Consider the following 53,387-nt stretch of genomic DNA (forward strand, 5'->3'; position numbering starts at 1 on the left):
GGTTCCTCCGGCGTCGCTGGCGGGCATCTTGTCGTCGTCGAGGGTCATCGTGGCTTTCCGCTTGACTTGCATCGCGTGATGGACTTTAGTTTGACTAAAGTCGGTTGCGCAAGCTCGCGAGCCTATCGTGCCTGCCGCCGGTTTTTAAGGGGGATCAACACGAACGTCTGCGTTTTCATGCCGGAAAGGGCAAGCCCTGTCCGGAAAAATTGGATCCAATATCCAAAAAGGCAGGTGCCGGCCTTGCCGGACCATCGAGGAGGAATGACATGAAGCCTTTGCTGCCACTTTTCCTGGGCGCGGCCCTTGGCCTTGCCGCCGCGACTTCGGCGCTCGCCATCGAGCGCGGCGGGTCGATGGCCTTTGCCCGTTATGACGATTCGGCGATCATCGACCCCGTCTATGCCGACCGGAATCCCGATCTGTGGATGATCAACGCCTTCTACGAAACGCTGCTGCGCAACGGTCCTGACGGCTCCATCGCGCCCGGTCTTGCCGAAAGCCATGCGGTTTCCGCCGATGGAAAGGCGATCACGCTGACCCTGCGGTCCGGCCTCAAGTTCTCCGATGGCTCGCCGATCACCGGAGAGGATGTCATCTTCTCGCTCGACCGGGCGCGCAATCCCGATCTCGGCCCTTGGGCCGGCTTGCTCGGTTCGGTTGAAAACGTGACGGCCGAAGGCGACACCGTCACGCTCGCGCTGAAGCAGCCCGATCCGACCATTCTCTCGATCCTTGCGACCTTCAACACCGGCATCATGCCGAAAGCGGCCTTCGAGAAGGCGGCGGGCGCGACGGACCAGGAGAAGGCGCAGGCCTTCTTCGCGGGCGGCCCCGTCACGTCAGGCCCCTTCATGCTGAAGAGCCGCGTGCAGGGCGCCAGCATGAGCTTTGCCCGCAACCCGAACTATTGGCGCCCCGGCGAGGACGGCAAGCCGCTGCCCTATCTCGACGAGGTCACCTTCGCCGTCATTCCCGACGACGCGACGCGTATCCTGAAGCTGCAGGCCGGCGAGGTCGATGCGGCCGAGTTCATCCCCTTCGCCCGCGTCGGGGAGCTCGGCGCCGATCCGAACCTCAAGATGGAGCTGTTCCCCTCGACGCGCATCGTCTATGCGCCGATCAACACGCGCGAGACGCGCGCCGACGGGGCGAAGAACCCGCTGGCCGACGTGAAGGTGCGCCAGGCGCTGAACTATGCGACGAACAAGGACGTGCTGATCAAGCTCGTCACCTTCGACACCGGCAAGCCGATGACCTCGCTGATGTCGGCCGCGACCCAGCTGCACCACGGCCCCGCGCCGCTCTACCCCTATGATCCGGAGAAGGCCAAGGCCCTGCTCGGCGAAGCCGGCCTTTCCGGCGGCTTCGAGGTGAAGCTGACGACGCTTGCCGGCAGCGCCGACGACGCCACGCTCTTCACCGCGCTCCAGCAGATGTGGGCGCCGCTCGGCGTCAATCTCACCGTCGAGCAGGTCGACAACCCGACGCGCGGCGAGAAGAACCGCTCCGGCGCCTTCGACATCCACACCTACGGCTGGGCCAACGACGTGAACGACCCGGCGCAGGTCACCGGCTGGCTCGGCTACTACAAGCAGCGCCAGGCCGTCGGCACCGGCTGGAACAATGCGGAATTCAACACGCTCTTCGAGGCATCGAACTCCGAGATCGATCCGGAAAAGCGCAAGGGCGAATACAAGCGCATGCAGGAGATTTATGCGCAGGAGGCGCCACTGCTCTTCCTCTTCGAGACGCCCTTCGCCGTTGCCGTCTCGCGCTCCATCGAGGGGTATGTGCAGACCCCGCTCGGTGCGAACGACTTCTCCGAGGCCTGGCGCGCCAAGTAGTGCCAGACCCGACGACACCAGCTCGAACGTTGCCTGCCGTATGCCCTGTTGCCTGCGGCAGGTGGCATTGAGGTTCCATCCATGCCTTCGCTTTCCTATCTTCTGGCGCGGTTGGTGCAGATCATCCCCACCTTCCTCCTGGTGATGATCTTCATCTTCCTTCTCGTGCGCCTCCTGCCGGGCGATCCGGCCATCGCCATGGCCGAGGCCAAGGCGACCGACGCGCAGATCGAGCAGATCCGCCGCAATCTCGGTCTCGACCAGCCGTTGCCGGTGCAGTTCGGCGTGTTCGTCAAGAACACGCTGACGGGCGATCTCGGCCGTTCGATCATGCTGAAGGCGCCGGTCACCGAGGTCATCCTCGCCCGCCTGCCGACGACGATCTTCCTGGCGCTCTATTCCATCGTGCTCGCCATCTGTCTTGCCGGGCCGCTCGCCTTCCTTGCCGCCGCCCGTGCCAACGGTGCGACCGATATCGCGATCCGCAGCATCTTCCAGGTGGGCCTGTCGATGCCGGTCTTCTATATCGGCCTCCTCCTGCTGACGGTGCTCGCCGCAAAGCTCCGCCTCTTTCCGGTCGGCGGCTACGGCACGAGCTTCCTCGACAATCTCTACCACCTCATCCTGCCGGCGCTTTCCGTCGCGCTCTACACGTCGGCGGTCATCCTTCGAAACCTGCGCGCCTCGCTGATCGAGGTGCTGGATGCCGACTACGTCCAGTTCGCCCGCGCAAAGGGTCTTTCCCCGCGCATCATCATGACGCGCCATGTGCTGCGCAACGCCATGGTTTCCACCGTGACCCTGCTCGGCCTTTCCATCGGCAACCTGATGAGCGGCACGCTGGTGACCGAGACGGTCTTTGCCGTACCGGGCGTCGGCCGGCTGATGCTGGAGGCGATCTTTGCGCGCGATTATCCGCTGATCCAGGGGCTGACGCTCACCTTCGCCGTGCTCGTCTCCGTCGTCTTCCTCCTGACGGATGTCATGCAGTCCTGGCTCGATCCGAGGCTTCGCCAGTCATGAGCACCGTCACCCATTCTGCGGCAAGACCCTCGCGGCTCAAGGCCTTCCTTGCCCGCGCCTTCGCCAAGCCCGCCTTCGTTACCGGCTTTGCCATCCTCGTCCTGTCGCTGGCGCTCGCCCTCTTCCCCGGGGTGCTTGCGCCCTACGACCCGCTGGCCTTCGATCTCAACGCGATCCAGCAGGGGCCGAGCCTTGCCCATCCCTTCGGCACCGATAATTTCGGCCGCGACATGCTCTCGCGCGTCATCTGGGCCTATTCGGTCGACATGCAGATGGCTTTCTTCGCCACCATTTTCGCACTTCTCATCGGGGTCACCGTCGGCGCCTTCGTCGGCTATTACGGCGGTGTCGCGGACATGATCTTCGGCCGCTGTGTCGATGCCATCATCACCTTTCCCTTTCTCGTTCTGGTCATCGCCATCGTCGCCGTGCTCGGCCCCGGCCTCGTCAACATGTATGTGGCAATCACCGCCGTGAACTGGGTCTATTATGCCCGGCTGACGCGGGCGGAAATCATGGCGCAGAAGGCGAACGACTATGCCGCCGCCGGCCGCGTTCTCGGCTATTCCGATACCCGCATCATCTTCCGCCATCTTTTGCCCAACGCCATCTCCCCCGTCATCGTCTACTGGATGACCGACATGGCGCTCGCCATCCTGCTCGGCTCTTCGCTCGGCTATCTCGGCCTCGGCGCCCAGCCACCCGCCGCCGAATGGGGCGTGCTGATCGCGGAGGGCCGCAACTTCCTGATGACCGCCTGGTGGATGAGCCTCATGCCCGGCATCGCCATCGTCGTCACCGGCCTCGGTTTCAGCCTGCTCGGCGATGCACTGGCGGACCTGCTTCGCCCGAAGGGACGCTGACATGGAAAAACCGGTCGTTCTTGCGGTGCGGAACCTGCGCACCGAATTCGGTCCCGTCGCGCATCCCCTCGTCGCCGTCGATGGAGTTTCCTTCGAGGTCCGCGAAGGCGAGATCCTCGGCCTCGTCGGCGAATCCGGCTCGGGCAAGAGCATCACGCTGCGCTCGATCCTCGGCATCGTGCAGCCCCGCGGCCGGGTCTTCGGGGAAATCCTCTGGAAGGGCCGCGATCTTGCCGCACTGGACGAGACGCGCCTGCGGGCCGTGCGCGGACGAGAGATCGCCATGATCTTCCAGGAGCCGATGTCCTCGCTCAACCCGCTTTTGACGGTCGGCCTGCAGATCGAGGAAAACCTCGTCGCCCATACGGATCTCGACGCCCGCGCCCGCAAGGCCCGCGCCGTCGAATTGCTCGACATGGTCGGTATTCCTGCCTCGCGCAGCCGGCTCGGCGACTATCCGCACGAATTTTCCGGCGGCATGCGCCAGCGGGTGATGATCGCCATTGCGCTCGCCTCCAATCCGCGCCTGCTTCTTGCCGACGAGCCGACGACGGCGCTCGACGTGACGATCCAGGACCAGATCCTTCGCCTCATCCAATCGCTCGCCGAGGAACTCGGCATGGCGATGATCCTCGTTACCCATGACATGGCGGTGGTGGCGGAGACCTGCGACCGCGTCGCGGTCATGTATGGCGGACGGCTTTGCGAGACCGGCGAGACGGCGGCGGTGATCGGGCATGCCCGACACCCCTATACGCTCGGCCTCCTGCGCTCCATCCCGCGCGACGTGCCGCCGCGCACGCCGCTCTATTCCATTCCCGGCGCGCCGCCTGCGCTCTCCGCCATGCCGGCGGGCTGTGCCTTCACGGCGCGTTGCCCGGTCGCCGGGCCTGATTGCCGGAATGTCCGGCCCCCGCTTGCCGTGCTTTCGGGTGGGAGGCTCGTCGCCTGCCACCGGCTCCCCGAAGCCGCGGCCTTTTTCTCGGCACGGGAGGCAGCCCAATGAGCCTTGCCCCACTTCTCTCCATCCGCGATCTGTCGATGACATTCGCAAAACCCCGCTCGCTCGCCGATACCGTCGCGCGCCGGCCGCGAAAGGTCGTCTCGGCGCTGAACGGCGTCGAACTCGATGTCATGCCCGGCGAGACGCTCGGCATCGTCGGCGAATCGGGGTGCGGCAAGTCCACGCTCGCCCGCTGCATCGCCGGCCTCAACCGGCCGACCTCGGGCGACATCCTCTTCGAGGGCGAAAGCGTCGTCGGCCTCCGGGGCGCAAAGCGGCGCGCCTACAACCGCCGTGTCCAGATGATGTTCCAGGACCCCTATACCTCGCTCAATCCCCGCATGACGGTGCGCGACACGCTGGAGGAGGCGATCACCGTACACGGCATGCGCAGCGGCGCGGCGGTCGGCCGGCGTGTCGAGGAGCTGCTGGATCTCGTGCGCCTGCCCGAGGGGGCGACGGACAAGTACCCGCACGAGTTTTCCGGCGGCCAGCGCCAGCGCATCGGCATTGCCCGCGCGCTTTCGCTGGAGCCCGCCTGCCTCGTCGCCGACGAGCTGGTCTCCGCGCTCGACGTCTCCGTCCAGGCGCAGGTCGTCAACCTTCTGATGGAGCTGCAGGATACGCTCGGCCTGACGGTGCTCTTCGTCGCGCACGACCTCCGGCTCGTCCGCCACGTCTCGCACCGCGTCGCCGTCATCTATCTCGGCGCCATCGTCGAGATCGGCCCGTCCGGTCCGCTCTTCGCCAATCCCGTGCATCCCTATTCCCGCGCGCTGCTTGCCGCCGCCCCCTCGCTCGATCCCGGAAAACGCCGGCGCAAGCCTGCCATCGCCGGCGAATTGCCATCGCCGCTCAATGTGCCGCCGGGCTGCCCCTTCCATCTGCGCTGCCCGCATGCCGGCGAGATCTGCCGGCGTGAGAAGCCGGCGCTCCGGCCGGCCGGTGCGGGCCTTGCGGCCTGCCACTTCGCGGACGCGCTGCCGGGCACCTGAAATCCCTCTCCGTTGCAATCCAAGGACACTGCCATGACCCCGAAAACCCGGCCGCAGACCGCCGGCCCCGTCGCCGCCCTTCGCGCAAGACTCGCGGAGGAAGGGCTCGACGGCTATGTCGTTCCGCGCTTCGACGAGCACCAGGGCGAATATTGCGCCGCCCATGACAATCGCCTTGCCCATGTCACCGGCTTTTCCGGCTCGGCGGGCGTTGCCATCGTCATGCGCGACCGCGCGGCGATCTTCGTCGATGGCCGCTATCAGGTGCAGGTGCGCGAGGAGATCGACCAGGGCCTGTTCTCCATCGAGCATTTTTACGATGCGCCGTTGAAGGACTGGCTGGCGAAGAACCTGCGCTCCGGCGAGCGCGTCGGTTTCAACGCCATGCTGTTGCCCTCCACCTGGGATGCGGATTGCCGTATCTCCGTCGAGGCCGCGGGCGGCCACTGGGTGCCGGTCTCGGGCGATCTCGTCGATGCGATCTGGGCCGACCAGCCGGAACGCCCGCTCGGCAAGATCATGGCCTTTCCGCTTTCCCATGCCGGTGAGGCGGTGGCTGAGAAGAAGGGGCGCATCGCCGCCATGCTGGCGAAGGAGGGCGCGGACTTCCTCGTCGAAACCCAGCCGGACAACATTGCCTGGTTCCTCAACGTGCGCGGCAGCGATGTCGCCTTCAATCCCATGCCGCAGTCCTTCCTGATCTTCGATCGGGCGGGCACGGCCGAATGGCTGGTCGATCACCGCAAGCTGCCGAACGATCTTGCCGATTTCGAGCTCGATGGCGTGACCATGGCTGCGCCGGAAACGTTGCTCGAGCGCGCTCGCGCCGCTGCGCCCGGCCGCACCCTGCTGCTCGATCCGGCCTTCGCGCCATCGGCCGTCGCCCATGCGGTGCGGTCGGCAGGCGGCACGGTGCGGCTTGCCCGCAGCCCCGTCACGCTTGCCAAGATGGTCAAGAACCCGGTCGAGCTTGCCGGCTTCCGCGACTGCCACCGCCTCGACGGCGCGGCCTGGATCCGCTTCTTCGCCTGGCTGGAACGGCACGCAGCCGAACGTGAAGCGGGCGGCCGGCCGATAACCGAGCTGGAGGCGGAAGAGCGCATCCTCGCCTTCCGGCAGATGTCCGAGATCTTCGTCGAGCCGAGCTTCCGCTCCATCTCGGCGGCCGCCGGCCATGCCGCCATGTGCCACTATGCGGCGAGCGCCGCGAGCAACGCGCCGATCTCCGCCAAGGGTGTCTATCTGCTCGATTCCGGCGGCCAGTATCTTTCCGGCACGACAGACGCCACGCGCACCACCGCATTCGCGCCAGTCGGCGAGGATGTCCGGCGCAGCTACACCGCCGTGCTGAAGGGTTTCATCTCGATGATGTCATTGAAATTCCCCGTCGGCACCTGCGGTCATCAGGTCGATGCTTTTGCCCGGCGCCCGCTCTGGGATCTCGGTCTCGACTACGACCATGGGACCGGCCACGGTGTCGGCCATTTCCTTTCGGTTCACGAGCAGCCGCAGCGCTTCGACCGCCGCATCAACGAGATCGTGCTCGCCCCCGGCATGGTGACGACGATCGAACCCGGATACTACAAGGCCGGCGAATACGGCATCCGCATCGAAAACCAGGTGGAAGTCGTCGCCGATACGGACGGTTTCCTGCGTTTCCGGACGCTGACGCTGGTGCCGATCGATCTGCGCCTTGCCGATCTCGGCAGCCTGACGGAGGCCGAGCGCCATTGGCTCGATGTCTACCACGCCGAGGTCGCCGCGGCGATGGATGGCTTGCTGGAGCCGGAGGTCGCCGACTGGCTGGCGGCCCGTACAACGCCCATTATAGCCGGCTAAGGATTTTATCTGCCACGCATCATCGGCCGGCTCATAGATGGGCTGGCCGATTCCCTTTGACGGCCCGAGGAAAGAGAGATAATCACAAAGTCATCTGATGACTTTGTGATTGAATCCATGCGTGCCCTCAGCAAGACCAATCTCGCCGACACCGCCGTCGAGGCGATCCGTACCGAAATCCTGGAGCATCGCTGGACGGTGGGCGAGAAGCTGCCGAACGAAGCGGCACTCTCGGCCATGCTCTCCGTCAGCCGCGGCACGGTGCGCGAGGCCGTGCGCGTGCTCGTCTCGCAGGGGTATCTCGAAACCCGGCAGGGCTCGGGAACTTATGTGCTCTCGACGGCCGATAGCGTGCGCCCGCTCGGTATGGCCCGGCGCGCGGGGCTACGCGACCAGTTCGAGGCGCGGCTGGCGCTGGATGCGGAGGCCGCGCGGCTTGCGGCGCTGCGCCACACGCCGGCCGTCATTGCGGGACTTCGGACCCTGCTGGCCGCCCGCGGCGACTACGGCAGTGGTGACAAGGCCGGTTTCATTGCGCGCGATTTCGCCTTCCATCAGGCTGTGGTCGCCGCCTCGCAGAACGTGGTGCTGATCGGCATGTACGATTTCTTCTCGGCGCTGATTGCTGAAACCATCGATGCGACCCTCGGCCAGGAGTTGCCGGAACCCGACATGGCCGCGCATGTCGCCATCGTCGATGCCATCGAGAGCGGCAGTCCGGACGCTGCCGATGCCGCCGTCCGCCGCTTCATGGCACCCGTCCTTTCTGCCCTCGACCGGTTGCTGATGTCATGACCTATCTTGCCAAGAACGATCCCGGCTCGATCGACCTGATCGATGCCGAAGCCGACAGCGTGCCGACGCCCGAGCCGCAGCGTCCGAAGGCCGCCGTCACGCGCTTCCTGCTCGGCGCCAGCCTCGTGCTCATCGCCTTCAACCTGCGGCCGGTCTTTTCCAGCGCTTCGGCGCTGTTGCCGGAAATCCGTGACACGCTCGGCCTTTCGGCCACGGGTGCCAGCCTCCTGACGACGCTGCCGGTCGTCTGCCTCGGCCTGTTCTCGCCGCTGGCGCCGCGCCTTGCCCAGCGCATCGGCACGGAGCGCACGCTGCTCCTCGTCGTCTTCCTGCTGGCGCTCGGCACGGCGCTGCGCGGCCTCTCCTCGATTCCGCTGCTCTTCCTCGGCACGGCGCTTGCCGGTGCCTGCATCGCAGTCGGCAACGTGCTGCTGCCGGGCCTCGTCAAGCGCGATTTTCCCGACAAGGCGGCGCTGATGACCGGCTGGTACACGATGGCGCTCTGCGCCGGCGCGGCGAGCGCTGCCGGCCTGACCTTGCCGATCGAGCACGCGCTGGGCGGTTCGCTCGACGGGGCACTTGCGGTCTGGGCGCTGCCGGCGCTCATCGTCGGCTTCCTGTGGCTGCCGCAGGTGCTGGCGACGCGCTCGCAAGTCAAACGCTCGGGCATCCGGGTCGAGGGGCTGTGGCGCGACAGGCTCGCCTGGCAGGTCACCCTCTTCATGGGGCTGCAATCGGCGCTCGCCTATTGTGTGTTCGGCTGGCTGGTGCCGATCCTGCGCGAGCGCGGGCTCGATGGCGTCACCGCCGGGGCCATCGTGTCCGTCTCCGTCATGGTGCAGGCCGCGTCCTGCCTCGTCGCGCCACATATCGCCGTGCGCGGCAAGGATCAGCGGCTGATCAACGTCGTGCTTTGCGGCTTCGCCGTCGTCGCCCTTCTCGGCCTGCTTTTCGCGCCGCTGTCCACGGTCTGGGTCTGGGCGGTGCTGCAGGGCATCGGGCAGGGCGGGCTGATCGCGGTGGCGCTCACCGTCATCGTGTTGCGCACGCGCGATCCGCATGTGGCGGCGCATCTGTCCGGCATGGCGCAATGCGTCGGCTATCTGCTTGCCGCCATCGGCCCACTGGTCGTCGGCCTCATCCGCAGCTGGACCGGCAGCTTTGCCTGGAGTGCCGTGCTCTTCGTGCTGCTCGGCCTCGGCGCGGCGGTCAACGGCTGGTTTGCCGGCCGGGCGCTTTATGTCAATGCACGCACGGTGGAAACGCCCGCCTGAGGCGCGGGGCGCACGATGCCGGTTTCCGTCACGATCAGGTCCATCGGAATGTCGTGCAGCTGCGGATAGATCGTTGGAAGTCGTGCCGCGCTGTAGCCGAGACCGATGACGCGCGGCCGTGCCGGCATGGCCGCCAGTGTCCGGTCGAAGAAGCCGCCACCATAGCCGAGCCGGTAGCAGGCGGCATCGTAGCCGACGACGGGCGAAAGCACGATATCGGGCAGGACGCGGTTCTGCTCGGCCGGTATCGGGATGTTCCAGACGCCACGGGAAAGCGGATCGCCCGCCTGCCAGAGATGGAATTCCAGCGGCCTCGCCTTCTCGACGACGACGGGCAGCGCCGTGCGCCCGCCGCGTCTTGCGACCTCGGCAAGCAGCGGCCGCAGGTCCGGCTCGCCGCGGAAGGGCCAGTAGGCGCTGACGATGCGTCCCCCGACATCGCCGATCTCGGCGAGAATGCCTTCAGCGATGGCTTCGCCCTGTTGCGCGCGCCGCTCGGCCGGCACGGCGAGGCGCTCGGCGATCAGGCGTTCGCGTTCGTTTCGGCGCCAGCGATTGACGTCCATCCAGGCCTGCCGGTCGAGCGGGCCGGGCAGGCCCACATAGGTCGGGTCGACTTCGTGCATGAAGCAGGCCGGCGAGGCGAAAGTCGCGGGAATGTCGTCATCGGCCTCCATCGTGCCCTCCCTTTCGACAGTGTAGAGTGTGCGCGGGCGATTGCGAATGAAAACGCGTCAGCAACCTGAAAGGCCGGCCTCGAGTCCTGTGAGCAGGTCATCGACATGTTCGAGCCCGACGGAAAGCCTGAGCAGCCCGTCGCCGATGCCCGCCTTGCCGCGCGCCTCCACGCCCATATCGACATGGGTCATGGTGGCGGGGTGGGCGACGAGGCTTTCGACGCCGCCGAGCGATTCGGCAAAGGTGAAGCAGCGCACCCTCTTCACGAAGGCCCGTACCGCCGGGGCGCCGCCGGCAAGCTCAAAGCTCATCATCGCGCCGAACCCCTGCTGCTGGCGGGCGGCGAGTGCATGGTCGGGATGGTCGGCAAGGCCCGGATAGTGCACCCGAGAAACGGCAGGATGCGCGCAAAGCCGCTCGGCGATCGCCATGGCGTTGCGCTCCTGCCCGGCCATGCGGGCAAAGAGGGTCCGGAGCCCGCGCAGCGTCAGCCAGGAATCGAAGGGCGCGGCCGTCGCGCCGGTTACGTTGGCCCAGTGCTTCAGGGCGCGGGCATCCTCCGCATCGGCGGCGATCACCGTCCCGGCAATGACGTCCGAATGACCGTTGAGGAACTTCGTCGTCGAATGCAGCACATAGTCGGCGCCGAGCGACAGCGGTTTTTGCAGGGCGGGCGAGAGGAAGGTGTTGTCGACGGCGACGCGCGCACCGGCGGCCTTCGCCAGCGCGGAGAGGGCGGCGATATCCACCACCCGCATCAGCGGGTTGCTCGGGCTCTCGATCAGCACCAGCGCCGGATGGTCCCAGAGCGACACCTTGAAGGCGTTGAGATCCGACTGGTCGACCAGCCGCAGCGAGAGGTGGCCGAGCGTGGCGCGCGCCTTGAGCAGGCGCATCGTGCCGCCGTAGCAGTCGTGCGGCGCAAGGACCAGGCTGCCGGAGGGAAGTCGCCCGACGAGAAGATCGACGGCGGCCATGCCGCTCGGCGCCATCACCGCGCCGGCTCCGCCCTCCAGCTTGCTGATCGCATCCGCCAGCAGATCGCGCGTCGGATTGCCGACGCGGCCGTAGTCATAGGCGCGCGGGGTGTCGAAATCCGCAAACTCGTAGGTAGTGGAAAGGTAGAGCGGCGGTGCCACCGCGCCGAAGGCGGTATCGCTTGCCACCCCATGCGCCGCGGCAATGGTTTCCGGTTGAACTTCGATCGCCGTTCGCTCGGGCATCGATGCCTGCTCCTCGTGTTACGAGAAGAAAATGGCCGGCCCACCGGTCTCTGACAAATGAATTCTCTTGCAGTCAGCCAGCAACAATTTTGCAGTCATTGCCGGGCGGTGCGGAACCTTAGATCCCGTTCTGCAAAATGTCGGCAAGCACGGCCGCATGGTTGAATTCACGGTTGCGCGAGCCGTAAAGCAGCGTGACCGTGCCAGCCGCAACGCGCTCGCGCAGATCCTCCAGCGCCGGGTTGCCCTGCAGTTCCTCCCGGTAGCGCGCCTGGAATTCCGGCCAGCGCTCCGGCTTGTGATCGAACCATTTGCGCAGCGCCGTGGAGGGCGCCGCATCCTTCATCCAGAGGTCGAAACCGGCCTTTTCCTTGGAAAGGCCGCGCGGCCAGAGCCGGTCGACGAGGATGCGTGTCCCGTCCGTGGGTTCGGGGTCGTCATAGATGCGTTTGGTCTCCACCGGCATGGGTTTTGCCTCCCTGGCCACTGCCAATCGTACATTTGAGATCAGAAAGCAGCCCGTCCTTCAAGCCGTAGACCCAGCCGTGGATGGAAACCGCACGGCCGGCCTGCCAGGCCGTCTGGAGGGTGGGCGTGCGGGCCAGCCGCTCCACCTGCGCAGCGACCGAGGCCTCGCAGAGCCGGTCGAGGTCGGCATCGCTCCAGGGCGCACATTCCCGGCATTCGAAACGCCGGTCCGCCACATCGCGGATCGGTTGAAGCCAATGGTCGATCAGGCCGAAACGCTCGCCGCTGACGGCAGCGCGGATGCCGCCACAGCCATAGTGCCCGCAGATGATGATGTGCTTCACCCCAAGCTGGTGCACGGCATATTCGACCACGGAGAGCATGTTGAGGTCGGCCGGATGGATGAGGTTGGCGACGTTGCGGTGCACGAAGACCTCGCCCGGTTCCAGCCCGGCGATCACATTGGCCGGCACGCGGCTGTCGGAACAGCCGATCCACAGATAGTCCGGCTGCTGAAGGTTGGCGAGGCGGTCGAAATAGTCGGCCTTCTCAGCCTTGCGCTCGGCGGACCAGACTTTGTTCCTGGCGAAAAGGTCCTCGATCATGACGTGGCTCCGGCTTGTGGGGATGGTGCGTTCTCCGCCCGAACCTGACTTCTGTCAAACCGGCAGACCGTCGCAGGGGCGGCGTTCGGCCGCGCCGTCGTGGCCCGGCTTGACTTTCTCCGCGCCCTCAAGCCATCATGGTGGCATGACCACGACGCAATCCATCGCCCGGTTCTTGAAACGGTTGTTTCCTCTCGCAGGACACTAGCCCCTCGGCTTGGTCGCGTCGCGCCCCGGCCGTGGGGCAATAGCGGTTTCGTTTCTGCACGAAAACCGCACCGGAAAGCGCGACATTCCCCCTAGATCTTCGATTTTCCGCGTGCCCGCCGGGCCGCGAAGACCCGTGCCGCGAGGTTTCCATGACCGCCAAGACCAAGGCCATCCGCCCGCCTGCCATCACCATTGCCCGCTCCGAACATGCGCGCCTGTCGAACCTTGCCGACATGCTGGCCGAGCGCGACCCGCATGCGGCCGAACAGCTTGCCGCCGAGCTCGACCGCGCTAAAGTCGTCGATGACGCCCGCATGGCGCCCGGCATCATTCGCATGGGCTCGGTTGCCGAGTTCCGTATCGACGATGAACCGCCGCAGACCGCCGAGCTGGTCTTTCCGAAGGACGCCGATATTTCCCGCCATCGCATTTCCGTGCTGACGCCGGTCGGTGCTGCTTTGCTCGGCCTTTCGGCCGGCCAGTCGATCGAATGGGCGGCACGCGACGGAAAGGTGCGGCGCCTCAGCATCATCGCCGTGCATGTCGCGGTGCCGGATGCGGCCGAGGCCTCCTGAGGATATTCTGCCTTGAAATTCCTGTCCTTCCTCCAGTCCGGGCGCATCGGAGGCTGCCTCGTCGCAGGATCGTGACCCCCTGTGCCGCGGCTGCGGCCAGGGGGCTTCTCCACCACGGGTTTTCAAGCCGCGCGCTCGCGCAGGCAGGATGGAGAATGGTTATGGGACGGAATCCCGCTATGCTCACGGCAAGAGATGGATATGTGCTGGAAAAGATGCTGCGCGACTGGCCGCCGCTGACGGAGGAATGGCTGGTGCTGTTGAACCGCAAGCTGGCAAGCGGGTGCCTGCCTGCCGGCGGGTGCATCCCCGCCGATCTCGCGATGATCGATGCACGGGTGACGTTCCGCTGCGAAAGCGGGCTCACCGATACCCGAACGCTGTGTCTGCCGGGCACCTACGCGCCGGGCAGCGCCTTCCTGCCGATCACGACCTTCTATGGCCTTGCCCTGCTTGGCCTGCGCGAAGGCCAGGCGATGACCTTCGACCGGCCGGAAGGCCGGCGCGACTGGATCGTCCTGGAAAAGGTGCTGTTCCAGCCGGCAGCCGGTGGCCTCGCGCCAGAGGCACCGGCAGAGGCGGCCCGATCGCCCTTCCGGGTCATCGCCGGCGGCCTTGCCGACCGGGCCTTCACGCCCGCCAACGAAAACGGCCCCGGACAGGGTCCGGGGCCGTCGGCTGCCTGAGATTCAGCGAGAGGCGATCAGATCACGCCCTGCGCGCGCATGGCTTCGGCGACGCGCGTGAAGCCGGCAATGTTGGCGCCGAGCACATAGTTGCCCTTGGCGCCATATTCTTCCGCCGTTTCGGCGCAGCGGTCGTGGATGCCCTGCATGATCTGGCCGAGGCGCTCGCGGGCCGTCTCGAAGCTCCAGCTGTCACGGCTGGCATTCTGCTGCATTTCCAGTGCCGAGGTGGCAACACCACCCGCATTGGCCGCCTTGCCGGGGCCGAAGAGCACGCCCGATTCCTGGAAGGCCCGCACGGCTTCCGGCGTCGAGGGCATGTTGGCGCCCTCGGCGACGGCGATGACGCCGTTCTTGATCAGCGTCTTGGCGTCCTTGCCGGACAGCTCGTTCTGCGTGGCGCAGGGCAACGCCACGTCGCAGGGCACGTCCCAGATCGAACCCTTGCCGGCCGGGATGAAATGCACGCCGGTCGTCTTGGCGCGGGCATATTCCGACAGGCGTTCGCGGCGCACTTCCTTGATTTCCTTGACCAGTGCGAGGTCGATGCCTTCCTCGTCGAGAATGTAGCCGCTGCTGTCCGAGCAGGCCACGACCTTGGCGCCGTACTTGATGGCCTGCTCCATGGCGTAGATCGCCACATTGCCCGAGCCCGAGACGGTGACCCGCTTGCCTTCGAAATCGGTACCCTTGGTGGAGAGCATGGCGCGGGTGAAATAGACCGCGCCGTAACCGGTCGCCTCCTTGCGCACCAGCGAGCCGCCGTAGCTCAGGCCCTTGCCGGTGAAGACGCCGGCCTCGAAGCGGTTGGTCAGGCGCTTGTACTGGCCGAACATCCAGCCGATCTCGCGGCCGCTGACGCCGATATCGCCTGCCGGCACGTCGGTGTGCTCGCCGAGATGGCGGTAGAGTTCCGTCATGAAGGACTGGCAGAAGCGCATGATCTCGCCGTCAGAGCGGCCCTTCGGGTCGAAGTCCGAGCCGCCCTTGCCGCCACCGATGGGCAGGCCCGTCAGCGCGTTCTTGAAGATCTGCTCGAAGCCGAGGAACTTGATGATGCCGAGATTGACGGAGGGATGGAAGCGCAGGCCTCCCTTGTAGGGTCCCAGCGCCGAATTGAACTGCACGCGGAAGCCGCGGTTGATCTGTACCTGACCCTTGTCGTCGACCCACGGTACGCGGAAGATGATCTGGCGCTCCGGCTCGCAGATGCGCTCGATCAGCGCGTCCGTCAGGTAGCCGGGATGTTTGGAGACGACGAGCCCGAGGCTTTCCAGGACCTCGCGCACAGCCTGGTGGAATTCCGGTTCGGCAGGATTGCGCTGCAGTACCTGGGCAAGGATCGGTTCAAGCTTTTCGTCGACGGTCGCCATGGCGACACTCCTTTCGTCTCGGTCTCACATTTCTTGGAAGGGCCGCCGGTCTGGTGCCGGCAGGCCCGATTGACATCGTCCGGGCATGGTCAGATGCCCTGCCCGTGGCCGCCCATCAGGCCCGTGGGACCGGTCTGGGAGAGGCTTTTCGCGAGTGTGGCTAGAAGATCTGTCTGGGAAATGATACCCACCACATGGCGCTCGTCGTCCACGACGACGACGGCATGGATGGAGCCGTCCGTCAGCCGCGGCAGCAGGCCGATGGCCGGATCGGACGGGCGGGCGGTCGCCGCCTCGGAAATGGGCAGATGGGCGTCCGGCGCCATGGCGGCCAGTTCCCGCAGCCCCACGGTGCCGAGAAGCTGCCGGTCGGCGTCGAGCACGGGCAGCGTGCGGATGTCGTGGTCGAGCAGGAGGCTGCGGGCCTCGTCGGCCGTGGCATCACGGGTCACCGTCACCACATCGCGCGACATGATGTCGGCGGCGCTCAACTCGCCGCGCTGGCGCAACAAGGCCTGCAGCTCGACCTGACGCAGCAGCGTGTCGATGTCGGCACGGCTGACATCCAGCGTCTCGTTGAGGTTGGCGATCGCCGTATCGATATCCTCGCTGTTGAAGCCGACGCGGAAGGCGGCGGGCGGATCGGCGGTCTTGTGCGTGTTGACGGGCGCAATCGTCTGGCGGTGTGGATATTGCCGCCCGGCCAGCCGGTGGAAGATCATGCCGAGGGCTACGAGGATCAAAGAGTTGATCGCGATCGGCACGAGCGGAAACCAGAAGCCCGACCGGCTGACCGCCGCCCCGCCGATAACGGCGGTCAGCGCGGCCGCTCCGCCCGGCGGGTGCAGCGAGCGGGTCAGCGACATGGCGAGGATCGCCAATGCCACGGCAAGGCCGATGGCGATGGCCGGATCCCTGACCAGTGTGGTTACGGTGACGCCGACAAAGGCGGAAATCGTGTTGCCGCCGACGATCGACCAGGGTTGGGCGAGGGGGCTGGCAGGCACGGCGAAGAGCAGAACCGCGGAGGCGCCGATGGGCGCGACGATCAGGGGCAGATGCGGGTCCTGGCCCATCACGAAGCCGCAGACGAGGCCGGTGAGGCAGATGCCGACCAGGGCTCCAACGCAACCGATCAGGCGCTCCTTGAGGGTGGCGCCGGCAAGAATCGGTGCGAACAGCCGAAATTTGGACAGGTTGCCCGGTTTTTGGGCATCGTGTTGAGGCGGGGCCACGATGATCCTGATCTTAAAAAGGCAGATGATTATTTTGCAGGCTTATGTGCCTATCGCGCGCATGACGCAAGGGCGCAACCGGAAGATTCTGTTTTGCCGGAAAGGAAGCGAAACGGCGCCGGGTGCGAGCAACAAAAAAGCCCGGCAGAGCCGGGCTTTTTTGCATGTTCCGGAAAATCCGGAATGGGAATTTGGTGCCCAGAAGAGGACTCGAACCTCCACACCCTTTCGAGTACCAGCACCTGAAGCTGGCGCGTCTACCAATTCCGCCATCTGGGCGACGGAGAGGCATGTAGAAGGACCGCTCGCTGGTGTCAACAGGCTTTTTGAAGTTTTCGCAACAGCTTGGCAAAAATTGTCTTTTCCACAAATGGCCTCGACGGTTTCGTGGAGAACGTCCGGACAGGCGAAATGCTCAGTGGTTCGTGACCCAGGCGCGGATCCGTTCCAGCCCGGCTGCAAGCAGCCGTGCGGCGGCGGCTTCGCTCTCCGCTTCGACATAGCAGCGCATTTCCGGCGCGTTGCCGGAGGGGCGGAAGTGGATGACGCTGCCGTCCTCCAAAGTGACGCGCAGCCCGTCGATGTCGCTTACCGCTGCCGGCACGCCGATCGGCGCGAGGAAGGCAGCAAGCGGGCCGGCGCCCGCGCGCAGTTCCGCCATCAGGGCGGCGCTGGCCTCCACCGGCATGTTTTCCAGCCGGTCGCTGGCCGCGGCCGGCAGGGCAAAGCCGGCGGCGATTTCGGAGAGCGGCCGGCTTTGCCCTGCCGCGAGGGCGAGCACGGCGAGAACCGGCATCAGGCTGTCGCGGGTGGGCAGCGCACTGAGCATGTGGCCGTTCACGGCAAAGGGCGTTGCCGTCAGCGTGCCGCCATTGGCCTCGAAGCCGGCGACAGCGGCTTTCCCGGCCAGGACCGCCTCGTTCATGGCGGCGATCACGAAGGGCGAGCCGACCCGGGTGCGCAGCACCGTGCCGGAAACTGCGGCCTCGATTCCAGAATTGGAGGTGACCGGTGTCGCAACGGCAGTCGCGCCGAGGAAGCGACAGGCGATGAGGCCGACGAGGTCGCCGCGCAGCGGCGTTCCGGTCTCGTCGGTGACAAGCGGCCGGTCCCCATCGCCATCTGCGGAAATGATGGCGGCGAGCCCGTGCTCCCCCGCCCAGCCTTGCAGGAGGCCGATCGTCTCGGCGGAAACCGCCTCCGTGTCGACGGGAATGAAGCTCTCCGACCGGCCGAGCGCGACGACGTCCGCGCCATAATGGGCAAGCACCGAAACGAAGAGATCGCGTGCGACCGTCGAATGCTGGTAGACCCCGATGCGAAGGCCGGCAAGCGCCTGCTCGGGCAGCAGCGTGCGGCTGCGTGCGGTATAGAGGGCCATCGCGGCCTCATGAAGATCGTCGGCGGTCTCCCTTGCGGCGTCGAAGGTGAGCCCCTCGGCGCGAATCGTTTCGGCGGCCGCGGTGATGGCGGCCTCGTCTGCCTTGTCGATCTCGCCGTCCGGCCGGTAGAACTTGATGCCGTTGCGGTCGGCGGGAATGTGGGAGCCCGTCACCATCAGGCAGGCCGCCTTGCGGGCAAGGCCGAGCAGGGCGAGCGCTGGCGTCGGTAGCGTGCCGCAGTCGCGCGGGGAGAAGCCGGCCTTGCGGAGGGCGGCGATGGCGATGGCCGAGATGGCGGGGCTGGAGGCGCGGAAATCGCGCCCGACCAGAATCTCGTCGCCCTGCCGGGCGATTCCGGCGGCCAGAAGGTGGCGGGCGAAGGCGGTAGCATACAGTGCTGTGGCCGGCCCTTCGAGATCCACGGAAAGGCCGCGCAGGCCGCTGGTTCCGAATTTCAGGCTCATGCAGTCACCTCATGTCTTCTTGCGGTCCGATCCTGCGGTGGACGCGACATGAATAAAACAAAATGCGTGAACGTAATGCAAAGCAGGGACGTGTCAGGGAAAAATCCCGCCAGAACAGTGAGGATCACATGTCGAAGATTCGAAATCTTGTTTTCGGTTGCGCGATGGGGATTGCCTCCGCGATCGCGCCTATCGGGGCGGCGCAGGCCGTTCCGCTTGCCGTGCCGGACATGAAGGTGGAGACGAAAAGCGACGTCACCAAGGCACAGGTGGAATTCTGCTATGGCGACGGCTGCGACCGCCGTTACTATCGCCGCCACTATGAGCCCTATTACGGCGGTTACGAGCGCCGTTACTATCGGCCGCGCTATGAACGACCACGCTACGAGCGGCCGCGCTACTATGGCGGGCGCCGGGCGCATGTGAACTGGTGCGCCAATCGCTATCGCACCTACGACCCCTATACCAACCGTTACCATGCCGGCGGCGGTGTCTACCGTCTGTGCTACTCGCCTTATCGCTGAGCACGGCGGGGATCGTCACACGGACGGCGGGCTTCGGCCCGCCGTTTCCGTTTCAGCCCTGACCGCTGTTCGTGGCACGGTCCGTGTGGCCAAGGTCACGGCCCGGCTCGATAATGTCGCGCACGCGCTGTTTCAGCTCCTTCGGCCCGGGAAAGCCGCCATCGCGCTTGCGCTCCCAGACCAGGGCCTCGCCGACGCGGATCTCGAAATTGCCGCCGGTGCCGGGAATGAGCGCCACCTCGCCGAGTCCATCGGAAAAGGTCGAAAGCAGCTCCTGCGCCATCCAGCCGGCGCGCAGCAGCCAGTTGCACTGGGTACAGTAGAGAATGGAAACGCGCGGCTTTTCCCCGGTCATGGTCACCTCCTGATCGATGCGAAAAGCATATAGCAGCGGCGTCCTCTTGGCACGCGCCCACTCGCGGTCCCCTCACAGAATTGTCAACTCAATTTATCATGTTTTGTTGGCGGACATCTTGTCGCAGCCGGATTCCTGGAGGAGACGTGGTGCACCGCAACAGATCAACCGGAGACCCTATGACAGAGCTTGCCACCACCCGCTCCCGCCTTATCATTCCCTCGCTCGGCAGCATCTATGCCGCGCTCGGCGAAAGCGCGGAAACGATCCTGCGCGTTGCCGCCGGCGTGCTTCTCGTGACGCACGGCTATGGAAAGATCCTCAATCCCTTCGGTGCCAGCGGCATGGTGGAAAGCCTCGGCTTTTATCCCGGCGCCTTCTGGTCGCCGCTGCTCGCCGCGACCGAATTCTTCGGCGGAATCCTGATCGCGATCGGCCTGTTCACACGTCCTGCCGCCTTCGCGGCAATGATCGTGCTCGCCGTCACCGTCTACTTCCACGGCATCGTGCAGGCCGAGGGCCTGATGGGCGCGGAAAAATCGATCCTCTGGACGCTGATCATGTTCTATTTCGTGATCCGCGGGGCCAACGCCCATTCGGTCGATGCCAAACTTGGCCGTCAGTTCTGATCCGTCTCCTGTGATGGTTGCGGCCTCGGCCGCAGCCGTTTCCTGACATTGACGACCAGCGTTTCGGCGTCATGCGGCTTCATGACGACGGGAATGACCTCAAAACCCTCGACGCCATCGCGATGGATGTCACCGACGGTCGTGAAGAGCAGCGGAACGCCCTTGGCAACGAGCCGTTCGATACGCTCCGTGATCAGCGTGGCATCCAGCGGTATGTCGAGCAGGCAGAGGTCGACATCGGCCAGCGCCGTCGTATCCCACTGGTCGAGCTGTTCCGGCCGCAGAAGGGTGGTCCGGCAGTTCAATGCCGCCTTGATCAGATATTCCGCGTCGAGCGCAATCAGGAATTCGCGTTCGGCGATCAAGATGTGCGGAAGTGAATGGTTCATGGCGCCGCACTCCTCGTCCATGTGAAACCGCCGGAGGGGGCGGTTCGGGAGGCGGACTTTGGGCTTGCCCCCCGGGAGTGTCATTTAAAAAAGACATAGCACCCGTGTGATGGAACAACGGCGCATGTGCCACGTTTTCCGGGCCAGCCTATGGGTTTGGGCAGGATCAAACGCGGCGGAGGCGTGATGGCGGGTGGTACGGCGGTCAATCAGCAATCCAGATGGCGCACGCCCTGTCAGCAATGTCCCCTGCGCGGTCTTTCGACCTTCCGGGACTTTTCGGCAAAGGAGCTGGACTTCGTCTCGCAATTCAAGAGCGGCGAGCTTTCCAGCGAGCGCGGCGCCACGATCCTCGTCGAGGGCATGCACAGCGCCCATCTCTTCACCGTGCTTTCAGGCTGGGCCTTCCGCTACAAGCTTTTGCCGGACGGACGCCGGCAGATCATGAACTATCTCCTGCCCGGCGATCTCATCGGCCTGCAGGGAAGCCTGATGGGCGAGATGGATCATTCCGTCGAGGCGCTCACGCCGGTGACGCTCTGCGTCTTCGAGCGCTCCAAGCTGGAGCGGCTGTTCGAGCGTCACGCGTCACTCGCCTATGATCTCACCTGGATCGCGGCGCATGAGGAGCGCATCCTCGACGAGCATTTGCTCAGCATCGGCCGCCGCTCGGCGCTTGAGCGCACGGCCTATCTGCTCTCCTTCATCCACCAGCGCGCCCATTCTGCCGGCGTCAACGGCGGGCGGCGGGTCATTCCGATCACCCAGCAGCATGTCGCCGATACGCTCGGGCTCTCGCTCGTTCACACCAACAAGACGTTGCGCAAGCTCGCCGACCGCAAGCTGATGCGCTGGCAGGACAAGGGCTGCGAAATCCTTGACGGCGACGGTCTTCTGGCGCTGGCCGGCTGGGAGGGACTGAACAAGCAGGCCCGCCCCTTCATCTGATCTTTTTGGCCGGCGCGGTTCCGGCCAGCAGAACCGCTTCGACCTTTTGAACCGTTCAGGCGACGTCCCAGTGCAGCGGGAACATCGGGTCGAACACCGTTACAGGCCCGGCGCCCGTTTCGATCTTTGCCGGGAAAGCCACCGGCTCCGCACGCTTGACGAGGCGGATCGTCTCCTCGTTGACCGGCAGGCCATACCAGGCGGGACCGTTCAGCGAGGCGAAGGCTTCGAGCATGGGGAGCGCGCCGTCCTCCTCGAAGACGTGGGCAAGGCAGCTCATCGTGTTGATCGAGGTGTAGATGCCGGCACAGCCGCAGGCGCACTCCTTCAGCGGGTCGACATGCGGCGCCGAATCGGTGCCGAGGAAGAAGCGCTTGTCGCCCGACGTCGCGGCCTTGCGCAGCGCCAGCCGGTGCTCCTCGCGTTTTGCGACGGGCAGGCAGTAGTAGTGCGGCTTGATGCCGCCAACGAGGATGGCGTTGCGGTTGATGATCAGGTGGTGCGTGGTGATCGAGCCGGCAAGGTTTGCCTTCGCGGCCTTGATATAGTCAACGCCGTTCTTCGTCGTCACATGCTCCATGGTGACACGCAGTTCCGGCAGGCGCGTGCGCAGCGGATCAAGCACGGTCTCGATGAACACGGCCTCGCGGTCGAAGATGTCGACTTCGGGCGTCGTCACCTCGCCGTGCACGCAGAGCGTCAGACCGATCTTCGCCATGCGCTCCAGGACGGGCATGGCCTTGTCCATGTCGCGCACGCCGCCATGCGAATTGGTCGTTGCGCCGGCGGGGTAGAGTTTGACGGCGCGGATCAGGCCGCTCCTGTAGCCGGCTTCGACGTCGTCGGGGTCGGTGTGCTCGGTGAGGTAGAGCGTCATCAGCGGTTCGAACCGGTCGCCCTTCGGAAGGGCGGCGAGGATGCGGTCGCGATAGGCGCTCGCATCCGCGGTGGTGACGACCGGCGGCACGAGGTTCGGCATGATGATCGCGCGGGCGAAATGGCGGCTGGTGTCGCCGATCACGCCTTCGAGCATGGCGCCGTCGCGCAGGTGCAGATGCCAGTCGTCCGGCCGGCGGATGGTGAGTTCTGTGGTCATCGGCGTAGCTCCCGCCCTTGGCTTTGCAGCGATCCCGGATGCGAAACGCTCTTGCATTCCTGCCGGGATTTCTCTGGCGGCTGCGATAGCATCCGTGGCGCGGAACGACAATCGTTTCAGAAGATGTCGATGGTGAGGTCCGCCGGGCGGGAATTTTCAAGGATGCGCTTTCCGTTCGGCAGGTCGTTGCCGTAGAGCTTGCGCTGGATTTCGTCTTCCGGCAGGTCGTAGCCGAGCCAGCGCCGGCGCAACCGCTCCTCCAGCACCGCATAGGGCGGCCCGACGAAGATGGTGAAGTCGAATTTTTCTTCCAGCCGATCCCAGGGCGTTTCGGTCAGCAGCAGATAGTTGCCCTCGGCGAGCACGAAGCGCGTTTCGGCCGGAATGGCCCGGGCGGCGTTGATGGCGATCTCGCGCGTGCGATCGAAGACCGGCACGAGCACCTCGTCCCCGGCTCTTTTCAGGGCTGTGACGATATCGATGAAGCCGCGGGCGTCGAAGGTTTCGGGCGCCCCCTTGCGCGGCAGGAGGCCGCGTTCGGAAAGAATGCCATTGTCCATATGAAAGCCGTCCATCGGCAGGATCTCTGCCGTTTCGCCGCGGGCGAGAAGCCGCTCCCTGACGGCTTCGACCAGCGTCGACTTTCCGGCACCCGGCGGACCGGCAATGCCGAGCAGGAAGCGGCGCGCGTTTTCAGCGCGCCGCAGAAGGTCGTCCACGATCGTTTCGACCGTAGTCATGCCGCGATGGCCTCCGCAGGCAGCTTGGCGCCGGTCATGAAGGCGACGGCGTCGGACATGGTGTAGTCCTTCGGGTTGATGACCGTGAGCCGCCGGCCGAGCCGGTGGATGTGGATGCGGTCCGCCACCTCGAAGACATGCGGCATGTTGTGCGAGATCAGCACGATCGGAATGCCACGACGGCGGACGTCCAGGATGAGTTCCAGCACGCGCCGGCTTTCCTTGACGCCGAGCGCCGCCGTCGGCTCGTCGAGGATGATGACCTTCGAGCCGAAGGCGGCAGCGCGCGCCACCGCAACGCCCTGGCGCTGGCCGCCCGAAAGCGTCTCCACCGCCTGGTTGATGTTTTGGATGGTCATCAGCCCGAGTTCCGAGAGCTTGTCGCGGGCGAACTTCTCCATCGCCGTGCGGTCAAGCTTGCGGAACCACTGGCCCATGACGCCCGGTTTGCGGATCTCGCGGCCGAGGAACATGTTGTCGGCGATCGAGAGGGCCGGGGAAAGCGCGAGGTTCTGGTAGACCGTTTCGATGCCGGCGCCGCGGGCCTCGATCGGCGAGCGGAAATGCACCGGTTTGCCTTCGAGGCGGATTTCGCCCTCGTCCGGCGTGACGGCGCCGGAGATCGCCTTGATCATCGAGGACTTGCCGGCGCCGTTGTCGCCGATCACCGCAAGGATCTCGCCGGGATAGAGATCGAAATCGGCATGGTCGAGGGCGGTGACGCGGCCGTAGCGCTTGACGAGACCGCGGGCGGTGAGAATGGGTTCGAGTGCCATCAGCCTGCTACCTTTCTGATCCACTGGTCGATTGCGACAGCCGAGATGATGAGGACGCCGATCAGGAGATAGGTCCATTGCGGGTCCGTGCCGATGAGGCGAAGGCCGAGCGAGAAGACGCCGACGATGAGCGCCCCGAAGATCATGCCGAGGATCGAGCCGCGTCCGCCGAAGAGCGAGAGGCCGCCGATAACAACGGCCGTGATCGATTCGATGTTGGCGAATTGGCCGGCGGTCGGAGAGACCGAGCCGATGCGGCCGATGAGGGCCCAGCCAGCCAGCGCGCAGATGAGGCCGGACAGCGTATAGACCGAGACCAGCATGCGCTTGACATTGACGCCGGCGAGCTCCGCCGCGTCGGGGTCGTCGCCGACCGCGTAGACATGGCGGCCCCAGGCGGTGTGGTTCAAGACGTACCAGAGCAGCGCCACCAGTAGCACCATGGCGATGACGCCGTAGGTGAAGACGGCACTGCCGAGCTTGATGTTGTTGCCGAAGAACTGGAGGAGCGGCGCCTGCGAGGAAATATCCTGCGAGCGGATCGTTTCGTTGGCCGAATAGAGGAAATTCGAGGCGAGGATGATCTGCCACATGCCGAGCGTGACAATGAAAGGCGGCAGCTTCATGCGGGCGACCAGCAGGCCGTTGATGTAACCGCAGAGGGCACCGCAGGCGAGGCCGCAGAGCACGGCAAGCGAGGGCGGCAGGCCGTAGCGGAAGGTGAACTGGCCCATCACGACGGAGGAGAGCACCATGATCGCGCCGACCGAAAGATCAATGCCGGCGGTGAGGATCACCAGCGTCTGCGCCGCGCCGACGATGCCGACGATCGCCACCTGTTGAAGGATCAGCGTCATCGTGAAGGCGGAGAAGAACTTGCCGCCGAGCACCGCGCCGAACACCGCGACCGAGATCACGAGCACGATCAGCGGCACCGCGGAGGGGCTGCCGTGCAGGAAATGCTGGAATTTCTGGATGGGTGTCTTGTCGTGCGTATCGAAGGAGGCGACCTGCGTCGCGCTGCCGGATAGCACCTTCTCAAATTCCTGCGAAGGCTGTGAGGCCGTCGATGTCTCACTCATGATTTTCCTCCCCTTCCGGTGCCGACCGTCGCGGCGTGCCGGATGAAATGGTGCGTGGACGCATCGGCAGGGCGCGCTTCGCGCACCTGCCGCCATCTGCGGGCGGTCTCCTCCCCAAGGTGAACCGGCTCGTGCCGTCGCCCGGGAAGAAAGGTGCCCATGTCTTGTTGCTGTTGTCAAAGCAGGGTCGGTATTTCCCGCGACCCAGACCGCGTCCGTAGCGGAAAGCCGGCCCGGTCAAGCCGGGCCGGCGGGGGCCTTAGCCCCAGCACTTGTCCTTGCCGGCCTTGGTGTCGATGGATTCGACGCCTGCTGCCGGCTTGTCGGTGACGAGCGTCACGCCCGTGTCGAAGAAGTCCTTGCCTTCGGTCGCCTTCGGCTTTTCGCCGGTGTCGGCAAACTTTTTGATGGCCTCGATGCCGAGGGCGGCCATCATCAGCGGGTACTGCTGCGAGGTCGCGCCGATGACGCCGTCTGCGACGTTCTGCACGCCCGGGCAACCGCCGTCGACGGAAACGATCAGCACGTCCTTCTCCTTGCCGACGGCCTTCAGCGCTTCATAGGCGCCGGCAGCGGCCGGTTCGTTGATCGTGTGCACGACATTGATGGACGGATCCTTCTGGAGAAGGTTTTCCATGGCGGTGCGGCCGCCTTCCTCGTTGCCGTTGGTCACGTCATGGCCGACGATGCGGGCATCGTCCTCGTCGCCGATCTTGGAAATGTCCTTCACGTCGATGCCGAAGCCCTTCATGAAGCCCTGGTTGCGCAGCACATCGACCGAAGGCTGCGACGGCGTGAGATTCAGGAAGGCGATCTTTGCGTCCTTTGCGGCGTCGCCGAGCGTGGCGGCAGCCCATTTTCCGATCAGTTCGCCGGCGAGCAGGTTGTCGGTGGCAAACGTCATGTCGGCGCTGTCGAGCGGCTCGAGCGGCGTGTCGAGCGCGATGACGAGCAGGCCTGCCTCACGCGCCTTCTGCACGGAGGGAACGATGCCCTTCGTGTCCGAGGCCGCGATCAGGATGCCCTTTGCGCCGTCGGCAATGCAGGTCTCGATGGCCGCAACCTGGCTTTCCGAGTCGCCGTCGATCTTGCCGGCATAGGCCTTCAGCGTCACGCCGAGTTCCTTGGCCTTGGCTTCCGCGCCTTCCTTCATCTTGACGAAGAAGGGATTGGTGTCGGTCTTGGTGATCAGGCAGGCCGTGGTTTCGGCGGCTGCCGGCGAGGAGAAGGCGACGCCGAGTGCAAGCGCGCCGAGAGCGGCGGAAATGATGGTTTTCTTCATGGTATCCTCCCAAGGACGAAACGGGATGCGCCCCTCTCCTGGGGCGATCCGGTCGCAGGGTGGGCGGGCAGGTCTTCTGCCGGCCGATCCTCGCTTCCGTCCTCAAGAGAACACCAAAAGAAATGGCTGTCAATAAATAAATCGAATTGAATTATTAATTCGTTGTGGCATGCTGCAGGAAAGATCGGGCGAAAAGCCCCGCTGTGCGTTTCCGGTGGAAGAGCGGAACGCCAGCCGATAAGAGGACCGGAAAGGGTGCGCGACGCCTGGTCCGGAACGGGAGGAGACGATGATCAGAAAGGACGCGACGGCACATGCCGTGCCGGCCGAAATCCTCGATCCGAGCGGCGGTGCAAACCAGGTGCGCGTCCGGGCCTATAACGAACGCCTGGTCATGTCGCTGGTGCGGCGGCACGGCAGCCTGTCCAAGGCCGAGATCGCCCGGCGCAGCGGCCTTTCCGCCCAGACCGTCACCGTCATCATGCGCGCGCTGGAGGCCGAGGGGCTCCTGATGCGCGGCGAGCCGATGCGCGGCAAGGTCGGCCAGCCTTCCGTGCCGATGCGGCTCAATCCCGATGCCGTCTATTCCTTCGGCCTGAAGATCGGTCGCCGCAGCGCCGATCTCGTCATGATGGATTTCGTCGGCGGCATCCGCCGGCAGGTGCGGCGGACTTATCCCTATCCCATGCCCGGTCCGCTGCTCGCCTTCGTCGAGGAGGGCCTTGCGGAACTCGAAGCCGCCATCACGCCGGAAGAACGCGCCCGCATTGCCGGTTTCGGTGTCGCCGCGCCGTTCGAACTCTGGAGCTGGGCGAGCGAAGTCGGGGCGCCGCAGGCCGACATGGATCAGTGGCGCGGTGTCGACCTCGAGGCGGAGATCGCCAGCCGCGTGTCCCATCCTGTGGTGCTCCAGAACGATGCGACGAGCGCATGCGCCGCCGAGCTCGTCTTCGGCCTCGGCCCGCAATATCCGGATTTCCTCTATCTCTTCATCGGCTCCTTCATCGGCGGCGGTGTGGTGCTGAACTCGGCGCTGTTCACCGGCCGCACCGGCACGGCGGGCGCCATCGGCCCCCTTCCCGTGCAGGGTCGCAACGGCGAGACGGTGCAGCTCCTGAAGATCGCTTCGGTCTATCGTCTGGAAAACCTGTTGCGCGAGCACGGCATCGATCCGAAGCCGCTGTGGTATTCGACGGATGGCTGGATCGATTTCGGCGCGCCGCTTGCAATCTGGATCGAGGACATGGCGGCCGCGCTTGCGCAGGCCGTCGTCGCCTCCGCCTCCGTCATCGACTTCTCTGCCGTCATCATCGACGGCGGTTTTCCCGCCTGGGTGCGCGAACGCGTGGTCGCGGCGACGCAGGCCGCCGTCGCCCGCCTCGATCTCCAGGGCGTCACCCTGCCGGAGATCGTCGAGGGTGCGGTCGGCAGTGCCGCGCGCTCGATCGGCGGGGCGAGCCTGCCGCTCTTCTCCCGCTATCTGCCGGACCACAACGTCCTCTTCAAGGAGCTTGCCTGAATGCTGAAAGGTCTTGATCCCATCCTGAGCCCGGAGCTGCTCGCCACGCTGCGTGCCATGGGCCACGGCGACGAGATTGCGATCGTCGACGGCAACTATCCGGGCGTCGAGCACGCCCGTCGTCTCATCCGCCTCGACGGCGTGCCGCTCATTCCCGTGCTGAATGCCGTGCTCTCGGTGATGCCGATCGATGATTTCGTCGAGGAGGCCATCTTCCGCTCCACCTTCCGCCAGGACCGCGACACGCTGGAGCCCGTGCACCGCGAAATCATCGACTGCTGCGCCGGCCACGAGCCGGATCGCGCGGTGGTGCCGCTGGTCGGTGCCGACTTCTACGGCCGTGTGCGCGCTGCCCATACATTGGTGCAGACCAGCGAGCCGCGGCTCTACGCCAACGTCATCCTGCGCAAGGGCGTCATCTATCCGTGACGCCTGTTTCCCGCGGAACAGCGGGCGGCGGGGCGATGTGCGACCTTCTGATCACCGGATGAGAGAGGCTCATCCTTACCAGAGATCAGGAGAGACCCCCATGCGCAAGATCATCGTTTCCGCCACCGTCGCCCTCGTTGCCGCCATCTCTTTTGCGGCGCCTTCCCAGGCCGGTTACTACAGCTACGGCTACGAGCCGTCCTGCTTCATCAAGAAGGTGAAGTCCTACGACTACTACGGCAACGTCATCATCAAGAAGATCCGCGTCTGCCACTGATCCCTTCCTTCTGCCGATCCTCCCCGACTTGCCCGGCTCGTAGGAGCCGGGTTCTTTCTGTTTCGGCTCTTCAATGCCCTTGAATGAAGCGGAGGCTCGTGTTTGTCTCGCGCGAGAATCGGGAAGCAGGAGTTTGGCATGCGGGTTCTGGTGGTTGAGAACGACAAGGTAACGCTGCTCGGGCAGATCGGCGTCGCGCTGGAAGAGGCGGGTGCCGAACTAGACCTCTGCCGCCCCCATGCGGGCGATGCCATTCCGGCGGATGATGCGGCCCACGATGCCATCGTCGTGATGGGCGGTCCGCAGAACGCACGCGACGACGATCGCCACGCTTATCTCCCTGCGCTCGCCGCGCTGATGCGGCGCTTCGGCGATGCGGACAAGTCCGTGCTCGGCGTCTGCCTCGGCAGCCAGCTTCTCGCCCGGGCCTATGGTGCGGAAAACCTGATCGGTGCGACGCCGGAATTCGGCTGGTGTACGGTCGCGCTGACGAAGGACGGTGCCGGTGATCCGGTTCTATCGGCGGCGGCTGGTGCGTTTCCGATCTTCCAGTGGCACAGCGATACGTTCACCCTGCCGGACAATGCCGTGCGCCTCGCCACCAATGGTGCTGCCGAGAACCAGGCTTTCCGTATCGGCCGCGCCACCTACGGCACGCAGTTTCATTTCGAGGCGAGCCGCACCGTGGTGGACGGTTGGGTCGACACCTTCCCGCAGCTCATCGAAACGCTCCAGCCCGGCTGGCTCGAAAAGCGCGCCGCGCTGGCCGATGAGAACGGCCCGAGCGCCGACGCGACGGGCCTTGCCATCGCACGGGCCTGGGTGGCGACGATTGCCCCCGTCGCAACGCGCCGGGTCGCCTGACGCGGCTTCGGATAGGGCGTCAGATCGCGGATATTGCTGCTGCAAAACGCGCGGCAGCGGCATCAAGGGTTTCGGGGGCAAAGCCGGAAAAGCCGATGACAAGGCCCTGCCGTGGCGGATTGGTGACGGCCATGGCCGAGAGTGCCCGGGCACCCAACCCTGCGCGCGCGGCAATCTCCACAGCCTCCGTATCGGCAAGTCCAGCCGGCAGACCGGCGACGAGGTGCAGGCCCTGGTCGGGCACGCCGACCGAAAGCGCGCCGGTCGCTGAAAGCCCCGCCACCAGCGCATCGCGCGCCGCCTGCGCCTGTCGCCGGGCGCGGCGCAGGTGCGCGGCGAAATGGCCTTCGCGAAGAAGGTCGGTGAGGGCGGCTTCGGCCAGCGTCGGCGGGCTGCGGTCGCTGCGGCTGCGCAAGGCCACGACCGTCTCCAGCAGCGGATCGGGAATGACGGCATAGCCGAGCCGGAGGCCCGGGAAGAGCACCTTGGAGAAGGTGCCGAGATAGATCACGCGTCCGCTGTCGTCCATGCCCTGCATGGCGGCGAGCGGCGGCCCGGCAAAGCGGAACTCGCTGTCATAGTCGTCCTCGATGATCCAACCGCCGGTCTCCCGCGCCCAGTCGATGAGGGCGAGCCGCCGGCGCATGCTCATGGTAACGCCGAGCGGGAACTGGTGCGACGGCGTGACGTAGATCGCGCGGGCGCCCGGTGCTGCCAGCGCGATATCCGCCCCCTCGCCATCCACGGCAAGGCCGGAGAGGACCAGACCGTTGCCGGAAAAGGCCGCCCGGGCGCTCGGATAACAGGGATCCTCGATCATCACCCGGTCGCCCGACGACAGCGCGCTGCGGATGACGAGATCTATGCCTTGCTGCGTGCCGGTCGTGATGATGATCGAACGTGCCTCGCAGCGCACACCGCGCGCTTGCCGGAGATAGGCGGCGACCGCCTGGCGCAGCGCCTCGCCGCCACGTGGATCGCCATAATAGAAATGCTCCGGCCCCGGCCGGGCGAGATGGCGCCCGAGCAGCGCGCGGAACTGTTTCAGCGTGCGTGCATCGGCCATGGCGACGCCGAGCGTGCCTGGCAACGGCATTTTCGGGGCGCTGCTTTCCCGCTCGATGGGGGCCGAGGGTTTCAGGGTTGGCACCCGGTCGGCAACGAAGGTGCCGGCCCCGGTACGGGCGACGGCAAAGCCCTCGGCGATCAACGTTTCGAAGGCGGCGACCACGCTGCCGCGCGAGGTTTTCAGGCGGTGCGCGAGATCCCGCGTCGGCGGCAGCTTGCTGCCGGGCGGAATGTCCCCGGCCTCGATCAGCCGGCGCAGCTCGCGGTAAAGCGACGGCGTCCGCCTGCCTGCTGCGGGAAGAACAGGAACGAGCGAGGACCAGTCTGGTAAAGTGGTCCTGATTTTTTGATCAGAATTGGTGCTTTTTCGATCCAATGCCATGGCGCACCATGGCGGCCTCTCCTTTGAAAGGCAAGCCCTGCACATGAGCACCGAGACCGTCGCCTATCCCGTCACCCCGCGCAACCGCGTCAAGCGCATGCACGAGCGCGGCAGCTACGATCGTGAAAGCGTCTATGCCATTCTCGATGCGGCCATGCTCTGTCACGTCGCCTATGTCATCGAAGGCCAGCCCTACGCGACGCCGACGCTTTTCTGGCGCAAGGGCGATACGCTCTACTGGCACGGTTCCTCCGCCAGCCGCATGCTGCGCCACCTGAAGACCGGGACGCCCGCCTGTCTCACCGTCGCCCATCTCGACGGGCTGGTACTCGCCCGATCCGGCTTCAACCATTCGGCCAATTATCGCTCTGCCATGTGCTTCGGCACGGCGCGGCTCGTCGAGGACCCGGAGGAGAAGATCGAGGCGATGCGCGATGTCGTAGACCGCTTCTATCCGGACCGCAGCACGCTGTTGCGCCCCATCACGCCACAGGAAGCCAAGGCGACGACGATCATCGCCATGCCGATCGACGAGGCGGCGGCCAAGGTGCGTGCCAAGGGCGTTGGTGACGACGAGGAGGATTTCGCCCTGCCGATCTGGGCCGGCGTCATCCCTGTTACGACGGTGCTCGGCCCTGTGCAGACCTGCCACCGGCTGGTCGAGGGCGTCGACATGCCCGACACGCTGTCGATCTTCCCGGAGGGCGGGCCACTGGATGCGGCACTCCTCACCGGCCAGCGGATCTACGAGGGCGTGTGAGGTTTTCGCACCGCGCGTCAACGCGGTTGACAGCCGCGCCGAACAGCTCTCCGGTGAAGCGGAACACCGGAGGGCAGATGAACGATATTCTGAAAGGCTACGCTGCCGCGGCGACGCCGGCGCTGATCGAGCGCTACGAGGCCTTCGATCCGGCGGCGCTCTATGCGCCCGTGCTCGACCTGCTGCCGCGGGCGCCGGGCCGTGTCGCCGATATCGGTGCGGGAACGGGGCGGGATGCGGCGTGGTTCGTCCGGCAGGGGCATACGGTTCTGGCGGTCGAGCCCGTACAGCCGCTCCGCGAGGCCGGCTTGGCGCGGCACGGCGATGTCGGCATCGTCTTTCTCGACGATGACTTGCCGCATCTTGCAAGGGTGCGGGATCACGGTCTCTTCGATCTCGTCACCCTCAACGGCGTCTGGCACCATCTCGATGCGCCTGCGCGCGCCGTTGCCCTGCCGGTTCTGGCCAATATGCTGCGACCTGGCGGCCGGCTGGTATTTGCCTTGCGCCACGGGCCCGGCGCACCGGGAAGGCCGGCCTTCCGGCTCTCGGACGAGGAGACGATCGACGCCGCGGCGCGCTGCGACCTGACGCTGCTTCGAAGCCGCAAGGCCGAATCACACCAGGCGGGCAACCGTGCGCTCGGCGTGGACTGGACCTGGATGGTTTTTGAATGGAGTGGGGTGCGATCGCGGCCCTTGCCATGATGCGGCCGAGCGGCTAAACAGCCCTCGCGCTGGACGACCTGCGCCTTGTTCGTTCCGGGGACGGCCCCTCATCTCGCAATCGAGAGAGAAAGCCCCGCGTGAACCCTTCACACCCTCCCTTTTCGAAATCAGCCGCGCGGTTTTCGCGTGCCGCAGTCGCGGCGCGCACGCCTGTCGTGCGCCCTGAAGCCTTCCCGAGGATATCCGATGGCCGGACCCATTGAGCAATTCGAGATCAAGCCGCTTGTACCGTTCGAGGTCGGCGGACTTGACCTCAGCTTCACCAATTCCTCTGCCTATATGGTGCTGACCATCGCCGCCGCGAGCGGCTTCCTGCTTTTCGCCACGCGCCGGCGCGGCCTGGTGCCCGGCCGCTGGCAGTCGAGCGCCGAAATGGTCTACGAATTCGTCGCGACGACACTCAGGGCCAACGCGGGTGAGCAGGGCATGCGTTTCTTCCCGCTGGTCTTTTCGCTCTTCATGTTTATCCTTGTCGCCAACCTCGTCGGCATGTTCCCCTATGCCTTCACGGTGACGAGCCACCTGATCGTCACTTTCGCGCTGGCCATGCTGGTCTTCTCCACGGTCACGCTTTACGGCCTCTTCAAGCACGGCACCCGCTTCTTCCGGCTGTTCGTGCCTGATGGCGTGCCGTTGATCCTGACGCCGATCATCGTGCCGATCGAGGTGATCTCCTACCTCTCGCGTCCCGTCAGCCATTCGGTCCGTCTGTTCGCCGTCATGCTCGCCGGCCATATCACGCTGAAAGTCTTCGCTGGCTTCGTCGTTTCGATGGGCAGCCTCGGCACGCTCGGCGTCATCGGCGCCATCCTGCCCTTCGGTATGACCGTCGCCCTGACCGCACTGGAACTGCTGATGGCGGTCATCCAGGCCTATGTCTTCACCATGCTGACCTGCATGTACCTGAACGACGCGCTGCATCCCGGTCACTGAGGCCGGCGGCCCTGTGCGGTTTCGGCACAGGGCCGCGATTCCGGCATTCACGGTATGGAAAGGGCGGTCGTGTAGAAAAGCACCGGTTTAAAAGGGGCGCCTCTCATGCAGATTGCCGGCATCATGAACACGGCCCGCGAGGGCATGGCGACGGAAACTGCGCGCATCGAGAGAGCCGCGCGCACCATCGCAGGCGCCGCTTCTCCGGCCGCGGGCGATCCGGCGCAGGATGTGCTGGACCTTGTCTTTGCCGAAACCGGTTTTCGTGCCAATGCGGCGGTCTTCGAAACGGGAGCCGACCTCTGGGAGGTCCTGGCGACGATCAAGCGGGATTGAGAAAGGAAAAGGGAGGCCCGAGCCTCCCTTTTTGTCTTATTCGTCGCCCATTTTGAGCGCGGCAATGAAGGCTTCCTGCGGAATCTCCACCTTGCCGAACTGGCGCATACGCTTCTTGCCGGCCTTCTGCTTGTCGAGCAGCTTGCGCTTGCGGGTGGCGTCGCCCCCGTAGCACTTGGCGGTGACGTCCTTGCGCAGCGCCGAGATCGTCTCGCGGGCGATCACGTTGCCGCCGATGGCGGCCTGGATCGGGATCTTGAACATGTGCTTCGGGATCAGCTCCTTGAGCTTCTCGCACATGTCGCGACCGCGCTTTTCCGCCGCCATGCGGTGCACCATCATGGACAGCGCATCGACCGGCTCGCCGTTGACGAGGATCGACATCTTCACCAGATGGCCTTCCTTGTGGTCGGTGATCTGGTAGTCGAACGAGGCGTAGCCCTTGGAGATCGACTTCAGGCGGTCGTAGAAGTCGAAGACGACTTCGTTGAGCGGCAGGTCGTAGGTCAGCATGGCGCGGGTGCCGACATAGGTCAGCTCGATCTGGATGCCGCGGCGGTCCTGGCAGAGCTTCAGGATGCCGCCGAGATAATCGTCGGGCGTGAGGATCGTCGCGCGGATCCACGGCTCATGGATTTCCGAGATCTTCACGACGTCGGGCATGTCTGCCGGATTGTGCAGCTCGCGTTCGGACCCGTCGGTCATGAACAGCTTGTAGACGACCGAGGGGGCCGTCGCGATCAGGTCCAGATCGAACTCGCGCTCCAGGCGTTCCTGGATGATTTCGAGGTGCAGAAGGCCGAGGAAGCCGCAGCGGAAGCCGAAGCCGAGCGCGGCCGAGCTTTCCATTTCGAAGGAGAACGAGGCGTCGTTGAGACGCAGCTTGCCCATTGCCGAGCGCAGGTCCTCGAAATCGGCGGCATCGACCGGGAAGAGGCCGCAGAAGACGACAGGCTGGGCCGGCTTGAAGCCGGGCAGGGCCTTTGCCGTCGGGCGCTTGTCTTCGGTGATCGTGTCGCCGACGCGCGTGTCGGCCACTTCCTTGATCGAGGCGGTGATGAAGCCGATCTCGCCCGGGCCGAGCGAATCCATCGCCACCATCTTCGGCGTCAGCACGCCGACGCGCTCGATCGTGTACTTCGCATCCGTGCCCATCATGCGGATGGTCTGGCCCTTGCTGATGCGACCTTCGATGACGCGCACGAGAACCATGACGCCAAGATAGGTATCGTACCAGCTGTCGACCAGCAGCGCCTTCAGGGGGGCCTTCTCGCCGCCCTCGCTCTTCGGCGCGGGCAATCGCTGGACGATGGCTTCGAGCACATCCGGAATGCCGAGGCCGGTCTTGGCGGAGATCAGCACGGCTTCCGACGCGTCGATGCCGATGACCTCCTCGATCTGTTCCTTGATGCGGTCGGGCTCGGCGGCCGGCAGGTCGATCTTGTTGAGCACGGTGACGAGCTCGTGATTGTTGTCGATCGCCTGGTAGACGTTGGCGAGCGTCTGGGCCTCGACCCCCTGGGAGGCATCGACGACGAGCAGCGAGCCCTCGCAGGCCGACAGCGAGCGCGAGACTTCGTAGGCGAAGTCGACGTGGCCGGGCGTGTCGATGAGGTTCAGCACATAGGTCTCGCCGTCGTTCGCCTTGTAGTGCAGGCGTACGGTCTGGGCCTTGATGGTGATGCCGCGCTCGCGCTCGATATCCATATTGTCGAGGACCTGCTCCGACATCTCGCGGTCGGCAAGGCCGCCGGTCGACTGGATCAGCCGGTCGGCAAGCGTCGACTTGCCGTGGTCGATATGGGCCACGATCGAGAAGTTGCGGATATGGTCGAGGGGCGTCGAATTGTTGGTGCTCATGCGCGCCATATAGCAGCGGGGGAGATTCCCGCAAAGCGGTAAATGAAGGGTTTCGTGCGTGCGAACGCCGCTATTCCGGGGCTTTTTCGCCTTCGACGAGCGCGCCGGCATTCGGCAGCTGGGCGCTCCTGATCTCGAAGTTCTCCCGCGCCTCCGGCGGCACGGTCTCGCGCAGCCGCAGCCGCTGGGCAACGAAGCCGGCATAGAGCAGCGCCACGGCCATGGCGGCATAGATGAAAGTCTTCGGGCCGAAGACCGGGGTCAGCGCCGTCACGGCGAGTGGAACCAGTGTCGCAGACGTCGACCAGGCGACGAGGAGGGTCGAGGCGAGCGGCACGAAATCCTCGGGGTCGGTCCGGTCGTTGGCGTGCGCATTGGCGATCGAATAGACACTTTCGACGGCGCCCGCCCAAAGCGCGAAGACGATCATGAGGATGACGAAGGCCTGGAAGGAGACGAAAAGAGCCGCGACCGCAGTGCTTGCGATCAGCATGCAGGTGGCGATCAGCACGATGCGCCGGTCGATACGGTCGGAGAGCGTGCCAAGCGGGTATTGTACGAAGATGAGGCCGAACTGCATGACGAACATCAGGAGCGCCACATCCGTCTGGCCGACCTTGTTCGTGGCGGCATAGATCGGCGTAAAGCCCTGTACGACCATGGAGAGGCCGCCGGCGGCCAGGACGCCGATCAGCGCGACAGGCGAGTTGCGCCAGGCCATGGCGAAATCGACGCTGACCCGGGCGGGTGCCGGTGGCGTGGGCAGTCGGGTGAGGCCGATGGGCAGCAGCGCGATCGTGGTGACGAAGATGGTGACGAGTGGTGCGAGATTGCCATCCGCCGGCATGCGGCCGAACAGCCAGGCGCCGACGCCGAGCCCCAGCACATAGGCCATGTAGAAGAAGGACATGGCCTTGCCGCGCCAGCGATTGTCGCTGGCATGGTTGAGCCAGCTCTGGGCTATGATGAAATTCGCATTGCCGGCCACGCCGTAGATGCCGCGGGCGAGGATCCAGATGACCGGGTTGACGCCGAGCGCGACGAGGAAGGCCGCGATGATGACCAGCGCCAGCGAGCAGGAAAAGGCGCGGGCATGGCCGACGCGGCGGATGACGGGGCCCGCGATGACGCAGCCGACAAGCCCGCCGAAGGCGATCGCCGTGACGGCTGCCCCCGGCGTCCAGGAGGGCGCATCGGCGCGCGACAGCACGTAGGGCACATAGGCCAGCATCACCCCGTTGCCGATGGCGACGAAGGTCATCGAAACGACGATGGCGGTGATGGAAAAGAGCGAGGACGCCCGCTGTGCTTCACCTGTCATCCGCCCGCCCTCCGATTCTTGCTGCGGCACCTTATCCGGCAGGTGGATGTCGCATTGTCGCGGGAGCGGCATCGCCGGAAAATATTATTTTGGAAAGGCTCAGTCCATTGACTCTATTATAAGAGATAATTATTCCATGATAATGGAAGAAGCAATCGACCCCCTGGAAAGTGCCATCGGCGAGCGCGTGCGGCTGTTGCGCATGGCGCGCGGCCAGACGCTGGAAGACCTTGCCGGCGCCTCCGGCGTCAGCCGGGCGATGATCTCGCGCATCGAGCGCGGCGAGGCGAGCCCGACGGCACAATTGCTCTCGCGGCTCTGTGCCGCGCTCGATCTCACGCTCTCCGCCTTCTTCGCCTTCTCCGAGGCGGCGGGCGATCCCTTGTCGCGGCTTGAGGACCAGGTGGTCTGGCGGGATCCCGAAACGGGCTACCAGCGTCGTGCCGTCTCGGCGCCGAACACGGCCTCGCGCGTCGAGGTGATCGACGTGGCGTTTCCGCCGGGCGCGCGCATCGCCTATCCGCCGGAAACGGCCAAGGCCGGCATGACGCAGCACGTCTGGCTGTTTGCCGGCAGTCTGCGCATGACGGTCGGCACGGCCGTGCATGAGCTTTACCCCGGGGACTGCCTATATATGAGCATCACCGAAGGGCATGTCTTCGAGAATCCCGGCGTGGAGCCGGCGCATTATGCCGTGGTGCTGGACCGCGGTCGATCCTGAGCCAGGAGGACGAGATGAGCGAGATCAGGCTGCTCGATGCCGATGAAACCCGGGCCCGGCTGGGCGAACTGGCGGATGTGCTGACCGATTGCGTGACTGGCGGGGCCTCCGTCGGCTTCATGGCGCCTTATGGGCCGGCCGATGCGCTGCCCTTCTGGCAGGATGTGGCGGCGTCTGTGGGTGAGGGCGCGACGTTGCTCTTCGCCGCCGAACGGGAAGGGCGGATCGTCGGCACGGTGCAGGTCGGCATCCGCCAGATGCCGAACCAGCCGCACCGGGCGGATGTGAAGAAGCTGCTCGTCAAGGAGAGCGAGCGCGGCCGCGGCGTCGCCCGCAGGCTGATGGCCGCTGCCGAGGCGGAGGCCGCGCAGCGCGGCAAGACTGTGCTGGTGCTCGATACCGCCACCGGCAGCCCCGCGGAAACCGTCTACGAACGCCTCGGCTGGCAACGCGCCGGGGTTATTCCTGACTATGCGCTCTACCCGGATGGCCGTTTCTGCGCGACGACCTTCTTCTACAAGCGGATCGGCGAGGCGGCCCTGGCGGTGTAACGTTGGGGCGTGCCATTCCGTGGGGTCGGTTCTTGAAAAGACAAAAGCCGCGGATTGCTCCGCGGCCTTCGCAGTCCCCCTGCGAAATGTGTCTTACTGGCCGACAGACGACACCATGACGGCATCGCCGTTTTCGATCGAGACCCAGCGGCCGGCGTGGAAAGAAGCCTGGCGCTTCAGGTAGCGATAGGGCGTTTCCGTCCAGAGCTTGACCTCGTTGTTGAGGTTGTCGAGGATGAAGTCGCCCTCCGTGGTGCGCAGCGTCAGCACGGCATGGCCTTCGCCATCCGGCTTGCGCACGACGGTGATCAGCAGATCGCCGGCAGCAAAGCCCTTTTCGATCAGCTTCTTGCGCTTGAGCAGAACATAATCCTCGCAGTCGCCTGCGCCGTCCGGATAGGCCCAGACCTCGTCCTTGCCGTAGAGGTCCTTGTCGGTCATCGGCGTGACGGCACGGTTGGTGCTGGCGTTGATCTCGCGCACCACCGTCCAGCCGAAGGTCGTCACCTTGGCAGGCGCCTGGCCGCGCACACCCGTGCGGCACTCGGAAGCGTTGGTCTGACAGAATTCATAATGGCCGATCGGCTGGGACGTGATGCCGCCGGTCTGCATGGTCAGCGCCGAAGCCGGCGCCGTGAAAGCCGAGGAAGAAGAAACGAGGAGAGCGAGAACCGCCGCAACCCCAGCCTTCGCACCAATCATTCGTGCCATGAAACGTCCCCTAATCGTTAACAAAGAGTTAACGGTCAGGCGGGCACTTCGTCAATCATGAGATTTGGCGATGCGGGAATATGGTTAAAATGTGATCGGGCCGGGGCCTCATCGCCCGCGGACGAGGGCTTCTGTTGCCTCGAGGATCTTGGCGATATCCTGCGGGCGCGACAGACGATGGTCCCCGTCACGGATCATGGTCAGCACGACGTCGTCGCCGGAAAGGTGCTCCATCAGGCGCACCGCATGGCCATAGGGTACATCGGGGTCGGCCATGCCCTGCAGGATGTGCACGGGGCAGCCGGTCTCGATGGCGCCGGTCAGAACGCGGTTGTCGCGGCCGTCCTCGATGAGTTTGCGCGTATAGATGTTCGGGTCGGGGCCGTAGGGCGTCGGCTCCTCGAACTGGCCGCGCTCGGCCAGCGCCGTGCGCTCGGCCTCCGTCAAGTTGGGCTCGATCAGGTCCGAGGTGAAATCCGGCGCCGGCGCGATGAGCACGAGGCCAGCGATGTCGATGCCGCCGCGCCCGGCAAGTTCGGCCACGGCACGCAGTGCGATCCACCCGCCCATCGAGGAGCCGACGAGCACCGCGCGGCGCGAGCCGAGCGTCTTTGCCGCGTGGTCGATCACCGCGAGCGTCTCCTCCAGCCAGCGTGAGATCGTGCCGTCGACGAAGGCGCCGCCGGAGGCGCCGTGGCCCGAATAGTCGAAGCGTACGCAGCCGGTGCCGAGGCGGGCGGCAAGCCCGGCAAGCTCCACCGCCTTGGTGCCGGTCATGTCGGACCGGTAGCCGCCGAGCCAAATGATGTGCGCCAGATCGTTGCCGGCTGCGGCCGGCTGAAGCGCCATCGCGATCTTGCGGGCGTCGTCACCCGCGCCCACGGTGATGAATTCCGCAGGGACCCCGTTGCCGTTCGACGCCGTCATGCCTATCTCCTTGTCCTGTGCCCCGACCGCGGCAAAGCGCTCGCCGGCCGGTCTTTTGCCGAGAGCTAGACCAGATTCGCGCGTGCAAGGACAGGTGGTGATTTTTTCCACGCGGCATGCTATTGACTTCGCAAGCGCGATCAACACATTGCCGGAAAACGCCGTCAGGCGGGCAAACGGCCCGGTCGACGCAGGCCCATACCTATCGAAACAGTTCGAGGAGAACACGACCATTCGCAGACCCTTTAAAGCGGAAGCCCCCGTCAAGGACGGCCCGCGCTCCAACAAGGAAATCCGGATTCCCCGGGTTCAGCTTATCGATGCCGACGGTAACAACCACGGCACCGTCCCGACTGATCAGGCACTCCGCATGGCCGAAGAAGCCGGCCTCGATCTCGTGGAGATTTCGCCGAACTCCGAGCCGCCCGTCTGCAAGATCCTTGACCTGGGCAAGCTGAAATACGCCAACCAGAAGAAGGCGGCCGAAGCGCGCAAGAAGCAGAAGATCGTCGAGATCAAGGAAATCAAGATGCGCCCGAACATCGACACGCATGATTATGACGTGAAGATGAAGGCGATGAACCGCTTCTTCGACGAAGGCGACAAGGTCAAGGTGACCCTGAAGTTCCGCGGCCGCGAAATGGCCCACCAGGAGCTTGGCATGAAGCTCCTGATGCAGGTCAAGGAAGACACGCAAACCATCGCCAAGGTGGAAGCTGAGCCGAAGCTCGAAGGCCGCCAGATGATGATGGTGCTCGCGCCGCGGTAACGCGACCCCATGACCACCGGATCGAAGCCGCCTTTCGGGGCGGCTTTTCCGTTTCTGCCTGCCGGATGTCGGGGTTCGAGGATTCCGGTTGCGCTTTTGAGGGACATCGGTTACAAGCCGCCGTCCGAACGGTCCGGCAGGGCATGCCGTGGCCGTTCTTTACGCTGGAGATGCACCTCGTCAGTGTGTCTCGAATTCAAGAAGAATGGAGTAGCAAAATGCCCAAGATGAAGACGAAGTCCTCTGCCAAGAAGCGGTTCAAGATCACCGCGACCGGCAAGGTCGTTGCAGCTGCCGCCGGCAAGCGCCACGGCATGATCAAGCGTACCAACAAGTTCATTCGCGACGCGCGCGGCACCATGGTGCTGGCCGAGCCCGATGGCAAGAAGGTCATCAAGAACTACCTGCCGAACGGTCTCTGAGACTAATCGCGCGATTTGATACGTTAAGGAGATCATGACATGGCACGTGTAAAACGCGGCGTAACTTCCCACGCCAAGCACAAGAAGACGCTGAAGGCAGCCAAGGGCTTCTACGGCCGCCGCAAGAACACCATCCGCGCCGCCAAGGCCGCGGTTGATCGTTCCAAGCAGTTCGCCTACCGCGACCGCAAGGTCAACAAGCGCAATTTCCGCGCGCTCTGGATCCAGCGCATCAACGCTGCCGTCCGCGAGCACGGCCTGACCTATGGCCGCTTCATCGATGGCCTGAACAAGGCTGGCATCGAAGTCGACCGCAAGGTTCTGTCCGACATGGCGATCCATGAGACCGCAGCTTTCGGCGCGCTCGTCGCAGCCGCCAAGAAGGCGCTGGAATACCTCAAGGACACCGGCACGAAGAACGAGTTTGAAGCCGCCGTAAACTAACCGGCGCTTCCACAACCAAAACATCGTTTCGTTGTGAAACCCGCGCCGGGGAACCGGTGCGGGTTTTTGCTTTGTGGACCGGCCTCATCGGAGGACTGGAGATGGATGGCAGGCTGAACGATCTATCCGCGATCCCGGATGCGACCCCCAGGGACATCGAGACGCTTCTCGCTGTTCTTGCCCGTGGTGCGCGCCGTATCGAGCGCGTGGAAATGTCGTTCGGCACCGTCTGGGTGAAGCGCTACGGCACGGAAAAGCCGATCGTCTGGACGCATGCGCAAAATGCGCTCGCCCGGCTGTTCCGCAAACCCTTCCTGCGCGCCTCTCCGCGCCTGGACCGCAAGGCCATGGTGGATCGCGAGGTGCGGCGGCTCGAGGCCTTCGCTGCCGAGGGCTTGCCGGTGCCGAAGGTGCTCTATCGCTCGGACGGTGCGCTTGTCCTGTCCGATGCCGGTCCGACGATCGGCATGCAGCTGGGAACGCTGAAATCAGCCGATCCGGCGCGCCATGATGCGCTGCTCGTTGCCTGTGCTGCCGATCTCGGGTCCGTGCATGCGCTGAACCTCTGTCACGGACGCCCGCACCCGCGTGACCTCTTTCTCGAGAATGGCCGTGTCGGCTACATGGATTTCGAGGAGGAACCGGAAGCCGCCATGCCGCTGCCCGCCGCCCAGGCGCGCGACCTGTGGCTCCTGTTTCTCCAGCTCGTGCCGAGCGCGCTCGATGGCGAAACGACCGCGGGCCGGGCGCTTTCCGCCTGGATGGAGAGCGCGCCCGGTGATGCGCTTTCCGAACTCTGTCTTCTCGTGGCGTTTCTCGCCAAGTTTTTATGGCTCACCCGATTGATCGGGCGCGTGCACATGGGTAGTGATCTGCGGCGTTTCCTCGCCGCAACCCGCTATCTGTCGCAGGTTCTCCTGCCGCCCCGCCCGGCCGACGCAAGCAAAGCAGGTAAAGATGACTGAACTCGATACACTGGAACATGGCCTCCTTTCCGCCGTCGCCGAAGCCTCTGACGAGGCGGCGATCGAAGCCGTGCGCGTCGGCGCCCTCGGCAAGAAGGGTTCCGTCTCCGAACTCCTCAAGACGCTCGGCACCATGTCGCCGGAAGAGCGCCAGACGCGCGGCGCGGCGATCAACGCGTTGAAGACCCGCGTCACCGATGCGATCACCGAGCGCAAGACGGCGCTGCGCGATGCTGCCATCGAGGCGCGCCTTGCCGCCGAGACGGTGGATGTCAGCCTGCCGGTGCGCTCCTCGCCCGCCGAGCGCGGCCGCATCCATCCGATCAGCCAGATCGTCGACGAGATCACCGCGATCTTCGGCGACATGGGCTTTTCCATCGCTGAAGGTCCCGACGTCGAGACGGACTACTACAACTTCACGGCGCTGAACTTCCCGGAAGGCCATCCGGCCCGCGAGATGCACGACACGTTCTTCTTCCCCGCGGACGAGAACGGCGAGCGCAAGGTGCTGCGCACGCACACCTCGCCGGTGCAGATCCGCACCATGGAAGCGCAGAAGCCGCCGATCCGCATCATCATTCCCGGCAAGACCTACCGTCAGGACAGTGACGCGACCCATTCACCCATGTTCCATCAGGTCGAAGGCCTCGTGGTCGACAAGACCGCCAATGTCGCCAACATGCGCTGGGTGCTGGAAGAGTTCTGCAAGGCCTTTTTCGAGGTCGACAGCGTCACGATGCGCTTCCGCCCGTCCTTCTTCCCGTTCACCGAGCCGTCCTTCGAGGTCGATATCCAGTGCGATCGCTCGGGCCCGATCGTCAAGTTCGGCGAAGGCACCGACTGGATGGAAATCCTCGGCTGCGGCATGGTCCATCCGAACGTCCTGCGCGCCGGTGGGCTCGACCCCGATGAATATCAGGGCTTTGCCTGGGGCATGGGCCTCGACCGCATCGCCATGCTGAAATACGGCATGCCTGACCTGCGCGACTTCTTCAACGCCGATGTCCGCTGGCTCAGCCACTACGGCTTCCGCCCGCTCGACATGCCGACATTGTTCGGCGGCCTCAGCGCGTAACCGGCATCCAAGGAGACATTTTCATGAAATTCACCCTCTCCTGGCTGAAGGATCACCTTGAGACCGACGCCACGCTCGAAGAGATCTGCGCGAAGCTGACGGCGATCGGCCTTGAAGTGGAAGACGTCGACGACAAGGCGGCCTTCAAGCCCTTCGTCATCGCCAAGGTCGTTTCCGCCGAGCAGCACCCGAACGCCGACAAGTTGCGCGTGCTGATGGTCGATACCGGCAAGGGCGACCCGATCCAGGTCGTCTGCGGCGCGCCGAATGCGCGTACGGGGCTTGTCGGCGCCTTCGCCGCGCCCGGCACCTATGTGCCCGGCATCGACGTGACGCTTGCCGTCGGCACCATCCGCGGCGTCGAGAGCCGCGGCATGATGTGCTCGGAAAAGGAACTGGAAATTTCCGACAACCATGACGGCATCATCGACCTGCCGGCCGATGCGCCTGTCGGCACGAGCTATGCGGCCTATGCCGGCCTCGACGATCCGGTCGTCGAGATCAACATGACGCCGAACCGCCCGGACTGCACGAGCATTTTCGGTATCGCCCGCGATCTTGCCGCCTCCGGCCTCGGTACGCTGAAGGCCCCAAAGGCCCCGTCCTTCCAGGTCGAGGGCGAGACACCGGTCAAGGTGAAGCTGGAGCTTGGCGGGGAGGATCATCTCTGCCCCGGTTTCGCGCTCCGGCTTGTGCGCGGCGTGAAGAATGGCCCGAGCCCGCGCTGGATGCAGCAGCGGCTTCTCGCCATCGGCCTTCGCCCGATCAACGCGCTCGTCGACATCACCAACTACATGACCTTCGACCAGGGCCGCCCGCTGCACGTCTTCGACGCGGCCAAGGTGAAGGGCAACCTCGTCGTGCGCCGCGCGGCCGAGGGGGAAAAGGTGCTGGCGCTCGACACGCGCGAATACACGCTGAACCCGGCCAACGTCGTCATCGCCGATGACAACGGCATCGAATCGATCGGCGGCATCATGGGCGGCGAACATTCAGGCTGCGACGAGAACACGATCGACGTGCTGATCGAATCGGCGCTTTGGGACCCGATGAACATCGCCAAGTCCGGCCGTGCGCACGGTATCATCACCGATGCGCGCTACCGCTTCGAGCGCGGCGTCGATCCGCAATACATGGTTCCCGGCATCGAGCGCGCCACAGCGCTGGTGCTGGAACTCTGCGGCGGCGTGGCCGCGAAGACGGATGTCGTCGGCTACAGGGGGTTTGACGCCAAGGTCGTCGATTTCCCCTTCTCCGAGGTCAAGCGCCTGACCGGCCTTGAAGTGTCGTCGCAAGAGAGCGTTGATATCCTGACCCGTCTCGGCTTCACCGTCACCGGCTCGGGCGAGCGGGTCTCCGTCGCGGTCCCCTCCTGGCGTCCCGACGTCGATGGCAAGGCGGATCTCGTGGAAGAGGTCATGCGCATCCACGGCGTCGACAACATCAAGCCGGCGCCGCTCGAAAGCCATGGTGCCGTCAATGGCCGCATCCTGACCACGCTGCAGATCCGCTCGCGCCTAGCCAAGCGGGCGCTTGCTTCACGCGGCATGCTGGAGGCCGTCACCTGGTCCTTCATCCCGAAGGCCCATGCCGAACTCTTCGGCGGCGGTGCTGCCTCGCTGGCGCTCTCCAATCCGATTGCATCGGATATGTCGGACATGCGCCCGTCGCTGCTGCCGGGCCTGCTTGCCGCCGCACAGCGCAATGCCGACAAGGGCTATGGCGATGTCGCGCTCTTCGAGGTCTCCGGCACCTATGAGAACGACAGGCCCGAGGGCCAGCGCCGCGTTGCCGGCGGTGTGCGCCGCGGCACGGCCTCGCTTGCCGGTTCCGGCCGCCTCTGGTCGAATGCCGCCAAGGGTGGCGGCAAGCCGGTTGACGTCTATGACGCCAAGGCCGATGCGCTGGCCGTGATCGAGGCCTGCGGCTTGCCGATGGGCAATGTGCAGATCGAGCCCGGTGCGCCCGGCTGGTATCATCCGGGCCGGTCCGGCACGATCAAGATGGGCCCGAAGATCGTGCTTGGATATTTCGGCGAGTTCCACCCGAAGGCGCTCGGCGCGCTCGACGTATCCGGCGCCCTCTGCGGTTTCGAGATCTTTGTCGATGCCATGCCGGACCCGAAGAAGAAGGCGACCCGCACCAAGCCGGCACTCGATCTCTCGCCCTTCCAGGCCGTCAAGCGCGACTTCGCCTTCGTCGTCGACAAGACGGTGGAAGCCGGCGCCATCGTGCGCGCTGCGACGGGGGCGGACCGCAAGCTGATCGCCGCCGTCAACGTCTTCGACGTCTTCGAGGGCGCATCGCTCGGCGAAGGCAAGAAGTCGATCGCCATCGAAGTCGTCTTCCAGCCGACCGACAAGACCCTGACGGACGAGGACTTCGAGGCACTCACCGCCAAGATCGTCGGCAATGTCGTCAAGACCACGGGCGGCACGCTGCGCGCCTGACCGGGACCGGAGCGGGGCGGTCACGCCCCGCTTTCCAATTCGTGAGCACCGGTCGCATTTTGTGAACGGACCGTTGCCGGCTTGCGGATTGAACATTGGTTAGCAAGGCCTTAATTCCCTCCCCGGGAGGTTATCGAGGTCGAAATGGATTCTGCTGCCAATCTCCTGCCGCTCGCCATCATGGGTGTCGGCGTCTATCTCTTCTTCCGCTGGGTGGTGCGCGACATGAACCGCCCGACAGGCCGCTAGGCCTCTCCGTCTCCCTATGCATTGCCGATCAGCACGCCAGCAGCCAGCACGAGACTGCCGCCGAACACGACCTGGAGAACCGCGCGGAAGAACGGCGTTTCCATGTAGCGGTTCTGGATGAAGGCGATCGCCCAGAGTTCCACGAAGACGACGAAGACGGCGATGGTCGTCGCCAGCATGAAGTTCGGGATCAGATAGGGCAGGGCATGGCCGAGACCGCCGACGGCGGTCATGATGCCCGAGGCAAGGCCGCGCTTGACCGGCGAACCGCGGCCGGAGAGTTTCCCGTCGTCATGGGCCGCTTCCGTGAAACCCATCGAGATGCCGGCGCCGACCGAGGCCGAGAGACCGACGAGGAAGGTCTGCCAGGTGTCCTGCGTGGCGAAGGCGGCGGCGAAGATTGGCGCGAGCGTCGAGACAGAGCCGTCCATCAGGCCGGCAAGGCCCGGCTGCACATAGGTCAGCACGAATTGCCGCTGTGCCGTCTGGTCTTCCTCCGCCTTCACATCTTCAGGTGTGTGCTGTTTGCCAAGCCGGCGGGCGAGCGATTCATGGGATTTCTCCGCAAGCGCCAGGTCGCCGAGCAGTTTTCGCGTTGCGGCGTCCTCGGTGCGGGAGGCGGCGGCAAGGTAGAAGCGGTGCGCAGCGTCCTCCATCGCCTCGGCCTGCGCGCGGATCGCCTCGAGAGGCATGCTCTGGATCAGCCAGTCCGGCTTGCGTTCCGGGAAGTCGCGCACATGTTCGCGCCGCACCAGTGGGATGCGGTCGCCGAAGCGTGCCACATGGCGATCGATGAGCATCTGGCGGTGATGGCTCTCCTCCTCGGCCATCTCCTCGAAGATGCGGGCGGAATGCGGATAGGCGTCGCGCAGCGTATCGGCATAGGCAAGGTAGATGCGCCCGTCGTCCTCTTCCGAGGAGATGGCAAGGGCGAGGATCTCCTGTTCGCTTAGGGATTCGAGGCTGCGTTTGCCGGGGCGGAAAAGGCGGGAGAACATCGGTAACAATCCAGTTTAGAATAATTCTAAATATAGGATCGAACATGCCTTGGTCAACCTCGACAGGATGTCGCGCCTGCGGGCCAAGGCGCATCCGATATCCCTGCTCGCTCGTTCCGCTGGGGGGGCTGATTTTCCGCGTGCCGTTCTCGTAAAACCGCTGCACACTTTTGCGCGACATGCTTTAGTGTGGCCGTAGTGGAGACTGCGAAGGACGTGATGTGACCGCCGGACTGAAGCCGCTTACCGCAAGCCGCGACACGCTGCTCGATCGCCTCGGCCGCCGTTTTGCCGACAAGCTGCAAGGCCAGACCTCCGGCTATGAGCCCTACACGCCTTCCGATCCTGAAACGCTGGCGCGCACGTTGCGGCCCGGCGACGTATTGCTGGTGGAGGGCAACCAGAAGGTCTCGGCCGCGATCAAGTACCTGACGCAGTCCACCTGGTCGCATGCGGCGCTCTTCGTCGGTGATGAGGTGCCGCTGACGCTGGATCAGGCAACGCTGCCGGCGGCGCAGCGCCCGCAGCTTATCGAGGTCAATCTCGGCGAGGGCTGCGTTGCCGTGCCGCTCACCAAGTACCGTACCTACAATACGCGCATCTGCCGCCCGGTGGGGCTGACGCCGGAGGATCGCGACACGCTCGTCGCCTTCATGATCTCGCGCCTCGGGCTGAAATACGATCTGAAGAACATCACGGACATGTTGCGCTATTTCATGCCCACGCCGCCGGTGCCCGTCCGCTGGCGCCGCCGCATGATCGCCTTCGGTTCAGGCGATCCGACGCGGGCGATCTGCTCGACGCTGATTGCGGAAGCCTTCGAGGCGATCCGCTATCCGATCCTGCCCGACATCACGCGAGCGCCCGGCCATGCCGCGGCGACGTCGACCTATTCGCGCGAAGAAATCCTGCACATCCGCCATCATTCGCTCTATACGCCGCGCGACTTCGATCTCTCGCCCTATTTCGAGATCGTCAAGCCGACCTTGAAATACGGTTTCGATTACAAGCGGCTGGAATGGGCGCCGGGTCGCGAAGGGCCCTGATGGCCCCCCGCGAAAATCTGCGGTATCTTATTGCTTAAGCGGCGAGATCGCGATTTCGACGCGCCGGTTCTGCGCGCGACCCATTTCCGAGGCGTTGGAGGCGATCGGACGTTCCAGGCCGTAGCCCATCGCCGACATGCGACGCGGGTCGACACCGCGGCCGGCCAGGTAATTGGCGACCGAATTGGCGCGGCGGTTGGAGAGGTCCATGTTGTAGCCGGCATTGCCGACCGAATCGGTGTGGCCGTCGACGTCGATCAGCGTCTTGTTGAACTTGCGCAAGACGAGCGCGACCGAATCGAGCGTCGGATAGAACGGCGGGATCACCTGGTCCTGATCCGTAGCGAAGGTGACGTTCGACGGCATGTTGAGGATGATGCGATCCCCCATGCGCGTGACGGAAACACCGGTGCCCTGAAGCTGGGCGCGCAGCTCGGCTTCCTGGTTGTCCATGTAGTTGCCGATGGCGCCACCGGCCAGTGCCCCGACGCCGGCACCGATCAGCGCGGCATTGCGACGTTGCACCGGGTTGTTGCCGATCAGGAGACCGGCGACCGCGCCGACGCCCGCGCCGATCGCCGCACCGCCGGCCGTGTTGGAAACCTTCTGTTCGCCCGTATAGGGGTCGGTGGTCGTGCAGGCAGAAAGATAGACCGCGGCAACCGCGACAACAGCGCATTTCTTGTACATGCAGGCATCCCCGAGACTTCGATGATTCTGCTTCAACCTACCGATTGCGGCAGGAACATGAAAGAGGCGCGCATTTGCCTAGGTTTCGCCGCCCCCGCTGGAAGTGACGCCGGCGCTTGCGGCGACCACGAGGCCCGTGCCGAGCATCTGCAAAGGCGTCATCGGCTGGCTGAGCACGAGGAAGCCGGCAAGCGCGCCAAGGGCGGGCTCGAGGCTCATCAGAATGCCGAAGGCGGCCACCGGCATGCGGCGCAGGGCAATCATTTCCAGCGCATAGGGGATGAGTGGCACCAGAAGCGCAAGGCCGAGCATCATGCCGAGGCCTTCCGGGCTCATCGCCTCATGCGCCCGCACCAGGCCGAAGGGCGCGGCGACGACCGCGGCTATGATCAGCGACATGGCAAGGCCTTCGAGGCCCGGAAAGACCCGGCCGGCCTTCTTCATCAGCACGATGTAGGTGCCCCAGCCGATGCCGGAACCGCAGGCAAAGAGCAGGCCGACGGGATCGCCGACCCAGCCGTCGCCGTCATGGGAGAGCAGCACCACGCCGAGGAAGGCCGCGAGGGGCCAGATCAGCCGCCAGCCGCCGCCGAGTCCCCATGTCGCCACGGCGAGCGGTCCGAGGAACTCGATCGCCACGGCAAGGCCGAGCGGGATGCGCCCGATGGCGGCGAAGAAGCAGAGCGTCATCGCCGCCATGGTGGTGCCCAGCGCCAGCGCGCTTTTCCACTGTTCGCGGCTGTAGGAGCGCATGGGGGGCCGCACGATCAGCGCCAGCACGGACGCTGCCATCACGAGGCGCAGGAAGGTCGTGGCAAAGGGCCCGTAGTCGGCAATCGCGGTGGCCGAAAAGGCTGCGCCGAACTGCACGCTCGACATGGACGCAAGGCAGAGGATGACCCCGGTGAGAAGACCTGCATTGCCGGAGCCCGAAAGCCCGCCGCCTGTCGCTGTCTGTTGATCGGCCATGAAATGCCCTCCCGGCTGCCCGCTGAAAGCACCGGGTTTGAAGAACCTCAGCGCACTTTAGCGGGACATGCATTAGTGGAGGGGGCGTCACGCGGCAAATGGATAATCGTGACGCCTTGCTTCAGGAAAATTGATGCTGGCCTCAGCCGGCAACGCCCTTCAGCGTGTTGGCGACATTGGGGCCGATTTCCGGCACGCCGTAGCCGCCTTCCATGACGACGAGGACAGGCACGCCGCTGGCCGCGACCGCCCGCCCCATCGTGATGTAGTCCGGCGAAGTCAGTTTGAAGAAGGAGATCGGGTCCTTCTCGAAGGTGTCGACGCCGAGCGAGAGCACGATCACCTCGGCGCCGAAGGCTGAAATGCGCTTCAGGGCATCGGCGAGTGCCGCCTCCCAGACGGAGAAGGGGGTGCCGGGCGGCATCGGATAGTTCTGTGTCGTGCCTACCCCTGCGCCCTTGCCGGTCTCTTCCGCATAGCCGAGGAAATGCGGGAAGGCTTCGGTCGGGTCGCCATGCAGCGAGGCGAAATAGACGTCGCCGCGCTCGTAGAAAATATCCTGCGTGCCGTTGCCGTGATGGAAGTCGACATCGAGCACGGCAACCTTCCTGGCGCCCTTGTCGAGGAAGCGCTGGGCGGCGACGGCGGCGTTGTTGATGAAGCAGTAGCCGCCGAAACTGTCGATGCACGCATGATGGCCCGGCGGGCGGCAAAGCGCGAAGGCCGCCTTCGCGCCGTCAGCCACGATATCGGCCGCTGTCACCGCGCTCTGCATGGAGGAGACGGCGGCCTGCCAGGTGCCGGAGGTGATCGCCGTTTCTGTCGCATTGCAATAGTAGCCAAGCAGGCCGTCGATCTGGCTCGGGATGCGCGACGAGGTGCGGCGCACCGGGAAGGAGGTCGCAATGGCCTCACCCTTGTAGCCGGCGGCCTTCCATTTCTCCCAGGCGCCTTCCAGGAAGGAAAGGTAGCCGGCATCATGCACCTTCAGTGCGGTTTCCAGCCCGTGGCGTACCGGCGCGGAAACGTCGGTGAAACCGGCATCCTTGACCGCGGCGAGGATCCACTCCGCCCGGAACGGCGCCTCGAAGGGCGGCACGAGCTCGCCGCCGTAAAGCTCGCTACGAGCGTTCCTGAGCTTGTGGTCCTCGGAAAAAATAACACGCATGAAGGGTTCCCCGTTTTCATTCGGGCGCGACGGTAGTGCATTTTCCAGAGAAGGGGAATCTCCCTTGCGCGGTAGGCGGCTGCATTGTGTCGGCCCTGAAACGGCACGTGCCCCCGCCAATGGCGAGGGCACGTGGTGGGGGCATCGGCGCGGTCAGGCAAGCGCGGCGCGCTGCCGGCGGCCAAGGCCGATCTTCTTGAGGAGAAGCACATCGGCGACGACCACGGCGGCAAGCGCAATCAGCCCCATGCCGGCAAGCGTCAGCCCGCTGCCGGCGAGGGCGAGGACGGCGATGCTGCCGACGATCCAGGCTGCATCACCCGCAATGGCGAAGCGGACGGCCGAGACCGAGGGCTGCTCCTGCCGCCCGACAGCGAGGTGGAAGGCGCCCCAGAGGGCGAAGAAAGCGGCAAAACCATTGAGGACAGCCGGTGTTGCGAGCGGACCGACGAGGGCGCCGATCGGGCCCGACAGGGCAAAGAGAAGGACGGCAGCGGCAAGCGAGAAGACACCGTCGGCAAGCATGATGGACTTCAGCAGGTTGCGGTTGATGGCAGCGAACATTGTGGGCTCCTTTCGGTTTCGATGTGCTGATCCTGCCGGGGCCGGTGGCGTAAACCAATTACCTTGGAGGTAATGGAAATCATGCCGGGCCTCCTGTTTAGTGCGGGAGATGAAAAGGAGGACCGCATGGAATTCGGTGAGCATCTCAAGGAGTGGCGCGGCCATCGCCGTATGAGCCAGCTGGAGCTGGCAAGCGAGGCCGGCATTTCAGCCCGCCATCTGTCTTTTCTCGAGACTGGTCGCTCGCGCCCCTCGGAAGGCATGATCCTGCGCCTCTCCGCGGTGCTGGATATTCCGGCGCGCGATCAGGGCTTGCTGTTTTCCGCCGCCGGCTTTCGCCCACGCTTCGCAACGGCACCGGCCACGAGCCTTGCCGCCTTCCCGCCTGCCGTGGCGGAGGCGATCGGCCTCATCCTCGCCCGCCACGATCCCTATCCGGGCGTTGTCTTCGACCACGAATACAACGTGCTGACTGCCAACCAGGCCTTTCTTGGCCTTGCCGGCATGGCGGGCATCGCCGTCTCGCCGGGCGACAACTTCCTCGATGCCTATCTCGGGCCGACGCCGCTACGCTCGATCGTCGTCAACTGGGCGCAATCGGCCGCCGATCTCGTGCACCGCATCCGTGCCGAGGCCTGGCTGCAGGGGCCGCGCAGCCCGCTCCTGAAGCGCATCGAGCGGCTGGCCGCCGCGGCTGACATCCAGGCCGCGCTGCAAGCCTTTCCGGAGACGGGCCGGCTGCCGATCCTGCCGATCGAGATGAAGATCGGGACAAAACATTTCAACTGGATCACCACGCTTACCTCCTTCGGCTCCGTGCAGGATGCGCTGGTGCAGGGTGTGCTGATCGAAAGCTTCTTCCCGGCGGATGCCGGGACGCGGGCGCATTTCGAGGAGTGATGAAAGTCAGGTGTTGATGACGAGCATGCCGCCGATGATGAGGAAGGCCCCAACCGCGTAGCGCAGCGTCAGCGCTTCGCCGAGGAAAAGGCTGGCGAAGAGCGGCACGAAGCAGAAGGTCAGTGCCATGAACGAATAGCCGATCGTCAGAGGCACCGCTTTCAGCACGAAGATCCAGATGACGGTGCCTGCCCCGTAGATCGCGAGGGCGAGAAGAAGAAGCGGATTGAACGCCAGCGCTGCCAGCCCCTTGAGGCCGAAATCGCCGGTCGTGCCGCTCGTCAGCTTGAACAGCACCTGTCCCGTCGCGATCAGGAGCGGCGTGCCGAGCAGGCCGGCCCAGACCGCAGGGCTATAAGCGCTCGCCGTCACGCTTCGGCCTCCGCACGGTCTTCCATGTAGAAGATGTCGCGGCCGATATCGAGGCAGACGTGGCGGGGCGGCACAGGATGCACGGCGCGCAGGAAGGAATGCGTGTAGGGGAAGAAGTTGAAATGCGGGTTGAAGCTATAGCGGTACTCTCGCTCGCGCGGCACGACGATGATCAGACGCCGGCGCGCGATGCGGCGAAGTTCCGCGATCGCCTGGCGGTATTCCAGCACATGTTCGATGACATGGGTGCAGACGACCGTATCGAACTCGCCATCGGCGAAGGGCAGGGATTCGATCATCGCCGCGACATATTCGACGCCTGCGATATGGGCCGCGTCGTCAACGACGAAATCGACGCCGGTCAGCCGTTTGAGATCAGGGTTGCCGGCCTTGATGTAGCTGAGCAGCGCGCCGGTGCCGCAACCGACGTCGCAGATGCTTTCCCCGGCGATGGAGCCGACGATGCGGTCGATGCAGGCCTGCGAATTGTCCGTGCCGGCATGGACGCGTGGATGTTCGCGATAGAGGTCTTCATATTCCGCGGCAGTCAGAAACGGCGC

58 protein-coding genes and 1 tRNA gene (2 of these 59 cut by a window edge) are annotated in these 53,387 nt (G+C 65.1%); 31 read left to right on the top strand and 28 right to left on the bottom strand.

The window, feature by feature from the left end; all coding sequences use genetic code 11:
- Nucleotides 1-48, bottom strand: the 5' end (the start) of a protein-coding gene (locus P9A16_RS11750) for a cupin domain-containing protein (RefSeq protein WP_023513075.1). 573 nt of this gene lie to the left of the window's left edge; 48 of the gene's 621 nt are visible here — the first part of the coding sequence; its start codon is at nt 46-48; its stop codon lies off the left edge, out of view.
- 221 nt (nt 49-269) lie between these two features.
- Here P9A16_RS11750 and P9A16_RS11755 point away from each other — a divergent pair, with 221 nt between their 5' ends.
- From P9A16_RS11755 to P9A16_RS11790, 8 genes are all read left to right on the top strand, one after another.
- On the top strand, nt 270-1,847 hold the full coding sequence (locus P9A16_RS11755) for an ABC transporter substrate-binding protein (protein WP_023513076.1): 1,578 nt from the start codon (nt 270-272) through the stop codon (nt 1,845-1,847).
- A gap of 81 nt (nt 1,848-1,928) precedes the next feature.
- A complete protein-coding gene (locus P9A16_RS11760; RefSeq protein ID WP_023513077.1) occupies nt 1,929-2,870 on the top strand; it encodes an ABC transporter permease in 942 nt (313 codons plus the stop codon).
- Complete coding sequence (locus P9A16_RS11765) at nt 2,867-3,733, top strand: ABC transporter permease (RefSeq protein WP_023513078.1); 867 nt, start codon at nt 2,867-2,869, stop codon at nt 3,731-3,733. The genes P9A16_RS11760 and P9A16_RS11765 overlap by 4 nt, the downstream gene beginning before the upstream one ends.
- A gap of 1 nt (nt 3,734) precedes the next feature.
- Nucleotides 3,735-4,739, top strand: coding sequence for an ABC transporter ATP-binding protein (locus P9A16_RS11770; protein WP_023513079.1), 1,005 nt, complete (start codon nt 3,735-3,737; stop codon nt 4,737-4,739).
- Nucleotides 4,736-5,731 (top strand): ABC transporter ATP-binding protein, encoded by a 996-nt coding sequence (locus P9A16_RS11775; protein ID WP_023513080.1) that lies wholly within the window; start codon nt 4,736-4,738, stop codon nt 5,729-5,731. The genes P9A16_RS11770 and P9A16_RS11775 overlap by 4 nt, the downstream gene beginning before the upstream one ends.
- A gap of 33 nt (nt 5,732-5,764) precedes the next feature.
- On the top strand, nt 5,765-7,570 hold the full coding sequence (locus P9A16_RS11780) for an aminopeptidase P family protein (protein WP_023513081.1): 1,806 nt from the start codon (nt 5,765-5,767) through the stop codon (nt 7,568-7,570).
- Nucleotides 7,571-7,687: 117 nt separating this feature from the next.
- Nucleotides 7,688-8,365 carry a FadR/GntR family transcriptional regulator gene (locus P9A16_RS11785; RefSeq protein ID WP_023513082.1) on the top strand — a complete coding sequence of 226 codons (678 nt, stop codon included), beginning with the start codon at nt 7,688-7,690 and terminating at the stop codon, nt 8,363-8,365.
- Entirely contained in the window at nt 8,362-9,639 is a 1,278-nt protein-coding gene (locus P9A16_RS11790; protein ID WP_023513083.1) for a CynX/NimT family MFS transporter, read from the top strand. Before P9A16_RS11785 ends, P9A16_RS11790 begins: the two co-directional genes overlap by 4 nt.
- Here the strand turns inward: P9A16_RS11790 and P9A16_RS11795 are convergent.
- The 4 genes from P9A16_RS11795 to P9A16_RS11810 all read right to left on the bottom strand — a co-directional run bounded on the left by P9A16_RS11795 (nt 9,603) and on the right by P9A16_RS11810 (nt 12,613).
- Nucleotides 9,603-10,316, bottom strand: a complete 714-nt coding sequence (locus tag P9A16_RS11795; protein WP_023513084.1) for a 5-formyltetrahydrofolate cyclo-ligase — start codon at nt 10,314-10,316, stop codon at nt 9,603-9,605. The genes P9A16_RS11790 and P9A16_RS11795 overlap by 37 nt on opposite strands.
- A 57-nt stretch (nt 10,317-10,373) precedes the next feature.
- Complete coding sequence (gene metB, locus P9A16_RS11800) at nt 10,374-11,540, bottom strand: cystathionine gamma-synthase (protein ID WP_023513085.1); 1,167 nt, start codon at nt 11,538-11,540, stop codon at nt 10,374-10,376.
- A 118-nt stretch (nt 11,541-11,658) separates the two neighbouring features.
- Nucleotides 11,659-12,006, bottom strand: a complete 348-nt coding sequence (locus P9A16_RS11805; protein ID WP_023513086.1) for a DUF488 domain-containing protein — start codon at nt 12,004-12,006, stop codon at nt 11,659-11,661.
- Nucleotides 11,978-12,613 carry a carbonic anhydrase gene (locus P9A16_RS11810; protein ID WP_023513087.1) on the bottom strand — a complete coding sequence of 212 codons (636 nt, stop codon included), beginning with the start codon at nt 12,611-12,613 and terminating at the stop codon, nt 11,978-11,980. Before P9A16_RS11810 ends, P9A16_RS11805 begins: the two co-directional genes overlap by 29 nt.
- A 359-nt stretch (nt 12,614-12,972) precedes the next feature.
- Here P9A16_RS11810 and rnk point away from each other — a divergent pair, with 359 nt between their 5' ends.
- Both rnk and P9A16_RS11820 read left to right on the top strand, forming a co-directional pair.
- Complete coding sequence (gene rnk / locus P9A16_RS11815; protein ID WP_023513088.1) at nt 12,973-13,398, top strand: nucleoside diphosphate kinase regulator; 426 nt, start codon at nt 12,973-12,975, stop codon at nt 13,396-13,398.
- Nucleotides 13,399-13,577: 179 nt separating this feature from the next.
- Complete coding sequence (locus P9A16_RS11820) at nt 13,578-14,084, top strand: hypothetical protein (protein ID WP_130517947.1); 507 nt, start codon at nt 13,578-13,580, stop codon at nt 14,082-14,084.
- Nucleotides 14,085-14,101: 17 nt separating this feature from the next.
- Here the strand turns inward: P9A16_RS11820 and gdhA are convergent, their stop codons facing one another.
- The 4 genes from gdhA to P9A16_RS11840 form a co-directional block, all read right to left on the bottom strand.
- Nucleotides 14,102-15,457 (bottom strand): NADP-specific glutamate dehydrogenase, encoded by a 1,356-nt coding sequence (gdhA, locus tag P9A16_RS11825; RefSeq protein ID WP_023514799.1) that lies wholly within the window; start codon nt 15,455-15,457, stop codon nt 14,102-14,104.
- An 89-nt stretch (nt 15,458-15,546) separates the two neighbouring features.
- A complete protein-coding gene (locus tag P9A16_RS11830) occupies nt 15,547-16,698 on the bottom strand; it encodes an HPP family protein (RefSeq protein ID WP_081870497.1) in 1,152 nt (383 codons plus the stop codon).
- A 186-nt stretch (nt 16,699-16,884) separates the two neighbouring features.
- A tRNA-Leu gene (locus P9A16_RS11835) sits at nt 16,885-16,971 on the bottom strand.
- A gap of 136 nt (nt 16,972-17,107) precedes the next feature.
- Nucleotides 17,108-18,538: a phosphomannomutase NoeK gene (locus P9A16_RS11840; RefSeq protein WP_023513979.1), complete on the bottom strand. Its 1,431-nt coding sequence runs from the start codon at nt 18,536-18,538 to the stop codon at nt 17,108-17,110.
- A 128-nt stretch (nt 18,539-18,666) separates the two neighbouring features.
- Between P9A16_RS11840 and P9A16_RS11845 the strand changes: the two genes are divergently transcribed.
- Nucleotides 18,667-19,062, top strand: a complete 396-nt coding sequence (locus P9A16_RS11845) for a BA14K family protein (RefSeq protein WP_023513980.1) — start codon at nt 18,667-18,669, stop codon at nt 19,060-19,062.
- Between the two features lie 52 nt (nt 19,063-19,114).
- Here P9A16_RS11845 and P9A16_RS11850 read toward each other — a convergent pair whose 3' ends face one another.
- A complete protein-coding gene (locus tag P9A16_RS11850) occupies nt 19,115-19,417 on the bottom strand; it encodes a SelT/SelW/SelH family protein (RefSeq protein WP_023513981.1) in 303 nt (100 codons plus the stop codon).
- Between the two features lie 179 nt (nt 19,418-19,596).
- Between P9A16_RS11850 and P9A16_RS11855 the strand changes: the two genes are divergently transcribed.
- Nucleotides 19,597-20,046, top strand: coding sequence for a DoxX family protein (locus tag P9A16_RS11855; RefSeq protein WP_024270055.1), 450 nt, complete (start codon nt 19,597-19,599; stop codon nt 20,044-20,046).
- Here the strand turns inward: P9A16_RS11855 and P9A16_RS11860 are convergent.
- On the bottom strand, nt 20,037-20,435 hold the full coding sequence (locus P9A16_RS11860) for a hypothetical protein (RefSeq protein WP_024270056.1): 399 nt from the start codon (nt 20,433-20,435) through the stop codon (nt 20,037-20,039). The two genes, P9A16_RS11855 and P9A16_RS11860, sit on opposite strands and share 10 nt — an antisense overlap.
- 186 nt (nt 20,436-20,621) lie before the next feature.
- Here P9A16_RS11860 and P9A16_RS11865 point away from each other — a divergent pair, with 186 nt between their 5' ends.
- Entirely contained in the window at nt 20,622-21,383 is a 762-nt protein-coding gene (locus P9A16_RS11865) for a Crp/Fnr family transcriptional regulator (RefSeq protein WP_023512750.1), read from the top strand.
- Between the two features lie 55 nt (nt 21,384-21,438).
- Here the strand turns inward: P9A16_RS11865 and pyrC are convergent, their stop codons facing one another.
- The 5 genes from pyrC to P9A16_RS11890 all read right to left on the bottom strand — a co-directional run bounded on the left by pyrC (nt 21,439) and on the right by P9A16_RS11890 (nt 26,359).
- The gene (gene pyrC, locus P9A16_RS11870) at nt 21,439-22,479 is read right to left on the bottom strand and encodes a dihydroorotase (protein WP_023512749.1); all 1,041 of its coding nucleotides are present in this window, start codon (nt 22,477-22,479) and stop codon (nt 21,439-21,441) included.
- Between the two features lie 116 nt (nt 22,480-22,595).
- Nucleotides 22,596-23,219, bottom strand: a complete 624-nt coding sequence (locus P9A16_RS11875; protein WP_023512748.1) for a nucleoside triphosphate hydrolase — start codon at nt 23,217-23,219, stop codon at nt 22,596-22,598.
- Nucleotides 23,216-23,995, bottom strand: coding sequence for an ATP-binding cassette domain-containing protein (locus tag P9A16_RS11880; protein WP_023512747.1), 780 nt, complete (start codon nt 23,993-23,995; stop codon nt 23,216-23,218). Before P9A16_RS11880 ends, P9A16_RS11875 begins: the two co-directional genes overlap by 4 nt.
- A complete protein-coding gene (locus P9A16_RS11885; RefSeq protein ID WP_023512746.1) occupies nt 23,995-25,077 on the bottom strand; it encodes an ABC transporter permease in 1,083 nt (360 codons plus the stop codon). Before P9A16_RS11885 ends, P9A16_RS11880 begins: the two co-directional genes overlap by 1 nt.
- A 259-nt stretch (nt 25,078-25,336) precedes the next feature.
- Nucleotides 25,337-26,359 carry a sugar ABC transporter substrate-binding protein gene (locus P9A16_RS11890; protein ID WP_023514907.1) on the bottom strand — a complete coding sequence of 341 codons (1,023 nt, stop codon included), beginning with the start codon at nt 26,357-26,359 and terminating at the stop codon, nt 25,337-25,339.
- A 289-nt stretch (nt 26,360-26,648) separates the two neighbouring features.
- Between P9A16_RS11890 and P9A16_RS11895 the strand changes: the two genes are divergently transcribed.
- From P9A16_RS11895 to P9A16_RS11910, 4 genes are all read left to right on the top strand, one after another.
- On the top strand, nt 26,649-27,878 hold the full coding sequence (locus tag P9A16_RS11895; protein ID WP_023514908.1) for an ROK family transcriptional regulator: 1,230 nt from the start codon (nt 26,649-26,651) through the stop codon (nt 27,876-27,878).
- Complete coding sequence (locus tag P9A16_RS11900; protein ID WP_023514909.1) at nt 27,879-28,307, top strand: RbsD/FucU family protein; 429 nt, start codon at nt 27,879-27,881, stop codon at nt 28,305-28,307.
- A 100-nt stretch (nt 28,308-28,407) separates the two neighbouring features.
- Nucleotides 28,408-28,584 carry a hypothetical protein gene (locus tag P9A16_RS11905; protein ID WP_023514910.1) on the top strand — a complete coding sequence of 59 codons (177 nt, stop codon included), beginning with the start codon at nt 28,408-28,410 and terminating at the stop codon, nt 28,582-28,584.
- A gap of 138 nt (nt 28,585-28,722) precedes the next feature.
- On the top strand, nt 28,723-29,448 hold the full coding sequence (locus P9A16_RS11910) for a type 1 glutamine amidotransferase (RefSeq protein WP_023514911.1): 726 nt from the start codon (nt 28,723-28,725) through the stop codon (nt 29,446-29,448).
- A gap of 19 nt (nt 29,449-29,467) precedes the next feature.
- Here P9A16_RS11910 and pdxR read toward each other — a convergent pair whose 3' ends face one another.
- Entirely contained in the window at nt 29,468-30,898 is a 1,431-nt protein-coding gene (gene pdxR / locus P9A16_RS11915) for a MocR-like pyridoxine biosynthesis transcription factor PdxR (RefSeq protein ID WP_278025706.1), read from the bottom strand.
- A 43-nt stretch (nt 30,899-30,941) separates the two neighbouring features.
- On the opposite strand from pdxR, the gene P9A16_RS11920 reads away from it, so the two are divergent.
- The 4 genes from P9A16_RS11920 (at nt 30,942) to P9A16_RS11935 (ending at nt 33,655) form a co-directional block, all read left to right on the top strand.
- Complete coding sequence (locus P9A16_RS11920) at nt 30,942-31,658, top strand: pyridoxamine 5'-phosphate oxidase family protein (protein WP_023514913.1); 717 nt, start codon at nt 30,942-30,944, stop codon at nt 31,656-31,658.
- Between the two features lie 77 nt (nt 31,659-31,735).
- Complete coding sequence (locus P9A16_RS11925; RefSeq protein ID WP_023514914.1) at nt 31,736-32,365, top strand: class I SAM-dependent methyltransferase; 630 nt, start codon at nt 31,736-31,738, stop codon at nt 32,363-32,365.
- Between the two features lie 207 nt (nt 32,366-32,572).
- A complete protein-coding gene (locus P9A16_RS11930; protein WP_023514915.1) occupies nt 32,573-33,319 on the top strand; it encodes a F0F1 ATP synthase subunit A in 747 nt (248 codons plus the stop codon).
- Nucleotides 33,320-33,424: 105 nt separating this feature from the next.
- Nucleotides 33,425-33,655 carry a hypothetical protein gene (locus P9A16_RS11935; RefSeq protein WP_023514916.1) on the top strand — a complete coding sequence of 77 codons (231 nt, stop codon included), beginning with the start codon at nt 33,425-33,427 and terminating at the stop codon, nt 33,653-33,655.
- Between the two features lie 36 nt (nt 33,656-33,691).
- On the opposite strand, the gene lepA is transcribed toward P9A16_RS11935, so the two are convergent.
- Both lepA and P9A16_RS11945 read right to left on the bottom strand, forming a co-directional pair.
- A complete protein-coding gene (gene lepA, locus P9A16_RS11940) occupies nt 33,692-35,524 on the bottom strand; it encodes a translation elongation factor 4 (RefSeq protein WP_024270155.1) in 1,833 nt (610 codons plus the stop codon).
- Nucleotides 35,525-35,585: 61 nt separating this feature from the next.
- Nucleotides 35,586-36,836, bottom strand: coding sequence for an MFS transporter (locus P9A16_RS11945; protein ID WP_023514918.1), 1,251 nt, complete (start codon nt 36,834-36,836; stop codon nt 35,586-35,588).
- A 136-nt stretch (nt 36,837-36,972) separates the two neighbouring features.
- Between P9A16_RS11945 and P9A16_RS11950 the strand changes: the two genes are divergently transcribed.
- Both P9A16_RS11950 and P9A16_RS11955 read left to right on the top strand, forming a co-directional pair.
- The gene (locus P9A16_RS11950) at nt 36,973-37,557 is read left to right on the top strand and encodes a helix-turn-helix domain-containing protein (RefSeq protein ID WP_023514376.1); all 585 of its coding nucleotides are present in this window, start codon (nt 36,973-36,975) and stop codon (nt 37,555-37,557) included.
- A 14-nt stretch (nt 37,558-37,571) separates the two neighbouring features.
- On the top strand, nt 37,572-38,108 hold the full coding sequence (locus P9A16_RS11955; protein WP_023514375.1) for a GNAT family N-acetyltransferase: 537 nt from the start codon (nt 37,572-37,574) through the stop codon (nt 38,106-38,108).
- Nucleotides 38,109-38,201: 93 nt separating this feature from the next.
- Here the strand turns inward: P9A16_RS11955 and P9A16_RS11960 are convergent, their stop codons facing one another.
- Nucleotides 38,202-38,819 carry a transglutaminase-like cysteine peptidase gene (locus tag P9A16_RS11960; protein WP_023514374.1) on the bottom strand — a complete coding sequence of 206 codons (618 nt, stop codon included), beginning with the start codon at nt 38,817-38,819 and terminating at the stop codon, nt 38,202-38,204.
- 108 nt (nt 38,820-38,927) lie between these two features.
- Nucleotides 38,928-39,746: an alpha/beta hydrolase gene (locus P9A16_RS11965; RefSeq protein WP_023514373.1), complete on the bottom strand. Its 819-nt coding sequence runs from the start codon at nt 39,744-39,746 to the stop codon at nt 38,928-38,930.
- A 232-nt stretch (nt 39,747-39,978) separates the two neighbouring features.
- On the opposite strand from P9A16_RS11965, the gene infC reads away from it, so the two are divergent.
- The 6 genes from infC (at nt 39,979) to pheT (ending at nt 45,871) form a co-directional block, all read left to right on the top strand.
- Nucleotides 39,979-40,515, top strand: a complete 537-nt coding sequence (gene infC, locus P9A16_RS11970; RefSeq protein ID WP_037405667.1) for a translation initiation factor IF-3 — start codon at nt 39,979-39,981, stop codon at nt 40,513-40,515.
- A 218-nt stretch (nt 40,516-40,733) separates the two neighbouring features.
- On the top strand, nt 40,734-40,937 hold the full coding sequence (gene rpmI / locus P9A16_RS11975; RefSeq protein WP_024270153.1) for a 50S ribosomal protein L35: 204 nt from the start codon (nt 40,734-40,736) through the stop codon (nt 40,935-40,937).
- A 39-nt stretch (nt 40,938-40,976) separates the two neighbouring features.
- Nucleotides 40,977-41,381, top strand: a complete 405-nt coding sequence (rplT, locus tag P9A16_RS11980; RefSeq protein ID WP_023513682.1) for a 50S ribosomal protein L20 — start codon at nt 40,977-40,979, stop codon at nt 41,379-41,381.
- 101 nt (nt 41,382-41,482) lie between these two features.
- On the top strand, nt 41,483-42,346 hold the full coding sequence (locus P9A16_RS11985) for a hypothetical protein (RefSeq protein ID WP_023513681.1): 864 nt from the start codon (nt 41,483-41,485) through the stop codon (nt 42,344-42,346).
- Nucleotides 42,339-43,421: a phenylalanine--tRNA ligase subunit alpha gene (gene pheS, locus P9A16_RS11990; protein WP_023513680.1), complete on the top strand. Its 1,083-nt coding sequence runs from the start codon at nt 42,339-42,341 to the stop codon at nt 43,419-43,421. The genes P9A16_RS11985 and pheS overlap by 8 nt, the downstream gene beginning before the upstream one ends.
- 23 nt (nt 43,422-43,444) lie before the next feature.
- On the top strand, nt 43,445-45,871 hold the full coding sequence (gene pheT, locus P9A16_RS11995; protein WP_023513679.1) for a phenylalanine--tRNA ligase subunit beta: 2,427 nt from the start codon (nt 43,445-43,447) through the stop codon (nt 45,869-45,871).
- A gap of 263 nt (nt 45,872-46,134) precedes the next feature.
- Here pheT and mbfA read toward each other — a convergent pair whose 3' ends face one another.
- The gene (gene mbfA / locus P9A16_RS12000; protein WP_023513677.1) at nt 46,135-47,118 is read right to left on the bottom strand and encodes an iron exporter MbfA; all 984 of its coding nucleotides are present in this window, start codon (nt 47,116-47,118) and stop codon (nt 46,135-46,137) included.
- A 221-nt stretch (nt 47,119-47,339) separates the two neighbouring features.
- Here mbfA and P9A16_RS12005 point away from each other — a divergent pair, with 221 nt between their 5' ends.
- Nucleotides 47,340-48,164: a hypothetical protein gene (locus P9A16_RS12005; RefSeq protein ID WP_023512458.1), complete on the top strand. Its 825-nt coding sequence runs from the start codon at nt 47,340-47,342 to the stop codon at nt 48,162-48,164.
- Nucleotides 48,165-48,191: 27 nt separating this feature from the next.
- On the opposite strand, the gene P9A16_RS12010 is transcribed toward P9A16_RS12005, so the two are convergent.
- The 4 genes from P9A16_RS12010 to P9A16_RS12025 form a co-directional block, all read right to left on the bottom strand.
- On the bottom strand, nt 48,192-48,854 hold the full coding sequence (locus P9A16_RS12010; RefSeq protein ID WP_023512457.1) for an OmpA family protein: 663 nt from the start codon (nt 48,852-48,854) through the stop codon (nt 48,192-48,194).
- A gap of 78 nt (nt 48,855-48,932) precedes the next feature.
- Complete coding sequence (locus tag P9A16_RS12015) at nt 48,933-49,823, bottom strand: EamA family transporter (RefSeq protein ID WP_023512456.1); 891 nt, start codon at nt 49,821-49,823, stop codon at nt 48,933-48,935.
- A 142-nt stretch (nt 49,824-49,965) separates the two neighbouring features.
- A complete protein-coding gene (locus tag P9A16_RS12020; protein WP_023512455.1) occupies nt 49,966-50,991 on the bottom strand; it encodes a histone deacetylase family protein in 1,026 nt (341 codons plus the stop codon).
- Between the two features lie 153 nt (nt 50,992-51,144).
- Nucleotides 51,145-51,555 (bottom strand): hypothetical protein, encoded by a 411-nt coding sequence (locus tag P9A16_RS12025; protein WP_023512454.1) that lies wholly within the window; start codon nt 51,553-51,555, stop codon nt 51,145-51,147.
- A gap of 126 nt (nt 51,556-51,681) precedes the next feature.
- Here P9A16_RS12025 and P9A16_RS12030 point away from each other — a divergent pair, with 126 nt between their 5' ends.
- On the top strand, nt 51,682-52,455 hold the full coding sequence (locus tag P9A16_RS12030; protein ID WP_037405661.1) for a helix-turn-helix domain-containing protein: 774 nt from the start codon (nt 51,682-51,684) through the stop codon (nt 52,453-52,455).
- Nucleotides 52,456-52,461: 6 nt separating this feature from the next.
- On the opposite strand, the gene P9A16_RS12035 is transcribed toward P9A16_RS12030, so the two are convergent.
- Together P9A16_RS12035 and P9A16_RS12040 are read right to left on the bottom strand one after the other, a co-directional pair.
- Complete coding sequence (locus P9A16_RS12035) at nt 52,462-52,827, bottom strand: EamA-like transporter family (RefSeq protein ID WP_023512452.1); 366 nt, start codon at nt 52,825-52,827, stop codon at nt 52,462-52,464.
- A protein-coding gene (locus P9A16_RS12040) for a class I SAM-dependent methyltransferase (RefSeq protein WP_023512451.1) crosses the window boundary here: on the bottom strand, nt 52,824-53,387 show its 3' portion. Its footprint extends 144 nt past the window's final position; 564 of the gene's 708 nt are visible here — the last part of the coding sequence; its start codon lies off the right edge, out of view; the stop codon is at nt 52,824-52,826. The genes P9A16_RS12035 and P9A16_RS12040 overlap by 4 nt, the downstream gene beginning before the upstream one ends.

The organism is Shinella sp. 838, from assembly GCF_029623935.1.
Classification (GTDB): domain Bacteria; phylum Pseudomonadota; class Alphaproteobacteria; order Rhizobiales; family Rhizobiaceae; genus Shinella.

What these genes read in the sequence shown, in the direction of transcription:
- P9A16_RS12025 (WP_023512454.1), bottom strand. Translation starts at nt 51,555, where the DNA reads ATGTTCGCTGCCATCAACCGCAACCTGCTGAAGTCCATCATGCTTGCC.
- P9A16_RS11770 (WP_023513079.1), top strand. Translation starts at nt 3,735, where the DNA reads ATGGAAAAACCGGTCGTTCTTGCGGTGCGGAACCTGCGCACCGAATTC.
- P9A16_RS12020 (WP_023512455.1), bottom strand. Translation starts at nt 50,991, where the DNA reads ATGCGTGTTATTTTTTCCGAGGACCACAAGCTCAGGAACGCTCGTAGC.
- rnk (WP_023513088.1), top strand. Translation starts at nt 12,973, where the DNA reads ATGACCGCCAAGACCAAGGCCATCCGCCCGCCTGCCATCACCATTGCC.
- P9A16_RS11805 (WP_023513086.1), bottom strand. Translation starts at nt 12,006, where the DNA reads ATGCCGGTGGAGACCAAACGCATCTATGACGACCCCGAACCCACGGAC.
- P9A16_RS11860 (WP_024270056.1), bottom strand. Translation starts at nt 20,435, where the DNA reads ATGAACCATTCACTTCCGCACATCTTGATCGCCGAACGCGAATTCCTG.
- P9A16_RS11885 (WP_023512746.1), bottom strand. Translation starts at nt 25,077, where the DNA reads ATGAGTGAGACATCGACGGCCTCACAGCCTTCGCAGGAATTTGAGAAG.
- P9A16_RS11895 (WP_023514908.1), top strand. Translation starts at nt 26,649, where the DNA reads ATGATCAGAAAGGACGCGACGGCACATGCCGTGCCGGCCGAAATCCTC.
- P9A16_RS11840 (WP_023513979.1), bottom strand. Translation starts at nt 18,538, where the DNA reads ATGAGCCTGAAATTCGGAACCAGCGGCCTGCGCGGCCTTTCCGTGGAT.
- pheT (WP_023513679.1), top strand. Translation starts at nt 43,445, where the DNA reads ATGAAATTCACCCTCTCCTGGCTGAAGGATCACCTTGAGACCGACGCC.
- P9A16_RS11880 (WP_023512747.1), bottom strand. Translation starts at nt 23,995, where the DNA reads ATGGCACTCGAACCCATTCTCACCGCCCGCGGTCTCGTCAAGCGCTAC.
- P9A16_RS11780 (WP_023513081.1), top strand. Translation starts at nt 5,765, where the DNA reads ATGACCCCGAAAACCCGGCCGCAGACCGCCGGCCCCGTCGCCGCCCTT.
- P9A16_RS11925 (WP_023514914.1), top strand. Translation starts at nt 31,736, where the DNA reads ATGAACGATATTCTGAAAGGCTACGCTGCCGCGGCGACGCCGGCGCTG.
- P9A16_RS11845 (WP_023513980.1), top strand. Translation starts at nt 18,667, where the DNA reads ATGTCGAAGATTCGAAATCTTGTTTTCGGTTGCGCGATGGGGATTGCC.
- mbfA (WP_023513677.1), bottom strand. Translation starts at nt 47,118, where the DNA reads ATGTTCTCCCGCCTTTTCCGCCCCGGCAAACGCAGCCTCGAATCCCTA.
- P9A16_RS11945 (WP_023514918.1), bottom strand. Translation starts at nt 36,836, where the DNA reads ATGACAGGTGAAGCACAGCGGGCGTCCTCGCTCTTTTCCATCACCGCC.
- P9A16_RS11965 (WP_023514373.1), bottom strand. Translation starts at nt 39,746, where the DNA reads ATGACGGCGTCGAACGGCAACGGGGTCCCTGCGGAATTCATCACCGTG.
- P9A16_RS12010 (WP_023512457.1), bottom strand. Translation starts at nt 48,854, where the DNA reads ATGTACAAGAAATGCGCTGTTGTCGCGGTTGCCGCGGTCTATCTTTCT.
- P9A16_RS11760 (WP_023513077.1), top strand. Translation starts at nt 1,929, where the DNA reads ATGCCTTCGCTTTCCTATCTTCTGGCGCGGTTGGTGCAGATCATCCCC.
- P9A16_RS11960 (WP_023514374.1), bottom strand. Translation starts at nt 38,819, where the DNA reads ATGGCACGAATGATTGGTGCGAAGGCTGGGGTTGCGGCGGTTCTCGCT.
- rplT (WP_023513682.1), top strand. Translation starts at nt 40,977, where the DNA reads ATGGCACGTGTAAAACGCGGCGTAACTTCCCACGCCAAGCACAAGAAG.
- P9A16_RS11905 (WP_023514910.1), top strand. Translation starts at nt 28,408, where the DNA reads ATGCGCAAGATCATCGTTTCCGCCACCGTCGCCCTCGTTGCCGCCATC.
- P9A16_RS11875 (WP_023512748.1), bottom strand. Translation starts at nt 23,219, where the DNA reads ATGACTACGGTCGAAACGATCGTGGACGACCTTCTGCGGCGCGCTGAA.
- metB (WP_023513085.1), bottom strand. Translation starts at nt 11,540, where the DNA reads ATGCCCGAGCGAACGGCGATCGAAGTTCAACCGGAAACCATTGCCGCG.
- P9A16_RS11930 (WP_023514915.1), top strand. Translation starts at nt 32,573, where the DNA reads ATGGCCGGACCCATTGAGCAATTCGAGATCAAGCCGCTTGTACCGTTC.
- P9A16_RS11765 (WP_023513078.1), top strand. Translation starts at nt 2,867, where the DNA reads ATGAGCACCGTCACCCATTCTGCGGCAAGACCCTCGCGGCTCAAGGCC.
- P9A16_RS11910 (WP_023514911.1), top strand. Translation starts at nt 28,723, where the DNA reads ATGCGGGTTCTGGTGGTTGAGAACGACAAGGTAACGCTGCTCGGGCAG.
- P9A16_RS11855 (WP_024270055.1), top strand. Translation starts at nt 19,597, where the DNA reads ATGACAGAGCTTGCCACCACCCGCTCCCGCCTTATCATTCCCTCGCTC.
- pheS (WP_023513680.1), top strand. Translation starts at nt 42,339, where the DNA reads ATGACTGAACTCGATACACTGGAACATGGCCTCCTTTCCGCCGTCGCC.
- P9A16_RS11755 (WP_023513076.1), top strand. Translation starts at nt 270, where the DNA reads ATGAAGCCTTTGCTGCCACTTTTCCTGGGCGCGGCCCTTGGCCTTGCC.
- P9A16_RS11955 (WP_023514375.1), top strand. Translation starts at nt 37,572, where the DNA reads ATGAGCGAGATCAGGCTGCTCGATGCCGATGAAACCCGGGCCCGGCTG.
- P9A16_RS11820 (WP_130517947.1), top strand. Translation starts at nt 13,578, where the DNA reads ATGCTCACGGCAAGAGATGGATATGTGCTGGAAAAGATGCTGCGCGAC.
- pdxR (WP_278025706.1), bottom strand. Translation starts at nt 30,898, where the DNA reads ATGGCATTGGATCGAAAAAGCACCAATTCTGATCAAAAAATCAGGACC.
- pyrC (WP_023512749.1), bottom strand. Translation starts at nt 22,479, where the DNA reads ATGACCACAGAACTCACCATCCGCCGGCCGGACGACTGGCATCTGCAC.
- rpmI (WP_024270153.1), top strand. Translation starts at nt 40,734, where the DNA reads ATGCCCAAGATGAAGACGAAGTCCTCTGCCAAGAAGCGGTTCAAGATC.
- P9A16_RS11900 (WP_023514909.1), top strand. Translation starts at nt 27,879, where the DNA reads ATGCTGAAAGGTCTTGATCCCATCCTGAGCCCGGAGCTGCTCGCCACG.
- gdhA (WP_023514799.1), bottom strand. Translation starts at nt 15,457, where the DNA reads ATGGCGACCGTCGACGAAAAGCTTGAACCGATCCTTGCCCAGGTACTG.
- P9A16_RS12030 (WP_037405661.1), top strand. Translation starts at nt 51,682, where the DNA reads ATGGAATTCGGTGAGCATCTCAAGGAGTGGCGCGGCCATCGCCGTATG.
- P9A16_RS11775 (WP_023513080.1), top strand. Translation starts at nt 4,736, where the DNA reads ATGAGCCTTGCCCCACTTCTCTCCATCCGCGATCTGTCGATGACATTC.
- P9A16_RS11985 (WP_023513681.1), top strand. Translation starts at nt 41,483, where the DNA reads ATGGATGGCAGGCTGAACGATCTATCCGCGATCCCGGATGCGACCCCC.
- P9A16_RS11795 (WP_023513084.1), bottom strand. Translation starts at nt 10,316, where the DNA reads ATGGAGGCCGATGACGACATTCCCGCGACTTTCGCCTCGCCGGCCTGC.
- P9A16_RS11850 (WP_023513981.1), bottom strand. Translation starts at nt 19,417, where the DNA reads ATGACCGGGGAAAAGCCGCGCGTTTCCATTCTCTACTGTACCCAGTGC.
- P9A16_RS11865 (WP_023512750.1), top strand. Translation starts at nt 20,622, where the DNA reads ATGGCGGGTGGTACGGCGGTCAATCAGCAATCCAGATGGCGCACGCCC.
- P9A16_RS11935 (WP_023514916.1), top strand. Translation starts at nt 33,425, where the DNA reads ATGCAGATTGCCGGCATCATGAACACGGCCCGCGAGGGCATGGCGACG.
- P9A16_RS11920 (WP_023514913.1), top strand. Translation starts at nt 30,942, where the DNA reads ATGAGCACCGAGACCGTCGCCTATCCCGTCACCCCGCGCAACCGCGTC.
- lepA (WP_024270155.1), bottom strand. Translation starts at nt 35,524, where the DNA reads ATGGCGCGCATGAGCACCAACAATTCGACGCCCCTCGACCATATCCGC.
- P9A16_RS11890 (WP_023514907.1), bottom strand. Translation starts at nt 26,359, where the DNA reads ATGAAGAAAACCATCATTTCCGCCGCTCTCGGCGCGCTTGCACTCGGC.
- P9A16_RS11785 (WP_023513082.1), top strand. Translation starts at nt 7,688, where the DNA reads ATGCGTGCCCTCAGCAAGACCAATCTCGCCGACACCGCCGTCGAGGCG.
- P9A16_RS11810 (WP_023513087.1), bottom strand. Translation starts at nt 12,613, where the DNA reads ATGATCGAGGACCTTTTCGCCAGGAACAAAGTCTGGTCCGCCGAGCGC.
- P9A16_RS11950 (WP_023514376.1), top strand. Translation starts at nt 36,973, where the DNA reads ATGATAATGGAAGAAGCAATCGACCCCCTGGAAAGTGCCATCGGCGAG.
- P9A16_RS11790 (WP_023513083.1), top strand. Translation starts at nt 8,362, where the DNA reads ATGACCTATCTTGCCAAGAACGATCCCGGCTCGATCGACCTGATCGAT.
- P9A16_RS12015 (WP_023512456.1), bottom strand. Translation starts at nt 49,823, where the DNA reads ATGGCCGATCAACAGACAGCGACAGGCGGCGGGCTTTCGGGCTCCGGC.